The following is a 57671-nucleotide window of genomic DNA, read 5'->3' as shown; positions in this document are numbered from 1 at the left end:
GTCCGCAGCAGGGCCCGGCCGCGGAACGGCCGTTGCAGGAAGACCGCGGCGGCGAGGCCGAGCAGGCAGGAGATGCCGACCGAGGCGATCGTGTAGACGATGGTGACCCAGAACGAGTGCACCAGGTCCTTGCCGGTCGCCGAGTCGAAGTCGAAGGTGACCTGGTAGTTGGCCAGTCCGACGTACGGGGCGGTGGACCAGTCCCGGATGTGGAAGCGGGTGAGCTCGAGCAGGCTCATCCAGACCCCGACGAGCATCGGTACGACGTGGATGCCGAGCTCGAGGACGAGGGCGGGGACGAGCAGCAGGTACGGCAGGCGGGACCGTCGCGGCCCGCGGCGGCGCGGCCGGTCGGTGCCGCCGTGCCCGGCCCGCTTCCCGGTGGACTGGACCGGGCCGGGTGCGGTGGTGGTGGCCATCGGATCCTTTCGAAGGTGGACCGTGGAGGGTGGCGCGTGGTGCCCCTCCACGGTCACCGTTGGGGTCGCGGTCCGACGCCGACCGGCGGTCGGGGCCGGACCGCTTCAGGTGTCGCCGCTCAGCTGCCCATCTTCTGCTGCGCCACGCTGAGCTTCTCCTTGATCTGCGCGTCGGTGACGGGCTTGCCGCTCGCGACGTCGGCGAAGAGTTCCTTCATCGCGGTGCCGACCAGCGTCTCGAACTCGCTCTCGTCGGGCACCTGGGGTAGCGGTGCGGCGGTGGTGCTGAGCACCTCCTGGAGCACCTTCTGCTCCGGAGCCTGGAACGCGGGGTCGGCACCGGCGGTGGTGACCGACGGCAGCGAGCCGTAGGTCTTGTTGAGGATGGTCTGCTCCTCGTCGCTGGTCATGAACTTCACGAACTGCAGCGCACCGTCCTTGTTCTCGGTGTGCTTGAAGATCGCGATGTTGATGCCGGCGACCATGCTGTTGACCCGCTTGCCGCCGGGCGGGGTGACCGCCGGGAACGGCACCGGGGCGACGCCCCACTCGTCGGGGCTCATCCCCTGGGCCTTGAAGTTGTTGCCGGCGGCCTGCCAGAGCAGCATCGCCGCCTTGCGGTTGGCGAAGTCGGCGACCGACTGGTTCTGGGCGTACTCGGCGTTGCTCGGGTTGACGATCTTGTCGACCGCCATCAGGTCGACGTACCGCTTGACCGCCGCGACGTTCTGCGGGGTGTCGAAGGTCGGCTTGCCGGCCTGGTCGAACCACTCGCCGCCCCACTGCTGGCCGAAGGTGAAGGCGTGGTGGGCGTTCTCCGACGGGTTCGCCGCCTCGACGGCGAGACCCCACTGACCGCTCCTGGTCAGCCTCTTGCCGGTCTCGACCAGCTCCTCCCAGGTGGCGGGCGGGTTGGTGACGCCGGCGTCGGCGAACATCTTCTTGTTGTAGTACAGCGCGTACGCGAGGCTGTACAGCGGCACCGCGGCCGGCGGCTGGCCGGGAGCACCGGCGGCGGCGAGTGCGGCCGGCACGAACCGGTCCTTGCCCCCCACGGCGCCCAGCGTGGCGTCGTCGAACGGCACGAGCGCACCGGTCGCCTGCAGTGACGCCGACCAGGTGTTGCCGATGTTCACCACGTCGGGGCCCTTGCCCGACGTGGCGGCGGCCAGCAGTCGGTTGAGCAGGTCCGACCACGGTACGACCTCAAGGTTGACCTTGATGCCGGTCTGCTTCTCGAACTTGTCCAGTTCGGGCTGCAGGGTCTGCTTGTCGAACTCGATGCTGGCGCCCTGGTTGCTCGCCCAGTAGGTGAGCGTCTTCGCGGCCTCGCCCGACGAACCGCCCGAGTCACCGCAGGCGGCGAGGGAGGCGGTCGTCAGCAGGGCCGCGGCGACCATTGCGAGGTGTCTCTTCGACACGGTCTGCCCTTCTGCGTCGGCGGCCGGTCCGGGTGCCCGTCGGCGGGTTCGCCGGAGGCGGGTGCTCGGACGGCCGGAGGTGGTGGAGCGGTGGGGCACGGTCCGCACCGGCGGGTGGTAGCGCTTCCACCGGGGGGTTCCATCAAGGCTTAATTAACGCCGTTATTAAAGTGTGTGGTGGGCCGGCCGTCAAGGACTGGCCGTACAGTGACTCCCGGCAAGCCGGGTTTATCGAGGTGGTGGGTGGACCTGGAACGGACGACGAACCGGATCGTGCGACAGCGCAACCGGTCCGCCCTGCTGTCCAAGCTGTTCCTCGAGGGTCCGTTGACCCGGCAGGATCTGGCCCGCAGCACCGGCCTGAGCCAACCGGCGGTCAGCAACGTGGTCGGCGACCTGATCGGCGCCGGCCTGGTGGTCGAGGCCGGCGCGGTGGAGTCCGACGGCGGACGCCCCAGCATGAAACTCCGGGTGGCCCCCCGCTACGCCGTGGTGGCCGGGGTCGACGTCGGGGAGACCCGGGTCCGGGTGGAACTCTTCGACCTCGCGATGACGCTGCTGGCCAGCGCGGACTACCCACTCGACTCGGCGGGCCCGGCCCCGGAGGCGGTGGTCCGGCACATCCTCTCCGGGCTGGCCGCGGTCACCGAACAGGCCGCCGTCTCCCGCGCGGACATCCTCGGCGTCGGCATCGGCGTCTCCGGCGTGGTCGTGCAGGGCGACGAGGCGCTGGTGCACGCCCAGACCCTCGGCTGGGCCGGGGTGCCGCTGGAACGGCTGGTCCGGGCCGAGGTCGACCTGCCGGTCCACGTGGACAACGGCGCCAAGACGCTGGGCCAGGCGGAAATGTGGTTCGGTGCCGGGCGGGGCAGCCGGCACGCCGTCTTCGCCCTGGTCGGGTCCGGCGTCGGCGCCGCGGTGGTGACCAACGGGGTGATGTACCGGGGCTCGTCGAGCAGCGCCGGCGAGTGGGGACACACCACCCTGGTGTACGGCGGCCGCACCTGCCGGTGCGGGGCGCGCGGCTGCCTCGAGGCGTACGTCGGGGCGGAGGGCATCCTCGACCGCTACCGGGAGGCCCGGCGTGGCCGGGTGGTGCCCGGTGCCGACGAGGAGACCCGGCTCAACGCGTTGATCGAGGCGGCCGACGACTCCGCGACCGCCCGTCGGGTGCTGGCGGAGACGGCCGGTTACCTGGGTGCCGGGGTGGCGAACCTGATCAACCTGTTCAACCCGGAACGGGTGGTGCTGGGCGGCTGGGCCGGGATGGCACTCGGCGCCCGCCTGCTGCCGGCGATCCGGGAGGCGGCGGCCGGCCAGGCGCTCCGCCAGCCGTACGAGCAGACCGAGATCGAGTTGGGCCAGCTCGGCGTCGACGCGGTCGCGCTGGGCGCCGCCACCCTGCCGATCGCCCAGCTGCTCGCGGCCGGCGGCATCCGTCGCTGAACCACCGCTCCCGCCGCGATCACGGGGCGGAGTCCCGCAGTTTTCGTCAATCCGGATAAATTACGTCGTAATAGATTGATGTCTTGACGGCCACGGAACGCGGGCGCAAGACTCTGGACCGTCGAGAGAGCGCTCTCCGTCCCGCACCCCGACCCTCCGACGCCGTCCCGTCCCACCACCGCACCGCGCCGGCTCGGCGTACCCGTCGTTACCCCGGCGCGGCACCGCACCGTCCCCCACCGACGTGACCCGCCGCCCCGCGCGGCGTGGTGACCTCGGACGATCCCCCATCGGTAGGTATCGTCATGATTTTTCAGCGTTTTTCCTCCCGAGCTCATCCCCGTCGCCGCCGGTCCCGGCCGGTCGCCCTCGGGGTCGCCGCGACGCTCCTGCTCACCCTGGCCCCACTGGTCGCCTCGGCGCCGGCCGCGTCGGCGGCACCGACCCTGCTCTCCCAGGGCCGTCCGGCCGCCGCCTCCTCGACCGAGAACGCCGGATTCGGGGCCGCCGCGGCGGTCGACGGTGACAACGGCACCCGCTGGTCCAGCGCGGCCAGCGATCCACAGTGGCTGCAGGTCGACCTCGGCGCCACCGCCACCGTCAGCCAGGTGGTGCTGCGCTGGGAGGCCGCCTACGCCCGGGCCTTCCAGATCCAGGTCTCCGACAACGGCACCACCTGGACCAGCATCCACACGACCAGCACCGCCACCGGCGGCAACCAGACCCTGGACGTCACCGGCACCGGCCGCTACGTCCGGATGTACGGCACCGCCCGGGGCACCGGCTACGGCTACTCCCTCTGGGAGTTCCAGGTGATCGGCGAGCTGGGGGGAAGCAACCCCGGCACCTGCGGCACCGCGAACGCCGCCGCCGGACGCCCGGCCACCGCCTCCTCCACCCAGGACGCCGGCTTCCCCGCCTCGGCGGCGGTCGACGGCAACCCCGGCACCCGCTGGTCCAGTGCCGCCGCCGACCCGCAGTGGCTGCAGGTCGACCTCGGCGCCACCGCCACGGTCTGCCAGGTGGTGCTGCGGTGGGAGGCGGCCTACGGCCGCGCCTTCCAGATCCAGGTCTCCGACAACGGGACCACCTGGAACACCATCCACACGACCACGACCGGCACCGGCGGCAACCAGACCCTCGACGTCACCGGCACCGGCCGCCACGTCCGGATGTACGGCACCGCCCGGGGTACCGGCTACGGCTACTCCCTCTGGGAGTTCGAGGTCAGGACGACCGGTGGCGGTGGCCCGGGGCCCGGTCCCGGCCCGGTCGAGCCGACCGACCCGTTCAACCCGAACCTCGGCCCGAACACCTTCGTCTTCGACCCGTCGACGCCCACGGCGACGATCCAGAGCCGGTTGAACACGATCTTCACCGAGCAGGAGACGGCCCAGTTCGCCCCCCGGCGGTACGCGGTGCTGTTCAAGCCCGGCACCTACACCGCCGACGTCAACCTCGGCTTCTTCACCCAGGTCGCCGGCCTCGGCATGTCCCCGGACGACGTCAACCTGAACGGACACGTCCGGGCGGAGGCGTTCTGGATGGGCGGCAACGCCACCCAGAACTTCTGGCGGTCCGCCGAGAACCTCTCGGTGACATTGCCGGCCGGGACCATCGTCGAACGCTGGGCGGTCTCCCAGGCGGCCCCGTACCGGCGGATGCACCTACGCGGCGCCGGCAACCAGATCCAGCTCTGGAACGGCGGCGACGGTTGGTCCAGCGGCGGCCTGATGGCCGACACCAAGATCGACGGAATGGTCGTCTCCGGCTCCCAGCAGCAGTGGTACTCCCGCAACAGCGAGTTCGGCAGCTGGACCGGATCGGTGTGGAACATGGTGTTCCAGGGCGTCACCGGGGCGCCACCGCCGCACTTCCCGAACCCGTCGCACACGGTGATTCCGCAGACCCCGGTGGTCCGGGAGAAGCCCTTCCTGTACGTCGCCGGCAACGGCGAGTACCGGGTCTTCGTCCCCGGTCTGCGGAGCAACTCGACCGGCACCAGCTGGTACAACAAGACCCCGGTCGGCTCGTCGCTGTCGCTGGGCACGTTCTTCGTCGTCCGGCCCGGCACCACCGCGGCGACCATCAACGCCGCCCTGGCCCAGGGGAAGAACCTGCTCTTCACCCCGGGCCTCTACCGGCTCGACGACACGATCCGGGTGACCCGGCCGGACACCGTGGTGCTCGGCCTCGGCCTGGCCACGATCGAGCCGCAGAACGGCGTCACCGCGATGACCGTCGCGGACGTCGACGGGGTCAAGGTCGCCGGCATCATGTTCGAGGCCGGCGCGACGAACTCGTCGGTGCTGATGGAGGTGGGTCCGGCCGGCTCGTCGGCGAGCCACGCCGCCAACCCGACCTCGCTGCACGACGTCTTCTTCCGGATCGGCGGCGCGGTCCCCGGCAAGGCCACCACCAGTCTGCGGATCAACAGCGACAACGTGATCGGCGACCACATGTGGCTGTGGCGGGCCGACCACGGCGACCCCGGCACGTACGGCTGGACGGTCAACCCCGCCGACACCGGCCTGGTGGTCGACGGCGACAACGTCACCATGTACGGCCTCTTCGTCGAGCACTACCAGAAGTACGAGGTGATCTGGAACGGCAACGGCGGACGGACGTACTTCTTCCAGAACGAGAAGCCGTACGACCCGCCGAACCAGGCGGCCTGGATGAACGGCTCGACCCGGGGCTACGCCGCGTACAAGGTGGCCGACTCGGTGACCAGTCACGAGGCGTGGGGCCTGGGCAGTTACTGCTACTTCAACGTCAACCCGGCAGTGGTCAACGAACGGTCGTTCGAGGTGCCGGACACTCCCGGGGTCCGGTTCCACAACATGGTGACCGTCTCCCTCGGAGGTGTCGGCACCATCAACCGGATCATCAACAACACCGGCGAACCCGCCAACCTGGCAAACCAGCAGCGGTACCTGACGAACTACCCGTGACCACAGGCGGTTCCGGCTCTGCTCCACGACCGGCCCGCGTCCCGGCTGACCGCCGGGGCGCGGGCCGGTCCGCGCCCCGGCGCCGACTCCGACCGGATGCGCCGGGCCACCGTCGCGACGACAGCTTTCACCCGTACGTCATCGGCCGGAGCCACTGTGGACGCCCGGCCGGCGGGCCACGGTCAGCTTCCCCTGGTGCACTGCCAGACCCCGGGGGAGGTACCGATGTCAAGAACGCTGGGTGGCGCCGTCGACGCGGTGACGGAGATCCTGCTCGCCCAGGGCGGCGTCTGGGCCCTCCTCCTCGGCCTGGTGCTCTCTGCCGGGTGGGGTGCCTGGAAAGAGGTCCGGGCCCGCCGAGCCGGCCGAAAAGTGCTCTCCTACAACGTCCTGTTCAACTCGCGGCTCGGCCTCGACCCGCCGGACGCCGGCGAACTGGTCCGGCTCCACGATCGTCAGGACGAGGTGATCGCCGATCCGTCGATGGTGGTGGTCCGGATCACGAACGAGGGCAGGACGGACATCAGCGCCGACGACTACCAACTTCCCGTCGAACTCGAGTTCGGGCGTCGCTCGGTGAAGACCGTCGACGTCACCGAGGCGCATCCGCCCGACCTGGTAAGGGTGATCGCGCCCAGGCTGACCGCCACCGTGAACCGGGTGGTGCTGCCGCCGGAGCACCTCAACGCGGCGAGCCGGTTCAAGCTGCTCGTCCTGCTCTCCGGACACAGTGACGAGAACGTGGTACGGGTGGGCGGCGTGCTGAAGGGCGGCGAGATCGTCGACGCCCGTCGGCAACAGCAGCGCAACGTACGGAACTGGCGGGTGGCGACCACGGTGACGGCGTCACTCTGCGCCGGGGCGCTGATCGTGGTCTGGCTGGTCAACTCCGCCGGACTGCGACCCACTCCGCCGGGTGCGCCCCGGTGTGTCGAGGGCACCCTCGACGTCGGTGGCTCGAGCGCTTTCGGCACCGCGGCCAGCCGGGTCATCGGCTCCTACACCGCCTACTGCGAGGACGCGACGATCCGGCTCTCGGTCTCGAACAGCCAGCACGGACTCGAACAGCTGCGGGACCTTCCCAACGGTGATCAGAGCCGGGTCGCGCTCTCCGACGGCCCGGCGGATCCGAACGTCTTCCCCGGGCTGGTCGAGCGGGCGGTGGCGATCGTGCCGTTCAGCGTCGTGGTACATCCGTCGGTGACCGGTCCGGGCGTGGACTCACTCACCCTGAGCACCACGCAGCTCCGTCGGATCTTCGACGGTCGGCAGAAGACCTGGCGAGACGTTGACCCACGGCTCTCGCCGGTACCGGTACGGATCGTCGGTCGGGGACAGTCGGGCAGTCGGGTCGCGTTCGAGCGGTATGTGCTCGGCGATGGGCGCACCCCGCGGTCGCAGGGGGAACGGACCTCGTCGGACTGTGTGAACCGGACGTACGCGAGCGAGGCGACCATCCTCTGCGAGGAGAGCACAACGGCCGGCCTGCTCCGCCGGGTCACCGAGGTGGAGGGGGCGATCGGATACGCCGACGCCCCCGACGCCCAGCAGGCGCAGCCTGCGGTGGTACCGGTCCGGCTGGACGGTCGGGATACCACACCCGCCGACATCGGCGCCGGGTACCCCTTCTGGACGGTGGAGTACGTCTACCGCCGGCAGCAGTCGACCGGGGTGGCCTCGTTGGCGTCGTCGGTCGTCGACTACCTGACCGGCGACGCCCAGGCCAACGTCCTGACCGCCACGGGCTACCCGGCCTGTGCACACCACGCCGAAATCTGCGCCCGCCGCTGACCGCGGACAGGCCCGCTGAGTTCGGGCACGCCCGCTGACGACGTCCGCCGCCCGGGTTCAGGGTAGGTCGAGTGGCGCCGCCTGGTGGATCCAGGCCACCAGGTCGGGGTCGACGAGGGCGTACACCCGCTCCCGGTAGCGTCGCAGGTCGTCCTCGTCGAGCAGGGCCCGCCACTGACCGCTGACCCCACGGTGGAAGAAGCGGTCCGGGTCCCGCCAGATGACGGTCTCCGGCGCCAGTTCCTTCGCGCGGCGCTTCATCTGGGTGAACTCGGCCGCCCGGACCAGGTCCGGCCAGCGGTCCTCGGGCACGCTGATGCCGAGTCGGTCGGCGAGCCGGCGCATGACCCCGTCGAGGTCCGCCTTCATCTCGTCGTAGTGCAGCAGGACGACGTTCGGCAGGTGCCGGGCCTGCCAGAACGTGTCCAGGTGGTGCAGCATCGTCCGCAGTCCGACAAAGTCGTCCTCGGCCCCGATCCAGCTCCAGAACCGCTGGTGGGGCGACTGGGCCGGATCCGGGACGCCCGGCGGCAGCACAGCCGGTCCGGCCTGTCCCGCCAGCCCGCCGTTACCGACCGCCCCGAGGGCCTGGTCACCCGGGGCGGCGGGAAGCGGTTCGCCGATCGCGACGGCCCGCAGCGCCATCAGGCTGTCGAAGTCGGTGTTGGCCATGTGGTTGTCGAACGAGATGGCGACGTCCCGGGGATCCCGGCCGACCGTCACGTAGGTGACCTGTTCGTCGAACGGCAGCCCGTCCAGCGGCGTGTGGGTCTTCAGGAACCTCCGGTGGTCCTGTGCCTCCAGGTCGGCCAGGACCTCCTCCCGCTTGCGGGTGAACACGTCCGGCCACGGCGACATGACGTCCAACGGCTGCGGAAAGTCGGTCGACTGGAAGATCAGCAGAGCACAGATCATCTGTGTCCAGGTGGTACCGCACTTGCCGGGTGTGGAGATCACGATGTCGCCGGCCCGGAACGGGAAACCCGTCCACCGGTCGCTGTCCATCAGGAAGTTCTGGTATCGAGCCGTCGGTTGCCGCATGGACACGCCTCCCCCGGAATCGGCGTCGGCCGTGGTCGCGAAGCCACTGCGGAGCGCACCCGGCCGATGATTGACCGCAGCCAATAGTAGGCGCTGCCCCTCCCGCCGACCATCCCGTCAGGCGGGTCGTGCCCGACGGGGGACGTGCCGGCGGTAGTCGCTGACCGTCGGGTCCCCGGCGATCCAGAACCGCCAGGGCAGGTCGTACGCGCCGGTGACCCCGACCCGGGGACCGGCGGCGACCATCGACGGCGGCACCGGGGCGACCGGCGGACGAAGTCGTACCGGACCGTCGCCGAGCAGGTAGCGGCCGTAGACGGCACGGTCCAGGCCGAGGGCCGCACAGAGCCGGGCGGGTCCGCGCGCCAGATCCACGTCCCGGCGTACGGCGACCCGACGGCTCCGGGCCACCTCGAGCCCGTCCACCACCTCGCCGGCCCGGATCAGGACCGCCGACGCCTCCCCGTCCGGCCCGGTGACCACGTTCATGCACCAGTGCATGCCGTAGGTGAAGTACGCGTACGCGTACCCGGCCGGGCCGAACATCACGGAGTTGCGCGGGGTACGGCCGCGGTGGGCGTGCGACGCCGGGTCGCCGCCACTGCCGGCGTACGCCTCGACCTCGGTGATCCGGACGGTGACGTCGTTCGCGGCCAGGGTGGCACCAAGTAGTCCCCGCGCGGCGGGCAGCACCGGCCCGGCCAGCAGCGTGGCAAACTCCGTGCTGGTCGACGACACCAGGACAGGACATCACGAAGCCTCGGCGGCCCGGGCGTCGGGGTGGCCGGCGAACTCCGTCGTGCACCACAACCCCGAGACGGAGCAGGGACGACGGATCATGTCAATCGAGACATCTCCATTGATGATTCACCACACTCAGCCGCTCACTCGCTCGCGATCTCGCCGTCCGGCCTTGCGGCCCGCCATGGGCAACGCAAAGGTTACTTTCAGTCGCCGAACGGAGGGCCTGCCATGTTTGTCACCGCGGCAGCGATCGCGGGCATCGTCCTGGGCTTCGTCGCCGGCCTTTGCGCCTACCGGACGTCCCGGCGCTGGTGTCCGGCCTGTGGCAGCAACCTCAGCTGCACGGCCTGCGCCAGTGTCGGCGTACGACGCAACACGGCGGCCCGGCGGTTCCGATGACCCGGCCGGGCCCGCCGGACATCACGCCCGGGACGGTGCTGGCCCTCGGCAAGGACGACTGGCGGTACGGCGACCAGGCACTGTTGCTCATGGTGGAGTTCGTCCGCTTCGACCTCTCCCGGTACTACGACAACCAGTGGGTGTGGGTCAGCGGCCAACGGCTCGCCCGGGACGGCACCCCGCTGGGCCACCTGGACGCACTGGTCCGGGTAGCCGCACTGCCGGACCGGCAGAGCTGCAACGGGGGCAGGCAACCCGGAGGGCCGTCCCCGAACGGACGCCGCCTCCGGCGCCGCCGACCGGAGTGATCGCCGTACCGGAGACGGTCGCGACCCGGCGGCGTCAGGCCGGGACAGGGTCAGGCCGAGGCCGCCGCCGGCTCGGCCACCACCGCGTCGTAATGCGCCAGCACCCCTCGCCCGGCCGCGAGCGCGGTGTCGGACCGTGCCGTCGTCGGCACCGCGAGGTCGACCAGGGTCCGCAGCTCGCCGTCCACCACCTCCGCCAACCGGCGCCACCGCACCGGACGCCCGGTGTCGGGATCGCAGACCGAACCGGAGTGCCGGTCCGCCACAGCCGCCCACAGTGACCGGTCGAGTGCCCGGACGGTGCGGTCGAGCAGGTCGGCGGAGCCCTGCGGCGCAGCGTATCCGGGCGCCTCGTCCAGCACCATCCGCAGCACGGTCACCAGGTCGTCGGCGTGGCCGGCGACCCACCGGCGGACCCGGTGGACGCGGCCCAGGTCGGGCCAGCGCTTCCGGGCCGCCTGCCGCGTGCTGCCGACGGCCTCTCCCAGGTCGGCCAGGCTGGCACCCAGCCAGACCGCGTCCGCCGCGTCCTCGACCGCGCACCGGGTGACCGCCTCGGCGAGCAGGTTCTGGGCCACCCGACCGGCCCGTACCCGCCGCAGCGCCTCGTTCCGTCGGGGCCGCTCGTCGTCGACGTCGCCCGACTTCGCCCCGGCCTCCGGTACGTCGGACACCGGATGTCCGGCCAACGTCGCGATGATCTCCCGTACCGCCCGCTCGACACGGACGGCGTGGTCCGGGTACTCCGCCGGGGACAGCTGGTCGACGGCTTGTTCCCACTGACTCATTGCCCACGCTCCTGACAACCCAAGGTTCACAAAGAGTATCAGCGTAAACTACAGGTTTACAACGTCAGTCGGTGCTCAGCGACCTGCTCCAGGGCGCCCACTCCGGACGCGGTTCGTAACCGAAAGCCCGCCACGCCGGCTCCGCCAGCGTGTTGTCGTCCAGCACCAGCGCATCCACCCGGGTACCGCCGAACGCCCGGAACCGCTGCTCCGCCGCCTCGACCAGGGTCCGGGCGAGACCCCGGCCCCGGTATCCCGGTGCCACCGCCAGCCGGTACAGCCGACAACGCCAGCCGTCCCAGCCGGCGATGACGGTGCCGACCAGTTCCGCTCCGGCCCAGGCCAGGATCAGCGCGTCAGGATCCCGGGCGAGCAGTGCCCCGAGCGCGGCGGCGGTATCGGCGGGGCGGTGCCGGTCCTCGGCGGCGAGCCGCCAGAACGCCAGCACCGCCGGTACGTCGTCGACGGTCGCGGGCCGAAGCGCGGGAGCCACCGCGGCCGGACCGTCGGCCCCGCTCATCGCGGGATGACCTGCTCGGTCGACCACTCCCGCCAACCGTCCAACTGGTCCGCGGCGGACGCGAGCTGGTCCGCGACCGGCCCCGGCCCGGTCGAGCCCGGCGTGGTCCGGGCGGCCAGTGCCGAACGGACCGAGAGCACGTCCCGCACCCCCGGGTCGAGGTGCTCGCTCACCGCCCGCAGATCCTCGTCGGAGACCTCGTCGAGTTCACAGTCCCGGGCCACGCAGAGCGCCACCAGCTGCCCGGTCACCTCGTGCGCCTCCCGGAACGGCACGCCCTTGCGGACCAGCCAGTCGGCGACCTCGGTGGCGAGCGAGAAGCCGACCGGGGCGGCGGCGGCGAGCCGGTCCACCCGGACCGTCATGGTCGAGATCATGCCGGCCAGCGCCGGCAGCACCAGGTCGAGGGTGTCGAGGGCGTCGAACGCCGGCTCCTTGTCCTCCTGCATGTCCCGGTCGTAGGTGAGCGGCAGGCCCTTGAGCATGGTGAGTACGGTGACCAGCCCACCGATCAGCCGGCCCGACTTGCCCCGGGCCAGCTCGGCGATGTCCGCGTTCTTCTTCTGCGGCATGATCGACGAACCGGTGGCGAACGAGTCGTCGAGCTCCACCCAGCCGAACTCCTGTGAGGTCCACATCACCACCTCCTCGCCGAGCCGGGACAGGTGCACCCCGAGCAGCGCGGTGACGAAGAGGAACTCGGCGACGAAGTCCCGGTCGGCGACCGCGTCCATCGAGTTGGCGAACGAGGTCCGGAAGCCCAGTTCCTTGGAGACCGCCACCGGGTCCAGCGGCAACCCGGAACCGGCCAACGCGCCGGCACCGAGCGGGCTCACCGCCGCCCGGTGGTCCCAGTCCCGCAGCCGTTCCAGGTCGCGCAGCAGCGGCTGGACGTGCGCCAGCAGCCAGTGTCCGAAAGTGACCGGCTGGGCGTGCTGCACGTGGGTCATGCCCGGTGCCGGCGTCTCCAGGTTGCGGGCCGCCTGCTCGACCAGCGCGTCGGCCAGGCCGACGATCCGGGCGGCCAGCCCTCGGGCGTGATCCCGCAGGTAGAGCCGAAGGTCGGTGGCGACCTGGTCATTGCGGGACCGGCCGGCCCGCAGCTTGCCGCCGAGCGTACCGAGCCGCTCCAGCAGCCCCCGCTCCAGCGCGGTGTGTACGTCCTCGTCCTCGACGGTGGGCCGGAAGGTGCCGGTCCGGACCGCCGCCTCCAGGTCGTCCAGGGCGGCCAGCATCCGACCCAGCTCGTCCGGGTCGAGCAGGCCGGCGGCGGCCAGCACCCGGGCGTGCGCCCGGGAACCCGCCAGGTCGTACGGGGCCAGTCGCCAGTCGAACTGGACGCTGACCGACAGTCTCGCCAGCGCCTCGGCGGGTCCACCGGCGAACCGGCCACCCCACAGGCTCGTACGGTTGGTGCCGGCACTGTTCTCGGTCAGGCTCTTGTCGTCCACGCCGCTCATCATCGCTGAATAGACCTTTCGCTCACGACTGCGGGGCTCACTCGCTGCGCTCGGTCATGGCGCGGTGTTCCCATCAGAGGGTTCTTCCCGACCGGCCCAGGCGGAGAGCTGCGCCCCCAGGGCGGCTCCGCCGTCGGCCTCCCGGGCCACGACAAAAATGGTGTCGTCACCGGCGATGGTGCCGACCACCTCCGGCAGGCCGGCCCGGTCCACCGCGCTCGCCAGGTAGTGCGCGGCGCCAGGCGGGGTACGCAGCACCGCGATGTTGCCGCTGGAGTCGACCCCGGTGAGCAGTTCCCGGAGCAGCCGGACCAGCCGGGCCGGCGCCTGTTCGGCGTCGCGCAGCGGGCGCTGGCCGTCCTCCGGGATGAGGTAGACCGCCGGCCCGTCCCCGCCGCGCACCTTGACCGCGCCCAACTCCTCCAGGTCGCGGGAAAGGGTGGCCTGGGTTACCTGCACCCCGTCGGCGGCGAGCAGTTCGGCCAGCTCGGTCTGGGAACGGACCGGCCGATTCCGGATCAGGTCGACGATCCGGGCGTGCCGGGCGGTCCGGGTCAGCGGCCCACTCATGATCCGCTCTGCTCCAGCAGCCAGGCGAGCAACGCCTTCTGGGCGTGCAGCCGGTTCTCCGCCTCGTCGAACACCGCGCTGCGCGGACCGTCGAGCACCTCGTCGGTGATCTCCTCGCCCCGGTGCGCCGGCAGGCAGTGCAGCACGATCGCCTCCGGCCGGGCCGCCGCCAGCAGCGTCTTGTTCACCTGGTACGGCTGGAACGCGGTGACCCGGTCCCGGCCGTCACCCTCCTGGCCCATCGAGGTCCAGGTGTCGGTGGCGATGACGTCCGCGCCGTCCGCCGCCTCCATCGGGTCACGCAGCACCTGCACCGAGCCACCCGTCCAGGCGGCGATCTCGGCGGCCCGGCCGACCACGGCCGGCGACGGGTCGAAACCGGACGGGCCGGCGACCCGGACGTGCATCCCGGCGGTCGCCCCGGCGAGCAGGTAGGAGTGCGCCATGTTGTTGGCCGCGTCGCCGACGTACGCCAGGGTCCGACCGGCGGTTCCGCCACAGTGTTCACGGATGGTGAGCAGGTCGGCCAGGAGTTGGCAGGGGTGGAAACCGTCGGTCAACGCGTTGACCACTGGTACGTCCGCCCCGGCGGCGATCTCGGCGAGCCGCTCGTCGCCGAAGGTCCGGACGACGATTGCCGAGGCGTACCGGGAGAGCACCCGGGCGGCGTCGACCAGCGACTCACCCCGGCCGAAATGCGTCACCTGGGTGTCGACCACGACCGGGTGCCCGCCCAGCTCGGCGATGCCGACGTCGAACGAGAACCGGGTCCGCAGGCTTGGCTTGTCGAACAGGACCGCGACCGACCGGGGGCCGGCGAGCGGCCGGTACGCGAACCGGTCAGCCTTCATCCGGGCGGCCAGGTCGAGGACCGCCGACTGCTCGGCGGGGGTCAGGTCGTCGTCACGAAGGAGGTGCCGGACCATCAGTGCTCACCTCCGACCGATCCGGCGGCCCCGACCGGAGCCGATCCGGCAGCCTGGGTCGGAGCCGAGACAGGACCGTCCACCCCGGTGGCGTCCGCGCCGACCGACGCCGGGCCCTCCGCCGGGCCCGGAACAACAACGAGGTCCGGGGCCGCGGCCTCCAGGGCTGCCGGCAGGGCGGCGAGGAACGCGTCGACCTGGTCGAGACTCAGGATGAGCGGCGGGGCGAGCCGGATCGTGGTCGGCTGCACCGGGTTGGTCAGGAACCCGGCCGCACGCAGCGCCCCGGCCAGCTCGACGGACACCGGGGCACCAAGCCCGATACCGAGCAGCAGCCCGGCGCCGCGAACCTCCGTGACGAGGGGATGCGCGAGCGCCTCGACACCACGCCGCAACCGCTCACCGACCCGCTTGACGTGGTCGAGCAGACCCTCCTGGGCGATCGTGGAGACCACCGCCAGGCCGGCGGCGCAGCTCACCGGGTTGCCGCCGAAGGTGGTGCCGTGCATGCCCGGCCGCAGCAGATCGGCGGCCTGCCCGAAGGCCAGCACGGCACCGATCGGCAGCCCGCCGCCGAGTCCCTTGGCCAGGGTGATCACGTCCGGCTCGACACCGTCGGCCTGGTGGGCGAACCAGTGCCCGGTCCGGCCGATCCCGGTCTGGATCTCGTCGAGCACCAGCAGCGCACCGTGTTCTGCGGTGATCCGCCGGGCCGCGGCCAGATAGCCGGGCGGCGGCACGATCACCCCTCTCTCTCCCTGCATCGGTTCCAGGATCACCATCGCGGTCTCGTCGGTGACGGCGGCGCCCAGCGCGTCGACGTCACCGTACGGGATGTGGGTGACGTCGCCGGGCAGCGGGCGGAACGGGTCGGCCTTGGCCGGCTGTCCGGTCAACGCCAGCGCGCCCATGGTCCGGCCGTGGAATCCGCCCTCGGTGGCCACCACCTTCGTCCGCCCGGTCAGCCGGGACAGCTTGAACGCCGCCTCGTTGGCCTCCGCACCCGAGTTGGCGAAGAAGACCCGGCCGGGGCGGCCGGCCAGGGCGAGCAGCAGTTCGGCGAGAGCCACCGGCGGCTCGGCGACGAACAGGTTCGACACATGCCCGAGGGTGGAGATCTGCCGGGTGACCGCCTCGACCACCGCCGGGTGGGCGTGACCGAGCGCGTTGACCGCGATGCCGCCGACCAGGTCGACGTACTCTCGGCCGGCCTCGTCGACGACAACCGCGCCGCTGCCGCGGACCAGCGCCAGCGGCGGAGCCCCGTAGTTGTTCATCATCGCCTGTGACCAGCGGTCGACCAGAGTGGTCATGACGTGACCGCCGCCGGGTCGGGAACCACCATCGTGCCGAATCCTTCCGATGTGAAAACTTCCAGCAGGGTTGAGTGCGCCACCCGGCCGTCCACCACGTGCGCCGCCGGGACGCCGCCGCGTACGGCACGCAGGCAGGCCTCCATCTTCGGCACCATGCCCGACTCCAGCGTCGGCAGCAGTTCTGCGAGCTGACCGGCGGTGATCTCCGAGATCAGGCTGGAGGTGTCCGGCCAGTTGGCGTAGAGACCGGGTACGTCGGTCAGCACCACCAGCTTGCGAGCCCGCAGGGCGATCGCCAGCGCGGCGGCGGCGGTGTCCGCGTTGAGGTTGTGCAGTACGCCCTCGGCGTCCGGCGCCACGGTGGAGATGACCGGGATCCGACCGGCCGAGATCAGGTCGGCGACCGCCGAGACGTTCACCCGGTCCACGTCACCAACCTGGCCGATGTCGACCGGCTCGCCGTCGACGTACGCCGGGCGGCGGACCGCGGTGAAGAGCCGGGCGTCCTCGCCGGAGAGCCCGACCGCGTACGGCCCGTACTCGTTGATCAGGCCGACGAGTTCCCGACCGACCTGGCCGACCAGCACCATCCGGACCACGTCCATCGCCTCCGGCGTGGTCACCCGCAGCCCGCCCTTGAACTCACTGGCGATGCCGAGCCGGCCCAGCATCGCCGAGATCTGCGGGCCGCCACCGTGCACCACGACCGGCTTCAGACCGGCGTAACGCAGGAAGACCATGTCGGCGGCGAAGGCCCGCTGCAGTTCGGGGTCGATCATCGCGTTGCCGCCGTACTTGACGACGACGGTGGCACCGGAGAACCGGGCCAGCCAGGGCAGCGCCTCGATCAGCACGGCGGCCTTCCGCTGTGCCTCGGTCAGGTCCCGGGTCAGGGTGTCGGTCACGAGCGGTTCCACCTTTCGTTCGCGACTCCGGGACTCCGCTCCGCTGCGTTCCTCGCGCTCATGACGAGTAGGCCGAGTTTTCGTGCACGTACGCGTGCGACAGGTCGTTGGTCCAGATGGTCGCGGTCGCGGAACCGGCGTGCAGGTCGATCCGGATGGTCACGTCCCGGCCGGTGAGGTCGACCTTGGCCCGGTCCTCGGCGGCGCCACCGGCCCGGCAGACCCAGACGCCGTTGATCGCGACGTCGAGCGCGTCCGGGTCGAAGGCGGCGCGGGTGGTGCCGACGGCGGCGAGGATCCGCCCCCAGTTCGGGTCGTTGCCGAACAGCGCCGTCTTGACCAGGTTGTTCCGGGCCACCGCCCGACCCACCTCGACCGCGTCGTCCTCGTCGGCGGCACCGACCACCTCGATCGCGATCTCCTTGGTGGCTCCCTCGGCGTCGGAGAGCAGCTGTCGGGCCAGGTCCCGGCAGGCCGTGGTGACCGCGGCGGTCAGCTCGGCCCGGCTCGGCGTGACCCCGGACGCACCACTGGCCAGCAGCAGCACGGTGTCGTTGGTCGAGAGGCAGCCGTCCGAGTCGAGCCGGTCGAAGCTGACCCGGCAGGCGGCCCGGAGTGCCTCGTCCAGGGCTTCCGGCCCGGCGACCGCGTCGGTGGTGAGGACGCAGAGCATGGTCGCGAGCGCGGGGGCCAGCATGCCGGCGCCCTTGGCGATGCCGCCGACGGTCCATCCGTCGGCGTTGACCTCGGTCGTCTTCGACCGGGTGTCGGTGGTCATGATCGCTTCGGCCGCCGCCACCCCGCCGTCGACGGCCAGCGCGGCCACCGCCGCGTCGACCCCGGGCAGCAGCCGGTCCATCGGCAGCCGTTCGCCGATCAGACCGGTCGAGCAGACCGCCACCTCGCCCGCGCCCAGTTCCGGCCCGACGGCGGTGAGTGCCGCCGCGAGGTGCTCGGCGGTGGCGTGGGTGTCCTGGAAACCGGGTGCCCCGGTGCAGGCGTTGGCGCCACCGGAGTTGAGCACGACGGCCCGGACCCGGCCACCCCGCAGGACCTGCTGGCTCCAGCGCACCGGCGCCGCCTTGACCCGGTTGGCGGTGAAGACGCCGGCGGCCGCCGTCGCCGGGCCGTCGTTGACCACCACGGCGACGTCCGGCGCGCCGCTGGCCTTGATCCCGGCGGCGACTCCGGAAGCCCGGAAACCTCTCGGTGCGGTGACGCTCACGGCTGCCCCTTCTCGCTACACACGGCGCTCTGCTCCTGGCCCACAACACTCTTCTGACGGTTCACGACGCTGCCGGGGTGGCTCACGGCGCGACACCGTGGACCGGCAGGCCGGTCGTCTCGGGCAGGCCGAGCATCAGGTTCGCGCACTGCATTGCCTGACCGGCGGCGCCCTTGCCCAGGTTGTCGATCGCGCTCACCACGATCAGTCGACCGGAGTCGACGTCGACGGTCGCCTGCAGGTGGCAGGAGTTGCTTCCCAGGGTGGCGGCGGTGTGCGGCCAGACCCCCTCGGGCAGGACGTGCACGAACGGCGCGTCCGCGTACGCCTCGGCGAGCACCGCCCGTGGGTCGACACCGGACCCGGCCGGAACCGTGGTGACGGTGGCCAGGATGCCGCGCGGCATCGGCGCCAGCACCGGGGTGAACGACAGGGTCCGCGCCCCGCTGGCCTGCTTGATCTCGGGCACGTGCTGGTGGGCGCCGACCTTGTAGGGCGACAGGTCGCCCATCACCTCGCTGCCCAACAGGTGCGGCTTGGCCGCCCGCCCGGCGCCGGAGGTGCCTGAGGCGGCGACCACCACCACGTCGTCGGGCGCGGCGGCTCCGGCGGCGAGCAGCGGCGCCAGCGCGAGGATGGTGGCCACCGCGTAGCAGCCGGTGGCGGCGACCCGGGTGGAGCCGGCGATCGCCACCCGCTGGCCCGGCAGTTCGGGCAGGCCGTAGGTCCAGGCGCCGGCATGGGCACCCCCGTAGTAGCGGGTCCACGCGGCGGCGTCGGTGAGCCGGTGGTCGGCCCCGAGGTCCACGACCCGGACCGAGTCCGGCAGGCCGGCGGCCAGTGCCGCCGACTCGCCGTGCGGCAGGGCCAGGAAGACCAGGTCCGCGTCAGCCAGGGCGGCCGGTTCGGTCGCGCTGAGCACCAGGTCGAGGCCGACGAGCTGCGGATGTACGGCGGCGACCGGCTGACCGGCCTGGCTGTGTGCGGTGGCGGCGACGAGGTCGAATTCGGGGTGTCCGGCAATCAGCCGGAGCAGTTCACCACCTGCGTAGCCACTCGCGCCCGCCACCGCGACTCGAATCCCCATGCCCACCTCCGCATCAGTATGCAGAGTACCGTATCACCATTCGCATCGAGGTCACAAGGCTGGGAACGCCTCACGCACGATCTCTCGGCCCCGATACACGGCCGTCCTCCACGCCACGAACGTCAGACCCCACCGCTGGCTCCGTCGTCAGCCAAACCATGCTGTTGGCGGTACGTCTGAAGCGCCAGGTCCCATGCCTCGGTGTACTCCGACGGCCCCATCTGCAGGTCGCTGTGCCCCTTCAGCGCCATCTCCAGCAGCTCGATCAGGTCCGGAACCGCCCGCTTACGCTCGCTGACGAACTCACCGAACACCTGGGCGAACCGCTCTCCGGTCAACCGGGCCGCGTGCGAGGTCACCGGATCGTGCTCGAGGTTGGCGAGGACCTCACGCCAACGCCGGGTCATCCGGTCCGCCTGATCCGACCGGAGCTTGTCGAGTTCGTGATCACACTCCAACCGGATGCGCTCCTCCCAGTACGGTCGCAGCCGCTCGCGGACCCGCGGATCGGGCGCCACCCGCACCTGGGCGACGAACCGGGGCGCGCTCCCCTCGGCACCGCGTGGCCAACTCTGCCCCTCGAACTGCGCATTCAACAGCCGCTCCAGGTCGTAGGCGCGATGCGGCGCGAACCCGCGGGCCGGAATCGCAGCGACCTCCCGCACCACCCCACAGGCCCATGGGGTCCAGCGGTCGACCAGGTGGCGCAGCTCGTCGAAGGCCATCTCCTTTGCCGACCAGGTCATGACGGGATGAATCTGGAAATCGAAGGCATCACCGAGCGCGGGCACGGTGAAGGGCTCTCGAATCTCCCGCCGGAGCGTCACCACCTCCAACACCGGCGGCGGGGACGGGGGTGGCGTGACGAACTGCGGTTCCGGCGTTCCGAAAAGCCGCTCCCACCAGGAGGCTCTGGGTCGGTGCCCGGTCCGGGACATCGACGAGTCGGTTCCGACAGTGAAGTTCGTCATGTCAACCCTCGCTGGTGACTGAGTCGGGAGACGCGGGAGAGCATCGCGCTGTGTGGCATGATCGGATACCAGACATGCCTGATCTGGTGGTCGAGCCGACGACCCAGCGGCGCGTCGGTGATCGTGAGTTTGAACAGTTCCAGGCAGAGCTCGGCCAGGTTCGCATCCGCGTCCGCCTGGTTGAGCCAGTAGCCGAGCGTGCGCCAGGCTCGGTACGCCGTGCCCGGGAGCCGCAGCGCCACGGACCAAAGTGCCGCCACGTCGGCGATGCGGAGCACCTCGGTGGAGACGAGGTCGAGCAGCTCAGGCCAGTGCGCGTGGGGTGGCTGCGCCCAACGGTCCGCGAGTGCCCGCAGCGTGCGAGCAGCCTGCAGCTGTAGCTCCGGGTGATCGGAGCGGGCCCAGTCCGCCAACGCGGGCACGACGAGGTGGGGCCGGCCACTCTGGTAGACCTCGACGAGACCACGGACAACAACGCCGGTCCGCCGCTGCATCCGCTGCTGGGCTACGCGCCGCAACTGCGCGACGGCCAGATCGGGCCAGAGCCAGGCCAATCCGAGGGCGTACGCCCGCGCTACCACGTCGCGGTGGTAGGCCGACCGCTCCAACCACCTGTCCAGCTCGATCCGGATCCGCCGCTGCAATACCGGCTGTGTCGCCATCGCGACCAGGGCGATACCCGCCGCCTGCCGGACCCCCGGACGCCGATCTCGCGACAACTCACTCACCGTCACCATGACGGCGTCAGGGGTACGTCCCGCCGCCCAACCCATAGCTCCGGCCGCCGCTTGGCGGACTCCAGGGTTCCCATCCCGCGCCAACTCGGCCAACCACGCCAGCAACCGCTCCGGAATCGCCCACTCTTCCCAGGCGACCTCCAGCATGGTGGCCGGTAGCCGCTCAGCGGAGGCCACGAAGCGAACGGTTCTGGCACCAGCCGGCACCTCCCGAGCATCCACTGACACCGCCCGGCGCAGCGGCTGGCCCAGCAACAGGTCGAGATCCGGTCGCCGCAACGGAGCGGGGCTGTCGATCGCTCCCATGGGATTTCGCCACAACCGGTGTGCGGCAGCGGAGATTTCTGAAACCGGCTGGCCGGCAAGCACCGCGCAGGCGAGCCGGAACGCCCGGAGATAGTCGCGCCCGCCGAGCTCGGCCAGTTGCGAGTCCGTCCCCTCCGGGGTGAGAATCTCCGTCGCCCGACGCCGCAACTGCTCCGGAAGCAACCGGTTCAACAGGTCGGTCAACGCCGGCCCGCCCGGCATGCCCCGGGCGATCGCTTCGACCACCCCCAGCACCTCACCCGGTGGCGGCGCACCGTCGAGGTACGCGCGTAGCGCCGGTTCCGCCAGACACTCCTGCTCGACGTAGCTGACGAGGCAGCGTTCCCGACAGGGGGCGCAGCCGCCGACACAACGGCCCCGCAATCGGCCGTGCAGTTGCGCCCGGAACACCTCGACGGCGGGTGTCGGTCGGTGTTCGACGAGTTCACTTAGGAACCGCTCGTCCCGGATGTCGAAGTTACCGATCAATAGGAGCGTCGAGTCCAACGACTCCAACCGCGCTGCGAGAGCGATGCGGGTGAGTCCATCCGCCTGCTGCTCGCCGTCGTACTGCAGCAGGTAGCCATATCCTCCCCGTAGCAGGTCTCTGCGACGGATGAGATCGGACAGTCGCTCGACCGCGAGGACGCAGATCCGGTCCGGCGAATGCCTACGGGCGAGGGCAAGACACGCCGAGGTGTACCGGCCGGTTCCCGGGCGCCCCCTGAGACAGATCAGGTGTCGACGCCGCAGCCGCACATCGAGCTCTCCATCGCTCGGCGCCGGCGCATAGATTGCCTGTTGCTCGGCGATGGACACCACGGAGAGGGTCTGTCCCCAGACCGCGCCGCCGTCCTCCCCCGCGACGGTTATGTTGTTGACCGTGCCGACGGCCATCGCTCCATGACCGGTCGCGTTCTGACCGTCGACCCGAACATCGCCGGTAGCGACCCCGAGGCCGAGCACCGCAGCGAGGCGGGACAGCACCTCGGAGGCCGCCGGCGGGTTCTCGTCGTCTTCCAGACTCTCCGGGTCCTCCTTATGCCCCACGTCGTCTCGACCCGCTGGACTGTCCGGGCCGGGAGCCTCGTGCTCCCCCGACGACGGATCGGGGTGGTCGCCGCTTACCGTCTCACCCGCCTCAACCGCCGGGTCTTGGCGGCGCCCCGCCGTCCCCGACAGATGATCGGTCGACGGCTCGATATCAGGCCGACCGTCGGCCCAATGCGACACCGGTGTGGTCGGCGCGCTCACTGGCCCTGTCCCCCGAACTTCGTGTTGTCCCCGATCGACCCGATGGCCATCGCCCCGTGCCCGATGGCGTTCTGACCGTCCACCCGCACGTTGCCGACGCAGATCTCCCCACCGGCCCTCCCGGGCCTCCGCTCCGACGGTTCGGGCGACGGCTCTGGGTGGGACGCCGTGGGCCCGCCCGGCAGCGGAACGGGCCTTGATCCGTCGTGTGTCGACTGCGAACCGGAGGAAGCCTCGTTCGACGTCGGGGCTCCCTCGGACCGCCGCTCACCTGTTCTCTCCCAACCTGCGGCGGTGGACAGGTCCTCGTCGACGACACAGATCCAGGCCGACTCCCGGAACTCCTTGTCGGGGTGGTGCACCTCCACCTGACGGAAACGCTCCGGCCTCAGCTCCTCCGGATACTCGACCACCACATCGCGATAGATACCGGCCGAGACAACCAACGCGACACCGGCATCCGGGAAGTCGGCGAGCGCCCGCTTCAGCTGGGGAGCGTCGCAGAGTCGACACACCTCGTTGACCGCCGTTCCCGGAAACCCGTTGGCGCCATCCAGGTGCACCAGCCCTTGATGCAGCGCCACCCGCAACCGAACCCGCGCCGCCGGTAACCGGCTGGCGTTGTACCGCCGGACCAGACGGTTGAGCTCCGGCACCAACCTGCCGATGATCTGCGGTTCCCTCGCATCGGCGGGCAGGATGGCCAGCTCGCCGTCGCCGGCCTGCTGGGTCTTCCAGGAGACGCGGTCGAGCCCGACCTGGGCGGCGGCCTCGTGCAGCAACTGCTGGAACGCCTGCTGCGCCTCGTACTGCCGCAGGTTGCTCCGCCGGCTGTACCGTTCCATGTCGACCGCTATCAGCAGCCGCCGTTCCGGATGGTTCATCTGTGCTCCGATCTCCCACTGGGGGCCGCCCCGCGGCCAGCCCATCCGGGACGATCAAAGCGGCGGTTGCACCGCAAGACTCCGTAGAAGTGCGGTTTCCACCTGATCCCGACGGCAAGTAGTCGAGAAGATGTCACTCCCTCCTGATGGGAAATCTCGATAGTCGACCTCGTCTTCGCTGGTTACATGTCTCCACTTCGCCTGTCAGACCTCCTCGAACTACTCTCCGCCGAGGCGGCACCGTTGGTCCTGCTGTGGTGGATGCTTCAGACCACCATCCCACCCGACAGACCATCTTCGATGCCACGAAGGGCGCTTGTACGACTACGCTTCGACAACATGGCGCACTCGTCAGGCGTTTCAGTACCGAACCCCCGCCGCTCGACTGAAGATTGGCCCCACGGAACCCTGCTGGCCCGGCTCGACCCGCAGGCACGGGCCGAACTGTTGAGTCTTGGTGTACAACGTCAGGTACCGGCTGGCAGGATCCTCATACTCGAGGGCAGCGAGGAGTCCCATCTGATCCTGTTACGACAGGGGCTGACAAAGGTGACGGCGAGCCTGCCGGACGGCCGTAGCACTCTGCTGGCGATCAGATTCGGTGGCGACCTGGTCGGCGAGATGTCGGCGTTGAACCGGAAACCAAGGTCCGCCACCATCACGACCTGTGGGCCCGCCCTGGTTGACTTCATCCGACTGGACCGGTTCAAGCGGTTCCTCAAGGAACACCCGGGAGCCGCGCTGGAACTCGCAGCCATGGTCGCCGACCGGCTCCGCTGGTCGAACGACCGGCGCATGGAGTTCACGTCGTATCCGGCCCGGGTCCGGGTGGCCCGGATCATCGCCGAGCTTGCCCGTACCCATGGCCGACGGACCCGGGCCGGTGTCGTGGTCGATGTCCACCTGACCCAGTCCGAACTCGCCACGGCCTGCGGCACCGCCGGCACCACCCTGGAGAAGGTTCTCCGCGAGCTACGCGCGGAGGGAATCGTCGAGACTGACTACCGCCGGATCACCGTCCGCGACCTGGGTCAGCTGTACGAACTGAGCCGCCTCGACTCCGGAGCCTGAACCCACCCGACGGTCAGTTCCGCAGTCGCCAGAGGCCCAGGCGGTCCGGGGCGGTACGGCACACCAGCACCCCGAGCCCGGCACGACAGTCCACCACGCCGGCCGGCAGGGTGCCGACAATCCGCAGCGCCGCCCCGTCCGCGAACGCGAGCAGGGTGAACCCGTCGTACGCCCCCGGTTTGATCAGGACGTCCGGCGACCAGACGATCGAGTGCCAGCCGATCGGCCGGGGACGGGTCCAGCGCTGTGCGCCGGTATCCGGGGCGAGAGCGACGACCTGCGACTCGCCGTCCAGGCAGGCAAGCCCGCCGCAGTCCCGGATCGCCTCGCCGACCCGCCCACCGGGACGACTCCACCGAACCGTGAAGCCCGGCAGGTCGTAGCCGGTGACCACGAAGTCCGTACCGGAGGGATGTCGGAGCACCAGACGATCGCCGATGACCCGGGGGTTGTGCTGCGCGTAGTCCGCCGGGGGCAGCCGACCGGTGCCGGCCAGCCAACCGGAACGCAAATCGTAGAGTTCGGCGGTCATGGTGTCGTGCACCACCAGTACCCGGGGCGGAGCACCACGGATCGGCTGCACCACGGCCGTCGAGGAGAGCGGCAGACGCCACCGGACCGCCCCGGTGCCCAGGTCGACCGCCTCCACCGCGCCCTCCAGCCGGCGCCCCGCGCCGGACAGACTGCGTACCTCCCGGACGCCCAGTCCGATCGTGCTGTCCGGCATCCGCAACACCCGGCCGGGGCGGCGCCACCGCAGTTCACCGGTCCGGGCCGACCGCGCGGTGGTCACCGGGCCCCGACCCACCGCGCCGATTTCGGCGATGAGCAGGACGTCGTCGACCAGGTCCGCGAAGTGCCGGCCCGCCGGATCCGCCGGCACCGTCCACCGCCGGGCACCGGTCGGCAACTCGTACGCGCTCAGTGTCGGACCGCCGCCGTCCGGACCGTTGCCGGTCACCGACACCAGCAGCAGGTCACCGGCGACAAAAAACGTGCTGCCGACCGGTATGTCGAGCGTTCCACCGGCCAGCAGCACCCCGTGCGGCGGATTCGAGGCGGTCGCGCAGAGCAGCACCAGCAGACCGAGCAGAAGTCCGGCACGCCACCGCCGGCTCGTTCGACGCGACCGGGGCGAAGGCGGCGAATCGTCGTCCAGTTGGCCGCGGTCGTCCCCGAGTTCGATGAGCACCGCCGTCCGGCTCTCCACCCGAGTCTCCTGATCCGGCCGGTCCGCCGTACCGTGACCGGGCCCCGTCGGGCCGGCAATCCGAGCCTAACCGCGCACGGCGTTCCGCACGAGGGCAACGGAGCGGCACCGGAGAAGCGCCTGCGGACACGGCGAGGCCGGGCCGGAACCCGCACGGTTCCGGCCCGGCCACCGGTCAGGCGCCGCGGAGCACCGCGCCGAACCGGCGGGCCGCCTCGGCCACCGCCGCGTCCCGGGCGGCGACCGCCTCCTCACCGGTCAGCGTCCGGTCCGGCGCGCGGAAGACCAGCTTGTACGCCAGCGACTTCCGGCCCGCACCGAGCTGCTCCGAGGTGTAGACGTCGAAGAGCCGGACCGACTCCAGCAGCTCCCCGGCGCTCTCGGCGAGGACCCGACGCACCTCGTCGGCCGGTACTCCGGCGTCGACCACCAGCGCCACGTCGATCAGCGCGGGCGGGTAGCCGGAAACCCGGGGCGCCGGCACCACCGGCGCGGCGGGCAGCGCGTCCAGGTCGAGTTCCAGCGCGCTGGTCCGGGGCGGCAACTCCAGCGCGGCCAGCGCCGCCGGGTGCAGTTCACCGGCGTACCCGATGCTCACCCCGTCCACGACGAACTCGGCGCACCGGCCCGGGTGCCAGGGCGCGTACTCCGCCTGCCGGACCACGATCCGCTGGTCGGGGATGCCGGCGGCGGCCAGAACGATCCGGCCCGCCTCGACCGCGTCGGCCCAGCCGGCCGGCCGACCCTGACCCCACCAGCCGGCCGGCTCGACCTCGCCGGCCAGGACCGCCGCGACGTGCCACGGCTGGTGCGGCAGGACCGCGTCGGCGGCCTGGAACTCCTCGTCGCTGGGCCGGTGCGCCACGCCCATCGTGGGTGGCGGGCCGGTCCGCGGCCGGGGCTGGAAGACCAGGCCGATCTCGTAGAGCGCGAGGTCCCGCTGGCCCCGGCCGACGTTGCGGCGCAGCGCGCCGAGCAGCGTGCCGAGCAGCGTGGTCCGCATCAGCGGATCGGTGTCGGCGAGCGGGTTGGCCAGCCGCATCGCCCGGCGCCGGGAGTCGTCCGCCGGCAGGTTGAGCCGGTCGAAGAGTTCCGGCGCGACGAACGGGTGGGTCAGCACCTCGACGTAGCCGTTCTCGGCCAACGCCCGACTCACCGTGCGACGACGCCGCTGGGTCGGGGTGAGCCCTCGTCCGGGCGGGGCGAGCGGGAGCAGTGACGGCACCCGGTCGTACCCGTCCAGCCGAGCCACCTCCTCGACCAGGTCGGCCGGGTCGGTGAGGTCGGGTCGCCAGGTCGGCGGGGTGACCACCAGGGTCGGCGGTCCGCTCGCGTGCCGGCCGCCGGCGTTGCCGGCGCCCCGCCCGTCACCGTGCGCCACCGTGCAGCCGACCCGCTCCAGCAGCGCGGTGACCCGCTCCGGTTCGTACGGCACGCCGACCCGCCGGGCTGGCAGGTCCGCGTCGACGACGATCCGGGCCGGTGCGGTGGTGTGGTCGATGTCCAGCACCTCGGCGCCGACGGTGCCGCCGGCGTACGTGGTCAGCAGCGTCACCGCACGCTCCAGCGCGACCAGCGGCAGGGCCGGGTCGACGCCCCGCTCCCAGCGCTTGGCGGCCTCGCTGAACAGCCGGTGCCGGCGGGCGGTACGGCCGACCACCACCGGGTCCCAGTGCGCCGCCTCGAAAAGCACGTTGGCGGTGCTGACGACGACCTCACTGGTCTCGCCGCCCATCACCGCGGCGAGCGAGATCGGCACCCCGTCGGCGTCCACACCCGCCCCGCCGGTCAGCCCGGCGTCGCAGATCACCAGGTCCTCCGGGTCCAGCGCCCGGTCGACCCCGTCCAGGGTGGTGAGCCGCTCCCCCGGCACCGCCCGACGCACGACCAGGTCACCCCGGAGCGCGTCCAGGTCGAAGGCGTGCATCGGCTGGCCGAGTTCGAGCATCAGGTAGTTGGTGATGTCGACGGCCAGCGAGATGCTCCGGATGCCGGCCACGGTGAGCCGCTGCCGCATCCACTGGGGCGACTCGGCGGTCGGGTCGACGCCGCGGACCACCCGGGCGGCGAACCGGTCGCAGCCGACGGTGTCGACGACCCGCACCGGGTACGCCGGCTGTGACGTCGCCCCGGGGGCGGTCACCTCGGCCGGGTCCCGGAACGGTACGTCGAAGGCGTGGGCCAGCTCCCGGGCCAGCCCGCGGACCGACATCGCGTACCCGCGGTCCGGGGTGATCTCCACCTCGACCACGACGTCGTCGAGCCCGACCACCGGCCGGGCGTCGTCGCCGGGCTTGGCCGGCACGTCCTCGGGCAGCACCAGGATGCCCTCGTGGTCGTCGCCGAGGCCGAGCTCACGCACCGAGCAGATCATGCCGTTGGAGTTCCGCCCGTACGTCTTGCGGGCCGAGATGGCGAAGTCGCCGGGGAGCACCCCGCCGGGCAGGATCACCACCACCCGGTCGCCGGGGGCGAAGTTCGTCGCCCCGCAGACGATCTCCTGCGGCTCGCCGGTGCCGTTGGCGGCCCCGACATCGACCCGGCAGAACCGGATCGGCTTCTTGAATCCGGTCAGCTCCTCGATCTCGAGGACCTCGCCGACCACCAGCGGGCCGGTGACCGTGTTCCGCAGGTCCACGATCGACTCGACCTCGATGCCGAGGTTGACCAGCGCCCGGTCCAGCTCCTCCGGGCTCAGCTCGGGGGGAAGCTCGACATGCTCACGCAGCCAGGAAACAGGAATTCGCATGACTCAGACCACCGCTCCGTTCGATGTCGCCGCACCCGTCACGTCGTCGCGCACCGCCGTCACACCTCGACCCCGAAGGCACGGGTGAACCGGACGTCCCCCTCGGCCATGTCCCGCATGTCACCGATGCCGTGCCGGAACATCAGGCTCCGGTCGATGCCCATCCCGAAGGCGAATCCGGAGTAGACGTCCGGGTCGATGCCGCAGGCGGTCAGCACCCGGGGGTTGACCATGCCGCAGCCGCCCCACTCGACCCAGCGCGGGCCGTCCCGATGCTGGGGGAACCAGACGTCGAACTCGGCGGACGGCTCGGTGAACGGGAAGTAGTGCGGCCGCCAGCGGGTCCGGGCGTCCGGGCCGAACAGCGCCCGGGCGAAGTGGTCCAGGGTGCCCCGCAGGTGGGCCATGGTGATGCCCTCGTCCACCACGAGCCCCTCCACCTGGTGGAAGACCGGGCTGTGGGTGGCGTCGAGTTCGTCGGTCCGGTAGACCCGGCCCGGGCAGACCACGTAGATCGGCGGTTTGCGGGCCAGCATGGTGCGGGCCTGCACCGGCGAGGTGTGGGTCCGCAGCACGATCCCCGGCACGTCCAGGTAGAAGGTGTCCATCGTGCCCCGGGCCGGGTGGTCCGGACCGATGTTCAGCGCGTCGAAGTTGGTCCACTCCAGCTCGACCTCGGGGCCCTCGGCGATCTCGTAGCCCATCCCGACGAAGAGGTCGCCGATCCGTTCCGCGAGGGTGCTCACCGGGTGCCGGGCGCCACGCGGACGCCGGTCGTACGGCAGGGTGACGTCCACCCGTTCCTCGGCCAGGATCCGCTCGGCCTGGGCGGCCTGCACCACCTCGAGGCGCGCGGCGTGCGCCGCCTCGATCTCCCGGCGGGCCTCGTTGACCCGCTTGCCGGCGTCGGACTTGGCGGCCGGCGGCAGGGCGCCGATCTCCCGACGGGCCAGGGACACCGGTGCCCGGTCGCCCAGGTGTTGGCGGCGCAGCTCGGCGAGGGTCTCGGGATCGGTGGCGGCGTCGAACGCGGCCGTCGCGTCGGCGACCGCCGCCGCCAGCGCCTCCGGGGCGAGCAGGGCGACCTGTTTCGGGTCGTACGGGTCGTTGCGATAGGTCATGACGTGCAGCTACTCCCTCTGCGTCGCGGGCGGTGCCCCGCTGCCTGGCGCGTCGAATGTCCCGCTGCGCCGTGCTGGTTGCCCTGCGGTGCCGCCTCGGCGAACGCCGGCCGGACCGCGCACGTCGACAGGTCACGACCCGCTGGGGCGGTGACCCTACGCCGTGGCGAACCCCGGCCCGCGGCGCGGGCGCCGGCAGGACCGGCGACGGATGCGGACAGGTCGGTGGGCGGCCCTCACGGGCGGCCACCAGAGTCTACGGACGGGCGGCTCGGCCGCAGCCCGCCGGTGGGAGGTACGCAGGGAGGCGTGTCAGCCCTGCCGCCCGCCGACACCGGCGGGCTGGCTAAACGAGTGGCGTCGCACGGCTGGCCCGCGCGACTCTCCGCACCCGGTCATCAGGTCGACATCTCCCCGGTCCTGGTCCGCGTCTCCGAGGTAACCGGACCGCCCCCGGGATCGGGGTGCGGGCGGCCGGGACGCAGTGCTCTGGCCGAAGCGTACAGGCAAACCGCCGCGGCGGCAGCCAGGTTGAGACTCTCGGCGCGGCCGTGCAGCGGCACCCGGACCCGGTGGTCGGCCGCCCCGGCCAGCTCGGCCGGCAGGCCGTGCGCCTCGGAACCGAAGAGCCAGGCGGTCGGCCGGGCCAGGGCGCCGACGTCGGTGAGGTCGTCGAGGTCGGTCTCGCCGTAGCCGGAGGCGGCGAGCACGGCCAGGCCGGCGGCGCGCAGCGTGGCGACCGTCTCGGCCGGGTCGGCGGCCCGGACCACGTCGAGGTGGAAGAGGCTGCCGGCGGAGGCCCGAACACACTTGCCGTTGTACGGGTCGACGGCCTCCCCGGCGAAGACCACCGCCTGTGCCCCGGCCGCGTCGGCGGTCCGCAGCACCGTGCCGGCGTTGCCCGGGTCGCGGATCCCGGCGAGCACGGCAACCAGTCGCGGCCCCGTCCCCACCGCCTCGGCCAGCGGCACGTCGAGCTGGTGGCAGACGGCGACAACGCCCTGTGGGGCGACGGTCTCGGTGAGTGCGGCGAGCGCCTCGTCGGTCAGCGCCGAGACCGGGATCCCGGCGGCGGTGGCGGTGCCGGCCAGGTCGGCGTACCGGTCGAGGCCGGCCGGGGTGCCGAAGAGTTCGACAACAGCGCCGGGAACGGTCAGCGCCTCGCGGACCGCCTGCGGGCCCTCGGCGAGGAACCGTCCGGTCTGGTCGCGTTCCCGGCGGCGCTGCAGCCGGCGGGCGGCGACGACCCTCGGGGTACGGGGCGTGAACAGTTGCTGCTCCGGGGTGTGGACATGGTCGAGGCGCCCCACCTGCGGGTTGACCGACATGCGGGACGCCTCGATCGGTGTGGCGAGGTCAGGCGGCCTGAGCCGACGCGCCGCCGGTGCCCTCGGCCGCCACGGCGACGCGGGCGACCTCGACGATGGCCGCGAAGGCCGTCGGGTCGTTGACCGCGAGGTCGGCCAGGATCTTGCGGTCGACCTCCACCCCGGCGAGCTTGAGGCCCTGGATGAGCCGGTTGTAGGTCATCCCGTTGGCGCGGGCACCCGCGTTGATCCGGGTGATCCACAGCTGCCGGAAGTCGCCCTTGCGGTCCCGCCGGTCCCGGTAGGCGTACTGCATCGAGTGCAGCACCTGCTCCTTGGCCTTGCGGTAGAGCCGGGAGCGCTGGCCCCGGTAACCGCTGGCGGTTTCCAGCAGCGTACGGCGCTTCTTCTGAGCGTTCACTGCCCGCTTGACGCGTGCCATCTCAACTACTCCTTCAGGTCAGGCGCGCGTCAGCGGGCCAGCAGCTTCTTGATCCGCTTGAAGTCGGCCTTGGCCACCTCGACGGTGCCGGTGAGCCGGCGAGTCCGGGTGGAGGCCTTCTTCTCCAGGTTGTGGCGCATACCGGCCTGCTGGGCAACGATCTTGCCCTTGCCGGTCACCTTGACCCGCTTACCCATCCCGGTGTGGCTCTTCATCTTCGGCATCTGGTGCGTCTCTCCCCTGTTACTCGCCGGCGGTCCCGGCGGGTCCGGCCGCGGTCTGCGCCGCATCCTCGGCCGGCGGTGCCTCGGCGGCACCGGCCTCCCGCTCGCGCGGCGAGCCCGCCCTGGCCGCCGTGGCGGCGGCCTTGGTGGCCCGATGCGGAGCCAGGACCATGATCATGTTACGACCGTCCTGCTTCGGAGCGGCCTCGACGTATCCCAGTTCCGAGATCTCGGACTCGAGTCGACGCAGCAGCCGGTAGCCCAGCTCCGGCCGGCTCTGCTCGCGACCCCGGAACATGATCGTCACCTTGACCTTGTCGCCCGCCTTGAGGAACCGCACCACGTGACCCTTCTTGGTCTCGTAGTCGTGCGGGTCGATCTTCGGACGGAGCTTCATCTCCTTGATGACGGTCTGTTGCTGGTTACGCCTGGCTTCGCGCGCCTTGAGTGCACTCTCGTACTTGTACTTGCCAAAGTCCATGAGCTTGCACACCGGCGGGCGCGCCATGGGCGCAACCTCGACCAGGTCCAGGTCGACGTCCGCGGCCAGCTGAAGAGCGCGCTCGAGTGGGACGATGCCCACCTGCTCACCCTCCGGGCCGACCAGTCGGACCTCACGTGCCCGGATCTGCTCGTTCACGCGTGGCTCGACGCTGATGGGGCCTCCTCGTGGTGATCCTCACCGGCCCCGCGTCAGCGGTGGCCGGCCCTACGGTGTACGACCAAAAGCAGAAGGCCCCGGCATATGCCAGGGCCCGCTCGACCGGTCACACGGCAACCCCGGAGGGTCGCCAACCCGGCTCGGCATGACCGAACCGATGACCGGACCCGGCCACCACAGGCGGCGACTCGGGTGGGAGCAGGCGCTCCGCTTCGTGACTGTTTCGGGTGCGTGTGCCGCTTCAGGCGCGTGTAACGCTTCAGGTGCGTATGCCGCGCCGAGCGGCCTGAACACAGCCCAAGACAGTGGTCGACCGCTAAAGACTAGCAGGTCAGCCCGCACAATGCCAAAACGGGCACCCCAGGTCGCGCAGCTCCGCGGCGTGAGTCGGCGACCGGCCGTCACCGGCCCGGCGGCAGTGCCCGGCCCGGGTCGCTCAGACGGTCACCGGCTCACGGTGCGCGACGTGCAGGGCGCGCAGCGCGCGTACCCCGTCGACCGCTCGTTCCCGGTCCACCACCTGCAGGGCGAGGATCGGCAGCAACTCGTCGTCGTCCAGTTCGACGCTGGCCCAGGCGGAGCCCCGGTTGAACCGGATCCCCCGGACCGCGTCCCAGGGCAGCTCGTAACCACCGAAGACGTTGCGTACCCGGATGCCCCGGGCGTCCCCGACCACCCGCGGCCGGGTGAAAAGCAGCACCACACCCGCGACGAGCAGCCCCAGGCCGATCATGGCCAACTGGTCGCCGCGCTGGAAGGTCGCCTGGCCACTGCCGGTCGAGCCGTGCAGGCCGATGCTGAGCAGCGTGAACATCAGGACCAACGCGGGCGCCAGAATCCAGCAGACCACCCGGATACGGTGCGGCCGTACCTGAACGGCGGCGGGCTCTCGGCGAACGGCGGGGTCGGTCACGGGCCCAGTCTGCCATCCGGACCGGACCCGGCGGCCGTCAGGTGGCGGTCGGCGCGCTGCGCACGGCCCGGCCCGACACCACCACGGCGAGCAGGGTCAGGACCGCCCCGGCCAGCACCGCCAGACTCGCCCCCGGCCCGCCCGGCCGGGCGTCCAGCAGGAGCGCCCCGCCGAGCTGACCGGCGACCAGCGCCAACCCGGTACGCAACAGTCCCACCGACCGGATCCCGAGCAGCACCACGACGGTGATCCCCACCCCGAGCGGGCCACCGACGTAGAGGTACCAGCCGGCCGGCCAGTCGACGCTGCCGAGCCGGGCCGCCGCACCGGTCAGCGCGGCCAACACCGCCATCGCGCTGGCGCTCACCGCGAAGTTGGTCGCGGTCGCGGCGGCCGGATTGCCGGTGGCGGCGAGCCTGCCGTTCAACGCCCCCTGTACGGCGATCAGCACCCCACCGAGCACCCCGGCCAGCAGCAGGCCCGGGGCGAGTTCCCCGACCGGGCGGCCGACCTGCGCCAACGCCACCGCCCCGATGCCGAGCAGCGCACCGGTGAGCCGGGGTCCGGTCAGCCCGAGCCGACCCGCCGGGGCGAGCCGGGTCCGGTCCACGGCGAGACCCCCGGCGCTGTTCCCGGCGACCTGGGCGATGGTGAAGACCGCCACCCCGAGCACCGGTACGACGTACGTGCCGGCGGCGATGAAAAACGTCCCACAGAGCCCACCCAGGTACGTCCACCACGGCAGTCGGGCAGCACGCAGCGCCCGCAGCCCGGTCCGCATCGACGGCAGGGCGACCAGCCCCAGCAGAACCACGACCAGCCCGCCGGTGTTGTTGACCAGACCTCCGATGACCGGGTGCCCGGTCTGCCGCCCCAGTTCGGCGTTGGCCAGGTTCTGCGCCGCCGAACCGACCCCGGCGGCCACGGTCAGCCCGATCGCCGCCCAGCCGGGCAGCACCTTCCCCACCGGTCGAACCGGCACCCTCACCACCGCGACACTCCGTCCGAAACGTTCGGCGGGCGGTCGCCGTTCGACCCGCTCCGCACCACGTAGCCCCACCTTCACGCACCGACGGACCCACTGTCAGTGACCAAGATCGCGCCCGGGGGATTCAGTCCGCTTCGACCACCCGGTTCGCCCAGGCCCAGGCGGCGATCTCGACCCGGTTCCGGAGCCCGAGTTTGCTCTGGATACCGGAGACGTGACTCTTGACGGTGCTCAGCGAGATGAACAGTTCGGCGCCGATCTCCTGGTTGGTCCGTCCCCGGGCGATCGCCCGGACCACCTCGGTCTCCCGAGCGGAGAGCGGCCGGGTCTGCCCGGTCCCGACCGGCGCCGCGCTGACCGTCAGGTGCCGCAGCAGCCGCAGGGTGACCGACGGCGAGATCAGGGCGTCGCCGGCGTACGCCGCCCGGACCGCCTCGACCAGCAGCGCGGGGCCGGCGTCCTTGAGCACAAAACCGACCGCTCCGCAGCGCAGCGCGCCGTGCACGTACTCGTCGAGGTCGAAGGTGGTCACCACGACCACCCGCAGCGGTCGCGGCACGCCAGGGCCGGCAAGCGCCCGGGTCACCTCGATGCCGTCGAGCCGGGGCATCCGGATGTCCACCAGGCAGACGTCCGGCCGGAACCGCCGGGCCAGGTCGATCGCCTCCACCCCGTCGGCGGCCTCGGCGACCACCCGGATGTCCGGCTGGTCCTCGAGGATGAACCGCAGTCCACCGCGGACCATCGCCTGGTCGTCGGCGAGCAGCACGCTGATCGTCATCGTCGCTCCGGCGCCGGGACCGGCAGGGTGGCGTGCACCGCCCAGCCGGCGCCGGATCGTGGCCCGACCCGAAGGGTGCCGCCGAGGGTCTCCACCCGCTCCCGCATCCCGACCAGCCCGTAGCCACGGTCCGGCGAACGGCGGCCCGGCAGCGGTGGCGCGTCGTCGACCACCTCGACAGTGACGCCTCGCCGCTGCTCGTCTACCCGGACGGTGACCGTCCGAGCATGCGGGGCGTGCCGGGACACGTTGGTCAGCGACTCCTGGACAACCCGGTAGACCGTGCTGGTCACCTCGGGCGGCCAGCCTGTCGGACCCTCGGGGTGGTGCAGCCGGACGACCGGGCGGCCGGGTCCGGCGAACCGCGTGACGAGTTCGTCGAGATGTTCCGGTGCGGCGGTCGCGGACGGGGCGTCGTCGACGTCGCGCAGCACCCCGACCACCCGGCGCATCGCGCCCAGCGCCGCCGACCCGGCGGTCTCGATGCCGGCCAACGCCTCCGCCAGCCCGGCCGGCGTCCCCGGGCCGCCGGTGGGCCGCCGGGTGGCGAGCTGAGCGGCCTGGGCCTGGAGCACGATGCCGGTGACGTGGTGGGCGACGACGTCGTGCAGCTCGCGGGCCAGCGCCAGCCGTTCGTCACGGCGTACCCGCTCGGTCGTCGTGGCCCGGCGGACGTCGAGCAGCCGCAGCACCAGGCCGGTCGAGACGGCGGCGGACAGGCCCAGCCCGTTCAGTACGGTCACCGCGCCGACGCCGGCCGAGGAGGGAAAGACCAACCAGGTCGCCACCACCAGCCCCAGGTTCGCCAGCACCGCCGTGCCGGCCGGTACCGGCGGCAGCGTGCGCAGGGCCGAGCCGACGAGCACGGCGAGCGCCAGGGTCAACGCCAGGCCGGGCTCGGCCGGCAGGCCGGCGGCCCCGGCGACGCCGAGCGACGCCGCCCCGACCAGAAGCCCGGCGGCCGTCGTCACGGCCCGGTGCCGACGGCGTACCAGGGCGAGCCCGCAGCCGGACAGGCCGGCAACCGCGTCGAAGATCCAGTAGCCGCCGCCCCAGCTGTCGGCGAAAGCAACCGCCTGGGTCACCAGCGCCAGGGCGAAGACGACCCCCAGTCCGACGTCGGCAACGACAACCGGCCAGCTGGCGAGGCGGTCCCGAACATCCACGCCGTACAGACTACGGAACGCCGGACGCGGGCCGGACCGGTCAAAAGTACGGTCGCCGGCGGCGCGAACCATGCCGCGGACCGATGCTCGCACCGCCCGCCGTCCGCACGATGAGCCGATGCCACAACACCACTCCGCCCCGGCGCTGCACGCCGAGGGCCTGACCAAGCGGTACGGCCGTCGCCCCGCGCTGGTCGACTGCCACCTGGAGATCCCGCCCGGCCGGATCATCGGACTGGTCGGCCCCAACGGGGCCGGCAAGTCGACACTGCTGCAGCTGGCCTGCGGCCTGATCACGCCGACCTCCGGCAGCCTGCGGGTGCTCGGCGCGCCACCCGCTGCCGACGCCACCCATCTGGCCCGGGTGAGCTTCGTCGCCCAGGACATGCCGGTGTACGCCAACCTGACCGTCGCGGACCACCTGCGGATGGGTGGCCGGCTCAACCCGGGCTGGGACGCCGACCTGGCCGACCGACGGGTCACCCGGCTGGGTCTGGACCCGCGCCAGCGGGCCGGGCGGCTCTCCGGCGGGCAGCGCGCCCAACTCGCCCTGACCATCGCCGCCGCCAAGCGGCCCGAGCTGCTGATGTTCGACGAGCCGGCCGCCGCGCTCGACCCGCTGGCCCGTAGCGGCTTCCTCCGGGACCTGACCGAGCTGGTCACCGAACTCGGCGCCAGCGCGATCTTCTCCTCACACCTGCTCGCCGACGTCGAACGCGTCTGCGACCACCTGATCGTTCTCGGTGGAGGCCGGGTCCAGCTCGCCGGGGACGTCCGTGCGCTGCTCGCCACCCACCACCGGCTGGTTCCGGCACAGGATGGACCCGAACGGCTGCCCACCGGGGTCGAGCCGGTCTGGTCGTGGCACACCGACGGGCACCGCAGGACCGTGGTACGGGCTCCGGGGCCGCTGCCAGACGGGCCGTGGCGGGTCGAACCGGTGCCGCTGGAGGAACTGGTGCTCAGTTACCTGAGTCGCGCCGCCGCCGGGCCGACCGGCTCCGGACCGGCGGACTCCGGACCTGCGGGCTCCGGGCCGACAGGCTCCGGACCGGCCGCGACGGCGTGGGAGGTCCGGCGATGATCTGGTGGACCTGGCGGCAGTTCCGCACCCAGGCGGTGGTGGCCGCCGTCCTGCTCGCCGTGCTGGCGACCGCTCTCGTGGTCTTCGGCCTCCACCTCCGCCAGGAGTACCGGGCCGCGGCCGCGGACTGCTCCGGCCCGGCCGGGTGTGTCGCGCAACTGGCCCAGTTCCAAGACAGTTACCGCAACCCGCTCTACCTGCTCGACGCCCTGCTGATCCTCGCCCCCGCCCTGGTCGGGATGTTCTGGGGCGCGCCCCTGGTCGCCCGGGAACTCGAGACCGGCACCCACCGGCTGGTCTGGAACCAGAGCATCACGCGGCAACGCTGGCTGACGGTGAAACTGGCGCTGTCCGGCCTGGCCGCGATGGCCGTCGTCGGGCTGTCCAGTGTCCTGCTGACCTGGGCGGCAAGCCCGTACGACGCGGTCGCCGGTGACCGGTTCACCGCACTGCTGTTCGGCGCCCGCAACATCGCACCGGTCGGGTACGCCCTGTTCACCATGGTGCTCGGTACGGTGTTCGGCCTGCTGGTCCGGCGTACCGTGCCGGCGATGGCGCTCACCTTCGTACTGGTCGTCGCCGTCCAGGTGCTGGTGCCGACCGCGATCCGCCCGCACCTGGCCCCGCCGGTGGTCGCCGCGTACCCGGTGACCGCGGACACGGTACGGAACCTCACGTTCCTCGGCAGCGAGGCGGACATCGGCGGCCTCCGGGTCCCCGACGCGTGGGTGGTGTCGCACAGCAAGCTGCTCGGCGCCGACGGTCGACAGGTCGACCAGGCTCGGTACGACCGCTGCCTCGGCGGCGGGTTCGACGGGGTGGCGGACTGCCTGGGCGCCCTCGATCTGCACGTCGAGGTGACGTACCAGCCGGGGCACCGGTACTGGACGTTCCAGTGGCGGGAGTCGGGGCTCTACCTGGCGGCCGCCCTGCTGCTGGCGGGTCTGGGCCGGTGGGTGGTCCGCCGGCGGATCGGCTAGCCGGTCCGGCCAGGCCAGGCGGAAGGCCGGCGGCACCGCCCACGATGCCGCCGGTCCCCGCCCGCCTCAATACCGGCCGGGGATGGGCGGGGAGAATGGTCGGATGGCGAAACGCGACCGTCGGGGCAGGTCGGCCCCGGACTCCGGCAGGCCGTGTCCGTGCGGCTCCGGGCAGCCGTACCCGGAGTGCTGCGGGGCGCTGCACGAGGGCCGCGCCAGCGCGGCGACCGCCGAGGCCTTGATGCGCTCCCGGTTCACCGCGTTCGCGCTCGGTGATCCGGGGTACCTGCTCCGGACCTGGCATCCCCGCACCCGACCGGCCCGGCTGACCCTCGACCCGGGCCAGCGGTGGACCCGGCTCGACATCCTGGACACCGACCGGGGCGGACTGTTCGACACCACCGGCACGGTCGAGTTCCGGGCGCACTACCGGCACGCCGGGCACGCCGGCGAGCAGCGGGAACGCAGCCGCTTCGTCCGGGACGACGGCAACTGGGTCTACCTCGACGCCGAGCAGGACCGGTAATCGGCTGGTCAAGGCCGGATCGGCTGGTCAAGGCCGGATCGGCTGGTCAAGGCCGGATCGGCTGGTCAAGGCCGGATCGGCTGGTCAAGGCCGGATCGGCTGGTCAAGGCCGGATCGGCTGGTCAAGGCCGGATCGGCTGGTCAAGGCCGGACGGTGACGCCGACCAGGGCCGTAATGGGGTGGTCGGAGCCGGTCGGCGGCTCTAGCCTCGACGGATGCGTGGACGGTTCGTACCGGGCCTGGAGTTGTGCCGGCGGCTCTACCTCGAGGCGGTACGTCCGCTGCTCGACGAGTCCTTCCCTGGGCTGCGGTACGCCGCGGCTCGGCTCGGCCCGGGCTCGGAGGTGCTCGGCTTCGACACCGAACGGTCCGTCGACCACGACTGGGGTCCCCGACTGGACCTGTTCCTGTCCGCCGGGGACCTCGCCCGGCACGGCGAACCGATCACCGCGCTGCTCGCCGGACGACTGCCGGCGGTCTTCCACGGCTGGCCGACCCACTTCACGCCGCCCGGAGCCCGGGTCCGGGTGATGACCCCGACCGACGGGCCGGTGGCGCACCGGGTGCTGGTCGCCGACCTCGGTGCCTGGTACACCGGGCAGCTCGGCTTCGACCCGCGCCGGGGTGTCGGCACCCTCGACTGGCTGACGGTACCCGCCCAGCGGCTGGCCGAGGTCACCGGCGGGGCGGTCTTCCACGACGGCACCGGTGAACTGACCGGGCTGCGGGACCGGCTCCGCTGGTATCCGGACGACGTCTGGCGGCACCTGCTCGCCGCGCAGTGGACCCGGATCGCCGAGGAGGAGGCGTTTGTCGGGCGGACCGCCGAGGTCGGTGACGAACTGGGCAGCCGGGTGGTGGCGGCCCGGCTGGTCCGCGACCTGATGCGGCTGAGTCTGCTGCTGGCCCGCCGGTATCCGCCGTACCAGAAGTGGCTGGGCAGCGCGTTCGCCGGCGTACCGGAGGCGGCCGGGATCGCCGCCCGGCTCGCCGAGGTGCTCGACGGGGACGCCGAGCGGCGACAGGCCGCCCTCTGCGACGCGTACGAGCTGGTCGGCGCCTGGCAGAACCGGCTCGGGCTCGCCGACCCCGTCGACCCCACCCGCCGCCCGTTCCACGACCGGCCGTACCCGGTGCTCGACGCCGGCCGGTTCGCCGCCGCGCTGCTCGCCCGGATCACCGACCCGGAACTGGTCGGGCTGCCACCGCTCGGCGCCGTCGACCAGGTCGTGGACAGCACCGCCGTACTCTGCCGGCCTCCGCTGGCCCGGGCGGTGCTGGCGGCGGCCCACCGGGCCGGCACGGACCTGGCGGGGTCCCGGTGACCGGCGGCGGGCACGCCGCGCTGCGGGTGGTGCACGTCCACCGGCCCGCCGGCCGGAACCTGCTGCTGCTGACCGGGCCACGGTCGGGTCGGCTGCTCACGGTCGGGGACGCTGTCGTGATCCGGACACCGGACGGTGGGACACATCGGACCCACGTGCGGACGGTCGAGCCGCACACCCGGCCGGGGACGACCACTGTCGGGGTGCCCGCCGAGATCGGCGACGTTCCGGCCGGATCCCTGCTCTGCCCGCTCTGACCAGCGGTTCCTTCGACCGTGCCGGTGCCCGCGGCGGGTCCGCCCCGGCTCCCGGGCCGCCGTCAAGTGCCCCGTTCGGCCGGTAAGAGACGGAGCGTTGGACGTCTGGTCTATCGATCAACAGGGTGCGACGATGCGCACGACCCTAGGTGTCGAGAGGGGAACAATGAGAAAAAGCATGTGGCTGCGGGTGGGTCTCGCCGCCGCTCTTGTCCCGCCGCTGGCGTTGGTGACGTCCGCCAGCCCGGGTATGGCCGAGCCCGCACCGCCGTTCACCGCGACCGGACTCAACCCGGTCTCGACGATCAGCGGAGCCAAGGCGCCCAGCAGCAGTCTGGCCCGTACCGACCCGGCGCTGCTGGGTCGCAAGGACAACACCCCGACCCCGGTCATGGTCAAACTCGACTACGACGCGGTGGCCGCCTACGAGGGCGGGGTCAGCGGGTACGCCGCGACCAGCCCGGCGACAACCGGCCGCAAGCTCTCCGGCTCCAGCGCCGAGCGGCGGTACGCGGACTACCTCGCCGGCCGGGAGAAGGCGTTCGTCGGCGACCTGACCAGACGGGTCCCGACCGCCCGGGTCGGGCAGCGCCTGCGCACCGTCTACGGCGGCGTCGCCGCGGTCGTACCGGCCAACCGGATCGGTGAGCTGCTGAAGATGGACGGTGTGGTCGCCGTCCAGCAGGACACCCTGCGCCAGCCGTTGACCGACTCCAGTGGCGCGTTCATCGGGGCGACCTCGCTCTACCCGCAGCTCGGCGGTACCCGCAACGCGGGCAAGGGGGTTGTGGTCGGGGTGATCGACACCGGCGCCTGGCCGGAGCACCCGTCCTTCGCCGACCAGGGCAACCTCGGCACCCCACCGGCCAAGCCGGACGGCACACGGCGTACCTGCGACTTCGGCGACAATCCGCTGACCCCGGCGACCGACGTCTTCGCCTGCAACAACAAGCTGATCGGCGGCGAGCGCTTCCTCGAGACGTACGACCTGGTGGCCGGGGACGACGTCTACGACTCGGCCCGGGACAGCGGCGGCCACGGTACGCACACCGCCTCCACGGCGGTCGGCAACGTGGTCAACTCCGCCAAGGTCTTCGACGTCGAGCGGGGGCCGGTGGCCGGTATCGCGCCCGGCGCCTGGCTCTCGGTCTACAAGGTGCTCGGCCCGCAGGGCGGCTTCACCTCCGACATCGTGGCCGCGATCGAGCAGTCGGTGAAGGACGGCGTCGACGTCCTCAACTACTCGATCGGCGGCGGTGGCGGCGGCGCGACCGACCCCAGCATGCAGGCGTTCCGGGACGCGTACGCGGCGGGCGTCTTCGTCTCCGCCTCGGCCGGCAACTCCGGTCCGGGCGCCGGCACCGTGGACAACTACGTCCCGTGGGTCACCACCGTGGCGGCCTCCACCCAGACCCGGCAGTTCAGCTCGACGCTGACCCTCAGCGGCGGCGGCCAGACGCTGACCCTGACCGGCGCCTCGATCACCTCCGGTGTGCCGACCGCCACCCCCGTGGTACTGGCCGAGTCGGTCCCCGGTTACCCCGGCGGGGCGCTGTGCCAGGCCCCGGCGGCGGCCGGCAGCCTCACCGGCAAGATCGTGGCCTGCCAGCGGGGCGGCAACGGCCGGATCGAGAAGGGCCACAACCTGGCCCAGGGCGGCGCGGCCGGCATGATCCTCTACAACCCGGCGCTGCAGGACGTGGTGACCGACAACCACTTCCTGCCGACCGTGCACCTGGCCGACGGCACCCAGTTCAAGGCGTTCATGGCCGCGCACGGCAGTGTCACGGCGTCGTTCACCGGTGGCACGAAGTCCACCGCCAAGGGTGACGTGATGGCGGCGTTCTCGTCACGCGGGCCGGGTGGTCTGGTCCTCAAGCCGGACATCACCGGTCCGGGTGTCCAGATCCTGGCCGGCAACACGCCGACCCCGGACGCGGTCGACGGCGGCCCGGCCGGCCAGTACTACCAGGCGATCGCGGGCACCTCGATGTCCGCGCCGCACATCGCCGGCTCGGCCGCGCTGCTGGCCGCCCTGCACCCGGGCTGGACGCCCGGTCAGATCAAGTCGGCGATGATGACCACCGCGAAGACCAGTGGGGTGGTCAAGGAGGACGAGACCACCAAGGCGGACCCGCTGGACTACGGCGCCGGCCGGATCGACCTGACCAGGGCGGGCGAGCCGGGGCTCACCTTCGACGAGACCGCGGACCGGATGCTCGAGCTGGGTGCCGACCCGGTGAACGCCATCCACCTCAACCTGCCGTCGGTCGACGCCAAGGTGATGCCGGGCAGTGTCAGCACCGTCCGTACCGCGACGAACGTCAGCGGCAAGACGCAGACGTACACGGTGCGGACGAGCGCTCCGACGCAGAGCCGGATCAGCGTCTGGCCGAGCCGGTTCACCCTCAAGGCCGGCAAGTCGGTGGAGCTGAGGATCACCGTCTCGTCGAGCGCGCCGACCGGGCAGTACTTCGGCGAGATCCAGCTCGTGCCGTCGTCGAAGAACCTGCCGACGCTGCACCTGCCGGTGGCCTTCGTGCCGCAGCAGGGCGACGTGTCGCTGGCCACCGCCTGCACGCCGGACCCGGTGTCCTGGCTGGGCGGCAGCACCTGCACGGTGACCGCGCAGAACAACTCCTCGACCGCGACCACGGCGAACCTGACCACCAGGACCACGCCGCATCTGCCGATCGAGTCCGCGTCCGGTGCCACGGTGCGGAGCCCGTTCAAGGTGGAGAAGAAGAACGTCAGCCTGGCGGGGCAGAAGGCCGGCGTCCCGTCCCTCGGGCCGGGCACGGTCGCCGGGGCGTGGCTGCCGCTCGCCTCGTTCGGCCTCACCCCGGTGGCGGTCGGTGACGAGGAACTGGTCAACTTCCCGGTGCCGGAGTTCGTCTTCAACGGGGTGAAGTACACCTCGATCGGGGTCGACTCGAACGGCTACCTGGTGGCGGGTCCGGCCACGGCCGAGGACAACAACTGCTGCAACCTGCCGGCGTCGCTGCCGAACCCGGACCGTCCGAACAACGTCCTGGCACCGTTCTGGACCGATCTGGACGGCACCGGGGCACCCGGCATCTACGTCGGCCTGCTCACCTCGGGGACCAGCCGCTGGGCGGTCGTGGAGTGGCAGGTCAACGTCTGGGGCACCACCTCGAACCGGCACTTCCAGGTCTGGATCGGGCTCAACGGCACCCAGGACATCGCCTTCGCCTACGACCCGGCCGCGTTGCCGGCCAACCCGAACCAGCCGTACCTGGTCGGGGCGGAGAACGCCGACGGCACCGGCGGCGCCTCGCTGCCGGCGGGTGCGCTGCCCACCGGCGACCTGCGGGTCACCAGCACCGACCCGACCCCGGGCGGGACGGCCTCGTACACTGTCAGGGTGCGCGGCCTGATCCCCGGTACCGGCACCGTCACCAGCACGATGACCACACCGATCGTGCCGGGGACGACCGTGGTGACCGACGACGTCAAGGTCAACTTCCTGGGCGGCCGGTGACCGGCTGACCCACACCACAGGTACGGAGGGCGCCCGGGTCAGCTACCCGGGCGCCCTCCGGTCTCCGGCGGCCGGTGCGGACTACGCCCGGCGGTACACCGAGACGTGACTGCGACTCTCCGAGGTGAACGGTGAACGGTCCCAGTCGGCGTACCGCTCGGCGAGCCGGAGCCCGGCCCGCTCGGCCAGCTCGTCGATCTGCTCCGGCCAGCGGTAGTGCATGCCGAACGGTTTGACCGAGATCCCGTCGTTGCTGATCCGGATCGTCTGCCGCAGGAACGTCTGGGCGGCCCGGTCGTACCGGTGCACCCGCAGGGTGACCGACTCCTCGGTCACCCGCCGTACCTCAAGCTGCTCGTCCCGGTCGAAGTCGGCCGGGTCGGGAACGAACGCCTCGACGACAAACGCCCCACCCGGCGCCAGCACCCGGGCGACGTTGCGGAGACAGTCCGCCTGTCGCTCGGCCCTGACCAGGTTGAACAGGGTGTTGTAGACGAGATACACCAGATCGAACCGACCGGTGACCGGCACGTCCGCCATGTCGGCGAGCACGACCGGGATCCGGTCGCCGCCCGGCTTGGCCCGCAACCCGGCCACCATCTCGTCGGACGCCTCGACGCCCTCGACAGGCACGCCCCGGGCGGCCAGGGGAATCGCGACCCGCCCGGTGCCGATCGCGAGTTCCAACGTCCGGCCGCCGTCGGCCAGCTCGGCGAGGAAGTCGACGGCCGGACCCGGGTCGGGGTTGGGGCCGTCGTCGTAGCCCTCGGACCACTGCCGGCCGAATAGGCCGGGATCGTCGAGAAGGGACATCAGTCACCCTCCCCGACCCGGTCGGACGGGGGTACGACGGGCGGACCGTCGGACGGATTCCTGCTATCGGCGCCCGGCGGCGCCACGATCACGGTGATCGACGTACTCATGAAGCCTCACATCCTGTGGGTGGTTGACAGTTGCGTACTGGCGGTACGACGACGATGGACGCATCGGACAACTCCTCTCGGTGGGCTTCCCGGTCTCCCCCACCCCAGCAGACCCCTGGGGGCGGCGGCAATCGAATTAGGCCCGCTGGTTGCGGTAGGCACGGGGGGTGAGACCGGTGGTGCGTTTGAAGGCAACGCTGAGCGCGCTCTCCGAGCCGTACCCGACAGCGCGGGCGATGGCAGCGACCGTCTCCTCGCCGCCCCGCAGGCGCTCGGCGGCCAGCTCGATCCGCCAGGCGGTGAGGTACTCCAACGGGCCACGCCCCACCACGTGTTTGAAGCGGGCGGCCAGTGTCGAGCGGGACACCGCGGCGGTACCCGCCAGTTCGGCCACCGTCCACGGCCGGGTCGGCCGGGCGTGTATCGCCCGCAGGGCGGGGGCGACGACCGGATCCGCCAGGCCCGCCAGCCAGCCCGAGGAGGCGCCTCGGTGCAGGTGCAGACGCAGGATCCGGATCAGCATGACCAGGGCGAGATGCTCGGCGACCGCCTGGGCGCCGGGACGGCCCTGTCGTAGTTCGGCGTCGATCTCCCCGATGGCCCAGTGGATGCTCGCCGCCTCCGGCGTCGCGGCCGGTACGTGGACGACCGGAGGCAGACTGTCCAGCAGCAGGGCGCGGGCCCGATCGGTGAACGAGAAGGCGCCGCCGGAGAGCAGGACGTCGTCGCCCTCGCCGGTCCGGGCCACCCCGTCGACCGCCGCCTGGAAGATCGGTTGGGCCGGCTCGGCCGGGAGGTCCAGGTCACTGGCGAGGGTGAAGCACCGGGGCCGGGTCAGCAGGAAGCAGTCGCCCGTCTCGAGGACCACCCGGTCCGGTCCGCCGTCGACCCGGAGCAGGCAACGCCCCCGGCGTACGACGTTGAACTTGACGCCGATCGGTGGACCGAACCGGACGGCCCACCGTCCCCCGGCGACCATGCCGGTGGAGAGCTGGCTGGTGGTGCCCAGCAGTGCGAGCACCTCGTCCAGGGGATCCACCGGCAACCTCTCGTTGGACTATCGCTAAAGAGTGACGGACTCCAGACTACAGACAGTCCAGAAGGTGCCGCATAACGTCGCTCGTATGACAGAAGCGCCACGCCTGACCACACCATTCACCGCCCGGACCAGCGCCGCCGAGATTCTCGACGGCGTCGACCTCACCGGCCGCCGGATGATCGTCACCGGCGGTGCCTCCGGTATCGGCCTGGAAACCACCCGGGCCCTCGCCGGCGCCGGCGCGGAGGTCACCGTCGCCACCCGGGATCCCCGGCTGGCCGAACCGCTGGTCGCGGAGTTCGCCGGCGACGGTCCGGGCAGCGTCCGTACGGCCGCGCTCGACCTGAACGACCTGCGGTCCGTCGACGCGTTCGTGGCCGCCTGGCAGGGCCCGGTGCACGCGGTGGTCGCCAACGCCGGCATCATGGCGGTGCCCACCCGCCAGGTCAGTCCGGAGGGCTGGGAACTCCAGCTCGCCACCAACTACCTCGGTCACTTCGCGCTGCTCCGGGGGCTGCACGACGGTCTGCGCGCCGCCGGGTCCGCCCGGGTGGTGGTGGTCAGCTCCGGGGCGCACCTGGCGCACCCGTTCGACTTCGACGACCCGCAGTTCGAGCGGCAGGCCTACGACCCGTGGGTGGCGTACGGCCGCTCGAAGACCGCCGACGTGCTGCTCACGGTCGGCATCGCCCGACGCTGGGCGGCCGACGGCGTCACCGCCAACGGACTCAGCCCCGGCTACATCATGACCAACCTGCAGCGGCACCTGGACGACGCGACGCTGCGCGCCTTCGGGGTGTTGGACGAGGCCGGCAACCGCACCGAACCCGACTACTTCAAGACTCCGGCGCAGGGCGCCTCGACCTCGGTGCTGCTGGCGGCGTCGCCGCTGGTCGAAGGGGTCACCGGTCGCTACTTCGACGACAACCAGGAGGCCGAGGTGGTGGCCGGCGGTCCGGAGGCCACCGGTGGGGTGGCCCGGCACGCCCTGGACCCGGCCGCCGCCGACCGGCTCTGGGCGTACGCGGAGACGGTGCTGGACGGCGTCCGGAGGTGACCGGCGCGGTGGCGACGCCGCGGTGGCGACGCCGCGGTGGCGCCCCGAGGTTTACCGGTCCGATCGGCGGGAATGGCCACGGTCATGACGTTTCCCGCGAGTTGTCGGTGTCCGGTCTGCCGCGGGTCGGTCCCCGGCCGGACCGGGCCGACGGTGACGGCTCCGGACGGCCGGAGGGGGTGCCGATGAGCCCGACGGCGGGGACCGGGGCGGGCCTGCGGGTCGTGGTGGTCGGCGCGACCGGCAACGTCGGGACGAGTGTGGTCGAGGCGCTCGGCGGGGATCCGGCGGTGGGCACGATAGTCGGCGTCGCCCGCCGCCGCCCCCGCTGGCGGGCGCCGAAGACGGCGTGGGTCGAGGCCGACATCGTCACGTCCGATCTCGTCGAGATCTTCGACGGTGCCGACGTGGTGGTGCACCTGGCCTGGCTGTTCCAGCCGACCCACCGGCCGCTGACCACGTGGCGGGTCAACGTCGTCGGTGGGCGACGGGTCTTCGCCGCCGTCGCCAGGGCCGGGGTGCCGGCCGTGGTGTACGCCTCCAGCGTCGGCGCGTACTCGCCGGGACCGAAGGACCGTCCGGTGGACGAGAGCTGGCCGACCGACGGCTGGCCGACCGCCGGTTACACCCGGGAGAAGGCGTACCTGGAACGCGCCCTCGACGCCTTCGAGCGGGAACATCCGGAGATCCGGGTGGTCCGGCTGCGTCCCGGGTTCATCTTCAAGCGGGAGGCCGCCAGTCAGCAGCGACGGCTCTTCACCGGTCCACTGCTGCCCGGGCGGCTGGTCCGGCCGGGGATCGTACCGGTGATGCCGGACCTGCCCGGACTGAGATTCCAGGCGCTGCACACGGCGGACGCCGCCGAGGCGTACCGGTTGGCGGCGCTGCGGGACGTCCGCGGCGCGTTCAACGTCGCCGCCGAGCCGGTGGTCGACGGGCGGCTGCTCGCCGACTGTCTGCGGGCCCGGACCGTACGACTGCCCGCCGGCCTGGCCCGGACGGCGCTGGCCGCCGCCTGGCACCTGCACCTGGTGCCGGCCTCGCCGCAGTTGCTGGACGCGGTGCTCCGGGTGCCACTGATGGACGTCAGCCGGGCCCGGACGGAGCTGGGCTGGTCCCCCCGGCACAGTGCCCGGGAGGCGATCGAGGAGTTCCTGGTGGGTCTACGGACGACCGGTGGCCTGCCGACCGCACCGCTGGCGTCCCGGCTCACCGGCGGGCGGCTCGCGGAGGTCGGGACCGGCGTCGGCGAACGCCCCTGACCACCGCCGGGCGGCGGCGCGGCGAGGAGGGTCGATGGGGCGGATCAGCCGGGCCCGGGCGGTGCCGACCCGCGCCGAGACGCACCGGGCCACCCCGTTCGAGATCTTCTTCGACCTGGTCTTCGTCTTCGCCCTCACCCGGATCATCGACTTCATGGGGCATCCGCCCACCTTCTGGAGCATGGGCCAGGGCCTGCTCCTGCTGGTGCTGATCTGGTTCTCCTGGGCGGCGTACACCTGGTTGGGCAACCAGGTCCGGGCGGACGTGGGGGTGATCCGGGCCGGAACGCTGCTGGCGATGGCCGCGCTCTTCGTCGCCGCACTGGTGATGCCGGACGCCTGGCGTTCCGACCACGTCGGGATGGCGGCACCGCTGATCCTGGTCGGGGCGTACGTCGCGCTCCGGCTGGTGCACTTCCTCCTCTACTACCGGGTTGCGGTGGACGACCCACGGGTCCGTGCCAGACTGCGCTGGATAGCGGTCCCGATCGTGCTCGCCTGGATCCCGCTCGTCCTCGGGGCGGTATACGGCGGAACCGCGCAGACCCTGCTCTGGCTGCTGTCGTTGCTCATCGACATCGGCGGCCAGCGAATCGCGCTCGCCATCGCCGGGGGTTGGCAGCTGCGCAGTCCGAACCACTTCAGTGAGCGGCACGGGCTGGCGTTGATCATCGCCCTCGGTCTGTCGCTGATCTCGGTCGGAGCCGGGGCCGGCACGGCGGCCGCCCGGGCTCCGGTCCTGTTCGCCGCGCTGCTCGGGCTCACCGTGACGGTGTGTCTCTGGTCGCTCTGCTTCGACCGGGTCGGGCCGGCCGCGGCCCGGGCCCTGGCCGGGGCGACCGGGTCCCGGCGGGTCCAGATCGCCAGCGACGCGTACAGCCTCGCGTACCTGCTCCTGGTCAGCGGGATCATCTACCTGGCGCTCGGCATCGGGCAGGTGGTCGAGCACCTGGCGCACAAGCAGCCCGACTCCTCCGGGGGTGAGCCGCTGAGCTGGGCCTCGACGACCGCGCTCTTCGGCGGTGTGGCGCTGCATCTCACCGGCCGACTGCTGTCCGTCTGGTTCTCGGTCCGCTCCGCGCCGCCGGCACAGCTCGGGACGGTGGTCGTGACGCTGCTGCTGTTACCGGTGGGCCGGATGCTGCCCGCACTGGCCGCGCTGGGGCTGGTCGTCGCCGTGCTCGTCGTGGCGGTCGGTTTCGAACGGCTGACCCACCGGTCGGAACCCGCCGCACCTTGAGCCTCACCCGACGCAATGCCGGCGGAACTCCCTGGGGGGCATGCCGTAGGCGGAGCGGAAGGTGCGGCTGAAGGCTGCCGGACAGGTGAAACCCCAATGCTGGGCGAGTTCGTGGATCGGCGTACCGGCGTGTGCCGGATCCGCGAGATCCCGACGGACCCGTTCGAGGCGCTGCTCGCGGATCCACGCCGCGACCGTGGCACCCTCGGCTTCGAAGAGGCGGTGCAGGTAGCTGACCGAGATGTGGTGCGCCGAAGCGACGGCGCCAACGGTCAGCTGCGGCTCGTGGAGGTGGCGCTGGATGAACGCCCTGATCCGTAGGGTCAGGCTCCGCCGCCGGGTTTCCGGCGGAAGCATCCGTTCCGCGTCGAGCGTGTGGGCCAGCACCGCCGACAACAGGTCGACCAGGACCGCGCCCAGCCGGGGCCCGTCGGTCGGCCGGTAGCGTCCGGCCTCCGAGGCAAGCTGGGTGAGGAACCCCACCAGCAGTGCGCCGATCCCGTCCTTCCCGGACAGTCGTCGGCCGAGGAGCCGCTCGACCCGGTCACCGGACAACGGCAGCAGCGTTTTCGGAATCTCGATCCCGATCCCGGCCATCCGGTCCGCGCCGAGCAGACGGCAGTCGAACGGCCGGGCCATGTCGACGATGTAGAGATCGTGCCGACGGTGTACGGCATGCTCGCCGGCCTGGTAGAGATCGAGCCCGCCTTCGAGAACGAGTGAGACGTGGTAGAGGTCCGGAGCGTGCTGCCGGACCAGTCTCGGCGTGCGGCGGAAGTGCATCGGCTGCAACACGGTGGGCCACACCTCCGTCTCGCCGAGTCGCAGGATCTGCGCCTGCGCACGAAAATCCGCCGCGTGCTCACTCACCATCTCCATGGGCGCCATCAACCGGCTCATCCGCTCGCACCAGACGCCGAACCTGTCGGCCACCGGAAGATCCTCGGTCCGGAACACAGCCGTCTTCACCATCAACAACCCCCGTCTCAGAGCGACACTCCGGTCGAGTACCCGCATCCATATTGACGCGGGTCGCGGGATGGCTGTGACATCGCCGGCTTTCCGACAGTCCCGCACCGGTCAATGGCGCCGTCACGTACCTTCCCTGGCCGCCGGTCATCTGGGCCGGTCCGCAGAGAACCGGTCCGCAGGGACGACGTACGAGTGGACACATCGTCAAGGGATCGTGTAGCGCACGCCAACGACCATTCCACGTACCGATGCCACGCTCATCGGAGCCGGCCCGACGACATCGGCATGTGGGTCTACTACGGCACCATGCGGACTGTCACGGTCGCGGGCATCGAGATCCGGGTCCGGAAGATTGACGGTCCGGAGATCGGCGTCAAGTGGTACCAGTGTTCGAACAGGAATGTGCAGGGCAGTGTGTACATCCTGCCGAACCACGATCCGACCGGTTGGGTGACGATCGGCCACAACCTGCCCGCCAAGCTGGCATTCTGCCTGGCCGCCGAGAAGCTACGGCAACAATTCGACGGACACCTGGATCGGCGACGTCGAATGGAACATGAACCGCTCGTGACGTACGGAAGAACGTGGTGAAGGGACCTGGGATGCTCGGAATGACGAAGCGACTGTGGAGGAAGGTGGCCACCGGAGCGGCGGTGACCGCACTGATGGTGGTCGGAGGTCTGGCGGCCACCGCGTCCCCAGCCGCCGCCCACACCGAACGGTCGGCGATCGACGCGGCCTGCGGAACGAGTTACAACGTGGTGTCCGACGGCCGGCGGGACGTCCGGACGGCCGCCGGCGCCCTGTACGGGTACGTGGTGTTGACCTACAGCGCCGCCACGGGCAACAACTGCGTGGTCACCTACAAGCACGCCGGATCGCCGTACCACGGGGTCTCCACCCGGACGGTGGCCTGTCTGCAGTTGCAGGGGCAGGGCGGCACGAACTGCTACGGCGACGACTTCCTCCACTGGGCGGAACGGATCCGTTACGCCGCCGGTGTCTGTGTCAGGTACTGGGGCTACATCTACAGCCAGCCGGGCGGCGGCACATCGGCATTCGGGATCCGGGACGCGTACGCGAACTGCGGATGACACCCGGAGGCACCTCTCCCCCGGTGGGAGGGGTGCCCTCGGCCGCTCCGGGAGGTTCGCGCGGCGTGCGACGCCGCACACCGGGTACTCCGCTGCCACCTGTAAGCAGGAGCGCGTGCCGGTTTGCGGGGCGGTCGTCCACTGGTCACCGGAGGAGCATCCGACATGAGTACCGCCGGACGGCGACTTTCGCCGGAAGTCTCCCTGTTCCTGCTCGCCTCGATCCTCGTGTCGTTCCTGGCCGCGTCCTCCGCCCCGACCCCCCTGTACGGCATCTACCAGGCGCGCTGGCACTTCTCACCGATCACCACCACGGTCGTCTTCGCCAGTTACGCGGTCGCGGTGCTGGTCGCACTGCTCACCGTCGGCAGGCTCTCCGACCATGTCGGGCGTCGGCCGGTGCTGCTCGTGGCGATCGCGGTGCAGGTGGTCGCGCTGGTCGTCTTCGTTCTCGCCGACGGCGTACCCACGCTGCTGGCCGCCCGCGTCGTCCAGGGGCTCGCGGCCGGCGCCGCCACCGGTGCCGTCGGCGCCGCCATGCTCGACATCAACCGCGCCTGGGGCACGCTGACGAACGCGATCGCCCCGGGCGTCGGCACCGGCACCGGAGCCCTGCTCTCCGCACTCTTCATCCAGTACCTGCCCGCACCGACCCGACTGGTGTACCTCGTCCTGGTGGCGGTCCTGCTGATCCAGGCGCTCGGGGTGCTGCTGATGCCGGAGACGGTCACGCCGATGTCAGGGGCGCTGCGGAGTCTGCGGCCGCAGGTCAGGGTGCCCCGGGCCGCCCGCCGGCCGGTACTGGTCGTACTGCCGGTGCTCTTCGCCGTCTGGGCGCTGGCCGGCTTCTTCGGCGCGCTCGGCCCGGCGCTCGTGCGCGCTCTCGGGCCCACCTCGATCGTGCTCGGCGGGACGGCCCTCTTCGTCTTCGCCATCTCCTCGTCCGTCGCCGTTCTCCTGCTGCGCAACGCCCCCGCCCGGACCGTGATGCTGGTCGGGATCACCGTGCTCATCGTCGGCATGGTCGTCACGCTGGTGTCGGTCACCACCGATGTCGTCGCCGGGTTCTTCGTCGGCGGCGCGCTCGGCGGCGCCGGGTTCGGCGCCGGCTTCCAGGGCAGTCTCAAGACCGTGATGCCGCTGGTCGAGGCACACGAACGCGCCAGCGTGCTCTCCGTGCTGTACATCATCTGTTATGTCGGTTTCGGGCTGCCCGCCGTCATCGCCGGTTTCCTGGTGGTCTACGGCGGCGGCCTGCCCCGGACCGCCGACGAGTACTCCGCCGCGATCATCCTGCTCGCCGCCGTCGCCCTGTTCGGGCTGCGCGGGGTCGGGAAGCGCTCCCCCGACTGAGCCACCGGCACCCGCGCGCCGCGGTCCGCCGCCAGCCGGATGGCGTACGTCTCCCGGCGGCGCACCCGCTCGTCGCGGGCGTCCGCGCGGGGCTACCGTGGCCTTCCCTGGCGGGAACGCCGCTCGCGGCCCCCGCCGGTGATGGCGTCGGCGAGAGGGCAGGACCAGCAGTGACGGCCGAGTGCACCCCGACGGAGCTGACCACGACCCCGAGCGGGAGGCGCACCGACACCCCCGGCACACCGCCGACCACCCCGGAGGACGTGCTGGTCACCGTGGCCGGGGGAACACTGCGCGGCCGTCGCGGGTCGGGGCTGACCAGCCTGCGCGGCGTCCGGTACGCGACCGCGGAACGGTTCGGCCCGCCGGTACCCGAGCGGCCCTGGGCGGGTGTCCGCGACGCCCGGGAGCACGGCGGGGTCAGCCCACAGCCACCGACCCGGGCCGGGGCGGCCGCCGGGGTTCCGGAGGTGGGTGTCCAGTCCGAGGACTGCCTCAACCTGACGATCGTGACCCCGGCCGCCGACCGGGCACGACGGCCGGTACTGGTCTGGCTGCACGGCGGCTCGTACCGGACCGGGGCCGGATCCTGGGACCGCTACCGGACCGACCGACTCGCCCGCGACGGCGACGTGGTCGTGGTCAGCGTCAACTACCGGCTCGGAGCGCTCGGCTACCTGCGGGCGCCCGGCGTCTCCCCCGGCAACCTCGGCCTGCTGGACCAGATCGAGGCGCTGCGCTGGGTCCGCGACAACGTCGCACACCTGGGCGGCGACCCGGAGAACGTCACCCTGGTCGGGCAGTCGTCGGGCGCCCACTCGGTCGCCTGCCTGCTCGGCGTGGCGGTGGCACGACCGCTGTTCCGCCGGGCGGTGCTGCAGAGTCCGCCGCTAGGGCTCGGGCTCGGCAGTCCGGCGGCGGCCGACCGGATCGCCGCCCGCTTCCTCGCCCGGCTCGGGCAGGACCCCCGGACCGCGTCGCCGGCGGACGTGGTGGCGGCCCAGCAGCTGGCCGCCCGGGACGTGGCCGCCCGCACCGGATTCGGGTTCGCCCCGGCGTACGGGCCGGTCGCCGGCGTGGCGCCGCTGCCCGACGTACCGGGCTGGCGGGCCGCCTGCCGGGCCGGCGCGGCAGACCTGGAGGTGGTGCTCGGCACCACCCGCCGGGAGATCGCGTACTTCCTGGCCGGCGGTCCGGTGTCCCGGCACGTGCCGCTGGTCGGGCGGGCCGTCGAGAACGGACTCGTCGGGTTGGCGACCCGGGCGGTGTTCACCCGACCCACGCTCCGGTTCGCCCGCACACTGGCGGCGGCCGGTGCCCGGGTCCACGCATACCGGCTCGACGGTCCGGTGTCGACCTCGCCGTACCGGGCCTGCCACTGCAGCGATCTGCCGCTGCTCTTCGGCGACGAGGCCGCGTGGACGGACGCGCCGATGCTCGCCGGGCAGACCTGGACGGAGGTGGCCGGGCGCGGTGCCCCACTGCGTGCGGCCTGGCTCTCCTTCACCGCCGGCGGCGCAGCGGCGCTGGCCGGGGCGGGCTGGGCCCCGTACGCCGGGCGGGGCGGCCCGATCCGGATCTTCGGGTGACCGGCCGGATCTTCGGGTGACCGGACCGCCGCGCCCGCTCAGCCGGGTCGGTGACCAATATGAACGCAACGACCTCTGTCGACGTGCTGCGCTCCTAACATCACGGCCGCGGCGCGACGAGGCGCCCGCGGGAGCAAGGAGCCACCACTGTGCACGCTCTAGAAACGCTCACCCACCGTCTCCGACGGTTCCGGACCCGCCTCCGTCCGGCGGGGCTGGCCGTCCTGCTGGTCGGGGCCGTCGTCGGCACGCTCGGCCACCCGCCCGCCGCCCAAGCGGCGGCACCACCGACACCCGTCGAATGCCCACCGAACGTGGCCGGCAAGGCCACCTGTTACGGCGGCCAGGACAGCAACGGGGCGTACTACACGATCGCCATCCCGAACCGGTGGAACGGATCCTTGGTCGTACACGCCCACGGCGGCCCCGATCTCGGCGACGGGTCCGACCCCGGGCGCAGCACCGATGACCTGGACCGGTGGTCGGTGATGGTCGACGAGGGCTACGCCTGGGCCGGCTCGTCCTACCGCCGGGGCGGCTACGGCACCCGGATGGCCGCCGCCGACACCGAGAACGTACGGCGGCTCTTCGTCGCCGCGTTCGGCTCTCCGGGGCGGACGTACGTGCACGGCCAGTCGTGGGGCGGCAACGTGGCGGCCAAGGTCGTCGAGACGTACGCCGGGAAGCACGGCCCGTACGACGGCGCCCTGCTCACCAACGGTGTGCTGGGCGGTGGCTCGCGCGGTTACGACTACCGGGTCGACCTGCGGGTCGTCTACCAGTACTACTGCCAGAACCATCCACGCCCGACCGAGCCCCAGTATCCGCTCTGGCAGGGACTGCGGGTCGACTCCACCATGACGTCCGCGGGGCTGCGGGCCCGTCTCGCGGAGTGCACCGGGTACGACTCCGCCCCGGCGGACCGGACCGCGCTGCAGCAGCGCAACCTCGACGACATCCTGGCCGTGACCGGCATCCCCGAGCGGACCCTGGAGTCCCACCTGCGGTTCGCGACCTTCACCTTCCGCGACATCGTGCACCACCGTCTCGGTGGCCGTAACCCGTTCAGCAACCAGGGCGTCCGGTACTCCGGCTCGCACGACGACCGGGCGCTGAACTCGGGGGTGCAGCGGTTCTCCGCCGACCCGACCGCCCGGCGCGACCTGTCCTACGACAGCGACCTCACCGGCCAGGTCGCGATCCCGGTCCTCACCCTGCACGCGATCGACGATCCGACGGCGTTCGTCGAGCACGAGGCGGCGTACCGGGCCACGCTGCGGGGCGCCCACCGGGACCGGTATCTGGTGCAGACCTTCACCACCGAGACCGAGCACAGCGAGTTGAGCAACGCCGAGTACGCGACCTCGATCGCCGCCCTGGACGGGTGGGTGCGTACCGGACGGAGACCGACGGCACGGTCGGTCGCCGCCTCCTGCGCCACGTTCGACGCCCGGTACCGGACCGGTTGCTTCTACGCCCCGGACTTCCGTCCCGGCCCCTACGCCTCGCGGGTCCACGCCCGGCCGGGTGGCCGGGACTGGCCGGCGATGACCGCCGGGCAGGAGCGGGCCTGGAGCCGGGTCGACGGTGTCGGGATCGCCTTCTGACAGCGCGCTTTGCCGTCATCGGCCGGCGCCGCCGTACCCCGGGATCCTCCCGGGTACGGCGGCGCCGGCGCTCGCGACGCGGATCCGGTCGCCTGTGGATCCACCTGGTGCGTGGCGCGGACACGCTGCTGTCCGCAGGAGCGGACCGCGGCGAGGGCAGCCACGGGTTCGGGGGGATGGCGACGACAGGCGGGAGCGGAGGGTCACAAGCGACCGAACAGCCGGTGACCTCGGCGCCACCCGAACGTGAAACTGTCCAGGTGACCAACCACGCCTCCCGCCCGGGATGGCAGCCGGAACACCGGGGCGACGAGCCGACGTACCGGGACGAGCCGTACCCCACGCTTCCGCTGCACCTGCCGGTGCCGCTGTCACCGGACCCCGGCCCCGATCCGACCCTGTCGTTTCCGGTCACCGCCGCGTACCCGCTCGCCGCGTATCCACCGTCGGATCCGCCGCTGCGCGGGGAACTCATGCCGGCGCCCGTGCCGCCGGTACCGATCGTCGTGGTCGTACCGCAGAAGTCCGCCGGCGCGGCGGTCGTCCTCGAGTTGGTCCTCGGATTCTTCGGCATCTTCGGCGTCGGCAACCTGTACGCCGGGCGAATCGCCACCGGGTTCCTGCTGATGATCTCGTTCTGGGTGCTCTTCTGGCTCAACGTGGTGCTGGTGTTCCTGGTCGTCGGCCTGGTGACCCTCCCCCTCACCTGGCTCACCTACCTGGTCATGGCACCGCTGCTCGCCGCCGGCGGCGTCAGTTCGCACAACGCCCGGGTCCTCGCCGGCCTCCGTCCCTGAGCGTCACCGCCACCGTGCGGTCAGGCCGGGCCGAGCAGGTCCCAACGGTTGCCGGCGATGTCCCGGAACACCGCCACCCGGCCGTACGCCTCGACCCGGGGCGCGGTAACGAACTCGACACCGGCGGCGACCATCCGGGCGTACGCGGCGGTGAAGTCGTCGACCCGGAGGAAAAACCCGACCCGGCCGGCCGCCTGTTCACCGACCGCGTCCTGCTGCCGCCGCCCGTCGGCGCGGGCCAGCAGGATCCCGGTCTGTCCGCCGGGCGGCCGGACCACCACCCACCGCTTGGGGCGGCCGTCGTTGGTGACCGACGGCGAGTCCTCGACCAGTTCGAATCCGAGGACGGTGGTGAAGAACTCGATCGCGGGGTCGTACTCCTCGACGATCACGGTCACCAGGTCGATCCGCATCTGACGCAGGTTACGCCGGTCGCGGAGTGGACGACACGGTGGGCCGGGACGGACCTCGGCGATAGGGATAGCCGAGGAGCCCCTCCGTCCCGGCCCTGTTGATCAGAGCGCTCCGGGGAGGCCCGGCGTTACACCTGACCGTCGGTCAGGCCTTGACCACGCACCGCACCAACCACCGGGACGGCCGCGATCGGCGATCCGCCGACGGTCCCGCCGGACCACAGCCGGCCACCCGGCCGGCGTCAGCCGGTCAGAGGCGGCAGGCGTGGATGTCGGTGACCAGGATCGCCCGGGCGCCGACCTCGTACAACTCGTCCATGATCCGGTGTACGTCGCGACGCAGGACCATCGCCTCGACCGCGACCCACCCCTCCCGGTGCAGCGGCGAGATCGTCGGGGACTCCATCCCCGGGGTCAACGCGCTCGCCTTCTCCAGCAGGTCGGCCCGGACGTCGTAGGCCAGCATGACGTACCGGCGGGCCACCAGCACGCCCTGCAACCGGCGGACGAGCTGGTCCACCCGGCTGTTGACCGGGGCACCGGCG

52 protein-coding genes (2 of these 52 cut by a window edge) are annotated in these 57671 nt (G+C 71.9%); 20 read left to right on the top strand and 32 right to left on the bottom strand.

The annotated features are described in order from the left end of the window. On the bottom strand, window positions 1-419 hold the 5' portion of the coding sequence (locus ABGB21_RS20520; RefSeq protein ID WP_347657174.1) for a sugar ABC transporter permease. 571 nt of this gene lie to the left of the window's left edge; only the first 419 of its 990 coding nucleotides appear in the window; it begins with the start codon at window positions 417-419; its stop codon lies beyond the left edge, outside the window. 119 nt (window positions 420-538) lie between these two features. Continuing rightward, window positions 539-1840, bottom strand: coding sequence for a sugar ABC transporter substrate-binding protein (locus ABGB21_RS20515; protein ID WP_347657173.1), 1302 nt, complete (start codon window positions 1838-1840; stop codon window positions 539-541). Window positions 1841-2083: 243 nt separating this feature from the next. Here ABGB21_RS20515 and ABGB21_RS20510 point away from each other — a divergent pair, with 243 nt between their 5' ends. From ABGB21_RS20510 to ABGB21_RS20500, 3 genes are all read left to right on the top strand, one after another. Continuing rightward, on the top strand, window positions 2084-3286 hold the full coding sequence (locus ABGB21_RS20510; RefSeq protein ID WP_347657172.1) for an ROK family transcriptional regulator: 1203 nt from the start codon (window positions 2084-2086) through the stop codon (window positions 3284-3286). A 305-nt stretch (window positions 3287-3591) separates the two neighbouring features. Continuing rightward, entirely contained in the window at window positions 3592-6240 is a 2649-nt protein-coding gene (locus ABGB21_RS20505) for a discoidin domain-containing protein (protein WP_347679024.1), read from the top strand. 225 nt (window positions 6241-6465) lie between these two features. Then, on the top strand, window positions 6466-8031 hold the full coding sequence (locus ABGB21_RS20500; protein ID WP_347679022.1) for a substrate-binding domain-containing protein: 1566 nt from the start codon (window positions 6466-6468) through the stop codon (window positions 8029-8031). A gap of 57 nt (window positions 8032-8088) precedes the next feature. Here ABGB21_RS20500 and ABGB21_RS20495 read toward each other — a convergent pair whose 3' ends face one another. Then, entirely contained in the window at window positions 8089-9072 is a 984-nt protein-coding gene (locus ABGB21_RS20495; protein WP_347679020.1) for a sulfotransferase domain-containing protein, read from the bottom strand. 117 nt (window positions 9073-9189) lie between these two features. Next, window positions 9190-9810, bottom strand: a complete 621-nt coding sequence (locus ABGB21_RS20490) for a DNA-3-methyladenine glycosylase (protein ID WP_347679018.1) — start codon at window positions 9808-9810, stop codon at window positions 9190-9192. A gap of 401 nt (window positions 9811-10211) precedes the next feature. Here ABGB21_RS20490 and ABGB21_RS20485 point away from each other — a divergent pair, with 401 nt between their 5' ends. Further along, window positions 10212-10523, top strand: a complete 312-nt coding sequence (locus ABGB21_RS20485) for a hypothetical protein (protein ID WP_347657167.1) — start codon at window positions 10212-10214, stop codon at window positions 10521-10523. A 50-nt stretch (window positions 10524-10573) separates the two neighbouring features. Here the strand turns inward: ABGB21_RS20485 and ABGB21_RS20480 are convergent, their stop codons facing one another. The 12 genes from ABGB21_RS20480 to ABGB21_RS20425 all read right to left on the bottom strand — a co-directional run bounded on the left by ABGB21_RS20480 (window position 10574) and on the right by ABGB21_RS20425 (window position 23472). After that, the gene (locus ABGB21_RS20480; protein ID WP_347679016.1) at window positions 10574-11311 is read right to left on the bottom strand and encodes a hypothetical protein; all 738 of its coding nucleotides are present in this window, start codon (window positions 11309-11311) and stop codon (window positions 10574-10576) included. A gap of 64 nt (window positions 11312-11375) precedes the next feature. Further along, the gene (locus ABGB21_RS20475; protein WP_347679014.1) at window positions 11376-11831 is read right to left on the bottom strand and encodes a GNAT family N-acetyltransferase; all 456 of its coding nucleotides are present in this window, start codon (window positions 11829-11831) and stop codon (window positions 11376-11378) included. Then, window positions 11828-13291 (bottom strand): argininosuccinate lyase, encoded by a 1464-nt coding sequence (gene argH, locus ABGB21_RS20470; RefSeq protein WP_347657183.1) that lies wholly within the window; start codon window positions 13289-13291, stop codon window positions 11828-11830. Before argH ends, ABGB21_RS20475 begins: the two co-directional genes overlap by 4 nt. Before the next feature lie 54 nt (window positions 13292-13345). Beyond that, window positions 13346-13861 carry an arginine repressor gene (locus tag ABGB21_RS20465; RefSeq protein ID WP_347657164.1) on the bottom strand — a complete coding sequence of 172 codons (516 nt, stop codon included), beginning with the start codon at window positions 13859-13861 and terminating at the stop codon, window positions 13346-13348. After that, a complete protein-coding gene (gene argF / locus ABGB21_RS20460) occupies window positions 13858-14787 on the bottom strand; it encodes an ornithine carbamoyltransferase (protein ID WP_347657163.1) in 930 nt (309 codons plus the stop codon). The genes ABGB21_RS20465 and argF overlap by 4 nt, the downstream gene beginning before the upstream one ends. After that, on the bottom strand, window positions 14787-16100 hold the full coding sequence (locus tag ABGB21_RS20455; protein WP_347679012.1) for an acetylornithine transaminase: 1314 nt from the start codon (window positions 16098-16100) through the stop codon (window positions 14787-14789). Before ABGB21_RS20455 ends, argF begins: the two co-directional genes overlap by 1 nt. Further along, complete coding sequence (gene argB, locus ABGB21_RS20450; protein WP_347679010.1) at window positions 16097-17008, bottom strand: acetylglutamate kinase; 912 nt, start codon at window positions 17006-17008, stop codon at window positions 16097-16099. Before argB ends, ABGB21_RS20455 begins: the two co-directional genes overlap by 4 nt. Window positions 17009-17066: 58 nt before the next feature. Further along, window positions 17067-18233: a bifunctional glutamate N-acetyltransferase/amino-acid acetyltransferase ArgJ gene (gene argJ, locus ABGB21_RS20445; RefSeq protein WP_347679008.1), complete on the bottom strand. Its 1167-nt coding sequence runs from the start codon at window positions 18231-18233 to the stop codon at window positions 17067-17069. Window positions 18234-18315: 82 nt separating this feature from the next. Then, a complete protein-coding gene (gene argC / locus ABGB21_RS20440) occupies window positions 18316-19320 on the bottom strand; it encodes an N-acetyl-gamma-glutamyl-phosphate reductase (protein WP_347679006.1) in 1005 nt (334 codons plus the stop codon). Between the two features lie 122 nt (window positions 19321-19442). Beyond that, window positions 19443-20150 carry a hypothetical protein gene (locus ABGB21_RS20435; RefSeq protein WP_347679038.1) on the bottom strand — a complete coding sequence of 236 codons (708 nt, stop codon included), beginning with the start codon at window positions 20148-20150 and terminating at the stop codon, window positions 19443-19445. A gap of 137 nt (window positions 20151-20287) precedes the next feature. Continuing rightward, window positions 20288-22384 (bottom strand): hypothetical protein, encoded by a 2097-nt coding sequence (locus ABGB21_RS20430; protein WP_347657157.1) that lies wholly within the window; start codon window positions 22382-22384, stop codon window positions 20288-20290. A gap of 200 nt (window positions 22385-22584) precedes the next feature. Continuing rightward, window positions 22585-23472 (bottom strand): hypothetical protein, encoded by an 888-nt coding sequence (locus ABGB21_RS20425; RefSeq protein ID WP_347657156.1) that lies wholly within the window; start codon window positions 23470-23472, stop codon window positions 22585-22587. A gap of 186 nt (window positions 23473-23658) precedes the next feature. On the opposite strand from ABGB21_RS20425, the gene ABGB21_RS20420 reads away from it, so the two are divergent. Continuing rightward, the gene (locus tag ABGB21_RS20420) at window positions 23659-24543 is read left to right on the top strand and encodes a Crp/Fnr family transcriptional regulator (RefSeq protein WP_347657155.1); all 885 of its coding nucleotides are present in this window, start codon (window positions 23659-23661) and stop codon (window positions 24541-24543) included. 13 nt (window positions 24544-24556) lie between these two features. Here ABGB21_RS20420 and ABGB21_RS20415 read toward each other — a convergent pair whose 3' ends face one another. From ABGB21_RS20415 to ABGB21_RS20365, 11 genes are all read right to left on the bottom strand, one after another. After that, window positions 24557-25753: a PQQ-binding-like beta-propeller repeat protein gene (locus tag ABGB21_RS20415; protein ID WP_347657154.1), complete on the bottom strand. Its 1197-nt coding sequence runs from the start codon at window positions 25751-25753 to the stop codon at window positions 24557-24559. A gap of 175 nt (window positions 25754-25928) precedes the next feature. After that, the gene (pheT, locus tag ABGB21_RS20410; protein ID WP_347679004.1) at window positions 25929-28502 is read right to left on the bottom strand and encodes a phenylalanine--tRNA ligase subunit beta; all 2574 of its coding nucleotides are present in this window, start codon (window positions 28500-28502) and stop codon (window positions 25929-25931) included. 59 nt (window positions 28503-28561) lie between these two features. Continuing rightward, window positions 28562-29623, bottom strand: coding sequence for a phenylalanine--tRNA ligase subunit alpha (gene pheS / locus ABGB21_RS20405; protein ID WP_347657152.1), 1062 nt, complete (start codon window positions 29621-29623; stop codon window positions 28562-28564). 398 nt (window positions 29624-30021) lie between these two features. Beyond that, window positions 30022-30951: an RNA methyltransferase gene (locus ABGB21_RS20400; protein WP_347657151.1), complete on the bottom strand. Its 930-nt coding sequence runs from the start codon at window positions 30949-30951 to the stop codon at window positions 30022-30024. Between the two features lie 28 nt (window positions 30952-30979). Then, the gene (gene rplT / locus ABGB21_RS20395; protein ID WP_347657150.1) at window positions 30980-31372 is read right to left on the bottom strand and encodes a 50S ribosomal protein L20; all 393 of its coding nucleotides are present in this window, start codon (window positions 31370-31372) and stop codon (window positions 30980-30982) included. A 29-nt stretch (window positions 31373-31401) separates the two neighbouring features. Further along, a complete protein-coding gene (gene rpmI / locus ABGB21_RS20390) occupies window positions 31402-31596 on the bottom strand; it encodes a 50S ribosomal protein L35 (RefSeq protein ID WP_347657149.1) in 195 nt (64 codons plus the stop codon). Between the two features lie 19 nt (window positions 31597-31615). Continuing rightward, complete coding sequence (gene infC / locus ABGB21_RS20385) at window positions 31616-32236, bottom strand: translation initiation factor IF-3 (protein WP_347657148.1); 621 nt, start codon at window positions 32234-32236, stop codon at window positions 31616-31618. A 457-nt stretch (window positions 32237-32693) separates the two neighbouring features. Further along, on the bottom strand, window positions 32694-33107 hold the full coding sequence (locus ABGB21_RS20380) for a PH domain-containing protein (protein WP_347657147.1): 414 nt from the start codon (window positions 33105-33107) through the stop codon (window positions 32694-32696). Window positions 33108-33207: 100 nt separating this feature from the next. After that, on the bottom strand, window positions 33208-34152 hold the full coding sequence (locus ABGB21_RS20375) for a DMT family transporter (protein WP_347679002.1): 945 nt from the start codon (window positions 34150-34152) through the stop codon (window positions 33208-33210). Window positions 34153-34282: 130 nt separating this feature from the next. Next, the gene (locus tag ABGB21_RS20370) at window positions 34283-34939 is read right to left on the bottom strand and encodes a response regulator transcription factor (protein ID WP_347679000.1); all 657 of its coding nucleotides are present in this window, start codon (window positions 34937-34939) and stop codon (window positions 34283-34285) included. Continuing rightward, a complete protein-coding gene (locus ABGB21_RS20365; protein WP_347678998.1) occupies window positions 34936-36105 on the bottom strand; it encodes a histidine kinase in 1170 nt (389 codons plus the stop codon). Before ABGB21_RS20365 ends, ABGB21_RS20370 begins: the two co-directional genes overlap by 4 nt. Before the next feature lie 118 nt (window positions 36106-36223). On the opposite strand from ABGB21_RS20365, the gene ABGB21_RS20360 reads away from it, so the two are divergent. The 6 genes from ABGB21_RS20360 to ABGB21_RS20335 all read left to right on the top strand — a co-directional run bounded on the left by ABGB21_RS20360 (window position 36224) and on the right by ABGB21_RS20335 (window position 43780). Beyond that, window positions 36224-37189 carry an ABC transporter ATP-binding protein gene (locus ABGB21_RS20360; RefSeq protein WP_347657143.1) on the top strand — a complete coding sequence of 322 codons (966 nt, stop codon included), beginning with the start codon at window positions 36224-36226 and terminating at the stop codon, window positions 37187-37189. Beyond that, window positions 37186-38169 (top strand): ABC transporter permease subunit, encoded by a 984-nt coding sequence (locus ABGB21_RS20355; RefSeq protein ID WP_347657142.1) that lies wholly within the window; start codon window positions 37186-37188, stop codon window positions 38167-38169. The genes ABGB21_RS20360 and ABGB21_RS20355 overlap by 4 nt, the downstream gene beginning before the upstream one ends. A 103-nt stretch (window positions 38170-38272) precedes the next feature. Beyond that, window positions 38273-38695 carry a YchJ family protein gene (locus tag ABGB21_RS20350; RefSeq protein WP_347657141.1) on the top strand — a complete coding sequence of 141 codons (423 nt, stop codon included), beginning with the start codon at window positions 38273-38275 and terminating at the stop codon, window positions 38693-38695. Window positions 38696-38911: 216 nt separating this feature from the next. After that, entirely contained in the window at window positions 38912-40021 is a 1110-nt protein-coding gene (locus ABGB21_RS20345; RefSeq protein WP_347657140.1) for a DUF4037 domain-containing protein, read from the top strand. Beyond that, window positions 40018-40278, top strand: coding sequence for a hypothetical protein (locus ABGB21_RS20340; protein ID WP_347657139.1), 261 nt, complete (start codon window positions 40018-40020; stop codon window positions 40276-40278). Before ABGB21_RS20345 ends, ABGB21_RS20340 begins: the two co-directional genes overlap by 4 nt. Before the next feature lie 178 nt (window positions 40279-40456). Continuing rightward, window positions 40457-43780 (top strand): S8 family serine peptidase, encoded by a 3324-nt coding sequence (locus ABGB21_RS20335; protein ID WP_347657138.1) that lies wholly within the window; start codon window positions 40457-40459, stop codon window positions 43778-43780. Between the two features lie 81 nt (window positions 43781-43861). Here the strand turns inward: ABGB21_RS20335 and ABGB21_RS20330 are convergent, their stop codons facing one another. Both ABGB21_RS20330 and ABGB21_RS20325 read right to left on the bottom strand, forming a co-directional pair. Next, window positions 43862-44593 carry a methyltransferase domain-containing protein gene (locus ABGB21_RS20330; RefSeq protein ID WP_347678996.1) on the bottom strand — a complete coding sequence of 244 codons (732 nt, stop codon included), beginning with the start codon at window positions 44591-44593 and terminating at the stop codon, window positions 43862-43864. A 246-nt stretch (window positions 44594-44839) separates the two neighbouring features. Then, on the bottom strand, window positions 44840-45742 hold the full coding sequence (locus tag ABGB21_RS20325) for an AraC family transcriptional regulator (RefSeq protein WP_347678994.1): 903 nt from the start codon (window positions 45740-45742) through the stop codon (window positions 44840-44842). Between the two features lie 85 nt (window positions 45743-45827). Here ABGB21_RS20325 and ABGB21_RS20320 point away from each other — a divergent pair, with 85 nt between their 5' ends. The 3 genes from ABGB21_RS20320 (at window position 45828) to ABGB21_RS20310 (ending at window position 49301) form a co-directional block, all read left to right on the top strand. Continuing rightward, entirely contained in the window at window positions 45828-46799 is a 972-nt protein-coding gene (locus ABGB21_RS20320; protein ID WP_347678992.1) for an SDR family NAD(P)-dependent oxidoreductase, read from the top strand. Between the two features lie 107 nt (window positions 46800-46906). Beyond that, window positions 46907-48061: an NAD-dependent epimerase/dehydratase family protein gene (locus ABGB21_RS20315; protein WP_347657134.1), complete on the top strand. Its 1155-nt coding sequence runs from the start codon at window positions 46907-46909 to the stop codon at window positions 48059-48061. Between the two features lie 34 nt (window positions 48062-48095). Continuing rightward, the gene (locus ABGB21_RS20310) at window positions 48096-49301 is read left to right on the top strand and encodes a low temperature requirement protein A (protein ID WP_347678990.1); all 1206 of its coding nucleotides are present in this window, start codon (window positions 48096-48098) and stop codon (window positions 49299-49301) included. Between the two features lie 3 nt (window positions 49302-49304). Here ABGB21_RS20310 and ABGB21_RS20305 read toward each other — a convergent pair whose 3' ends face one another. Further along, window positions 49305-50234 (bottom strand): AraC family transcriptional regulator, encoded by a 930-nt coding sequence (locus ABGB21_RS20305; RefSeq protein ID WP_347678988.1) that lies wholly within the window; start codon window positions 50232-50234, stop codon window positions 49305-49307. A gap of 324 nt (window positions 50235-50558) precedes the next feature. Here ABGB21_RS20305 and ABGB21_RS20300 point away from each other — a divergent pair, with 324 nt between their 5' ends. The 6 genes from ABGB21_RS20300 (at window position 50559) to ABGB21_RS20275 (ending at window position 56713) form a co-directional block, all read left to right on the top strand. Next, window positions 50559-50864: a hypothetical protein gene (locus ABGB21_RS20300; RefSeq protein WP_347678986.1), complete on the top strand. Its 306-nt coding sequence runs from the start codon at window positions 50559-50561 to the stop codon at window positions 50862-50864. A 20-nt stretch (window positions 50865-50884) separates the two neighbouring features. After that, entirely contained in the window at window positions 50885-51367 is a 483-nt protein-coding gene (locus tag ABGB21_RS20295; RefSeq protein WP_347678984.1) for a hypothetical protein, read from the top strand. Between the two features lie 165 nt (window positions 51368-51532). Continuing rightward, a complete protein-coding gene (locus ABGB21_RS20290) occupies window positions 51533-52720 on the top strand; it encodes an MFS transporter (protein ID WP_347678982.1) in 1188 nt (395 codons plus the stop codon). A 170-nt stretch (window positions 52721-52890) separates the two neighbouring features. After that, window positions 52891-54309, top strand: coding sequence for a carboxylesterase family protein (locus ABGB21_RS20285; RefSeq protein ID WP_347657130.1), 1419 nt, complete (start codon window positions 52891-52893; stop codon window positions 54307-54309). A 149-nt stretch (window positions 54310-54458) separates the two neighbouring features. After that, window positions 54459-55916, top strand: coding sequence for a hypothetical protein (locus ABGB21_RS20280; protein ID WP_347678980.1), 1458 nt, complete (start codon window positions 54459-54461; stop codon window positions 55914-55916). A 260-nt stretch (window positions 55917-56176) separates the two neighbouring features. Continuing rightward, window positions 56177-56713, top strand: coding sequence for a TM2 domain-containing protein (locus ABGB21_RS20275; protein WP_347655032.1), 537 nt, complete (start codon window positions 56177-56179; stop codon window positions 56711-56713). 20 nt (window positions 56714-56733) lie between these two features. On the opposite strand, the gene ABGB21_RS20270 is transcribed toward ABGB21_RS20275, so the two are convergent. Both ABGB21_RS20270 and hisG read right to left on the bottom strand, forming a co-directional pair. Continuing rightward, complete coding sequence (locus tag ABGB21_RS20270) at window positions 56734-57126, bottom strand: VOC family protein (protein ID WP_347655033.1); 393 nt, start codon at window positions 57124-57126, stop codon at window positions 56734-56736. Between the two features lie 250 nt (window positions 57127-57376). Next, on the bottom strand, window positions 57377-57671 hold the 3' portion of the coding sequence (gene hisG, locus ABGB21_RS20265; RefSeq protein WP_347678978.1) for an ATP phosphoribosyltransferase. 551 nt of this gene lie beyond the right edge of the window; only the last 295 of its 846 coding nucleotides appear in the window; the start codon falls outside the window, past its right edge; it ends in the stop codon at window positions 57377-57379.

The sequence above is a fragment of the Plantactinospora sp. B24E8 genome, assembly GCF_039871735.1.
Classification (GTDB): domain Bacteria; phylum Actinomycetota; class Actinomycetes; order Mycobacteriales; family Micromonosporaceae; genus Plantactinospora.
Note: the sequence above shows the minus strand (reverse complement) of the source record. Positions and strands in the feature narration are given on the sequence as shown.

Coding starts and splice junctions, on each gene's coding strand:
- ABGB21_RS20360 (WP_347657143.1), top strand. CDS start 36,224: ATGCCACAACACCACTCCGCCCCGGCGCTGCACGCCGAGGGCCTGACC.
- ABGB21_RS20455 (WP_347679012.1), bottom strand. CDS start 16,100: ATGACCACTCTGGTCGACCGCTGGTCACAGGCGATGATGAACAACTAC.
- ABGB21_RS20480 (WP_347679016.1), bottom strand. CDS start 11,311: ATGAGTCAGTGGGAACAAGCCGTCGACCAGCTGTCCCCGGCGGAGTAC.
- ABGB21_RS20310 (WP_347678990.1), top strand. CDS start 48,096: ATGGGGCGGATCAGCCGGGCCCGGGCGGTGCCGACCCGCGCCGAGACG.
- ABGB21_RS20345 (WP_347657140.1), top strand. CDS start 38,912: ATGCGTGGACGGTTCGTACCGGGCCTGGAGTTGTGCCGGCGGCTCTAC.
- ABGB21_RS20400 (WP_347657151.1), bottom strand. CDS start 30,951: ATGTCGGTCAACCCGCAGGTGGGGCGCCTCGACCATGTCCACACCCCG.
- ABGB21_RS20355 (WP_347657142.1), top strand. CDS start 37,186: ATGATCTGGTGGACCTGGCGGCAGTTCCGCACCCAGGCGGTGGTGGCC.
- ABGB21_RS20350 (WP_347657141.1), top strand. CDS start 38,273: ATGGCGAAACGCGACCGTCGGGGCAGGTCGGCCCCGGACTCCGGCAGG.
- pheS (WP_347657152.1), bottom strand. CDS start 29,623: ATGACCTATCGCAACGACCCGTACGACCCGAAACAGGTCGCCCTGCTC.
- ABGB21_RS20270 (WP_347655033.1), bottom strand. CDS start 57,126: ATGCGGATCGACCTGGTGACCGTGATCGTCGAGGAGTACGACCCCGCG.
- ABGB21_RS20295 (WP_347678984.1), top strand. CDS start 50,885: ATGACGAAGCGACTGTGGAGGAAGGTGGCCACCGGAGCGGCGGTGACC.
- ABGB21_RS20500 (WP_347679022.1), top strand. CDS start 6,466: ATGTCAAGAACGCTGGGTGGCGCCGTCGACGCGGTGACGGAGATCCTG.
- ABGB21_RS20370 (WP_347679000.1), bottom strand. CDS start 34,939: ATGACGATCAGCGTGCTGCTCGCCGACGACCAGGCGATGGTCCGCGGT.
- ABGB21_RS20465 (WP_347657164.1), bottom strand. CDS start 13,861: ATGAGTGGGCCGCTGACCCGGACCGCCCGGCACGCCCGGATCGTCGAC.
- ABGB21_RS20425 (WP_347657156.1), bottom strand. CDS start 23,472: ATGAACCATCCGGAACGGCGGCTGCTGATAGCGGTCGACATGGAACGG.
- ABGB21_RS20330 (WP_347678996.1), bottom strand. CDS start 44,593: ATGTCCCTTCTCGACGATCCCGGCCTATTCGGCCGGCAGTGGTCCGAG.
- argC (WP_347679006.1), bottom strand. CDS start 19,320: ATGGGGATTCGAGTCGCGGTGGCGGGCGCGAGTGGCTACGCAGGTGGT.
- ABGB21_RS20335 (WP_347657138.1), top strand. CDS start 40,457: ATGTGGCTGCGGGTGGGTCTCGCCGCCGCTCTTGTCCCGCCGCTGGCG.
- pheT (WP_347679004.1), bottom strand. CDS start 28,502: ATGCGAATTCCTGTTTCCTGGCTGCGTGAGCATGTCGAGCTTCCCCCC.
- ABGB21_RS20495 (WP_347679020.1), bottom strand. CDS start 9,072: ATGCGGCAACCGACGGCTCGATACCAGAACTTCCTGATGGACAGCGAC.
- ABGB21_RS20320 (WP_347678992.1), top strand. CDS start 45,828: ATGACAGAAGCGCCACGCCTGACCACACCATTCACCGCCCGGACCAGC.
- ABGB21_RS20290 (WP_347678982.1), top strand. CDS start 51,533: ATGAGTACCGCCGGACGGCGACTTTCGCCGGAAGTCTCCCTGTTCCTG.
- argH (WP_347657183.1), bottom strand. CDS start 13,291: ATGAGCGGCGTGGACGACAAGAGCCTGACCGAGAACAGTGCCGGCACC.
- rplT (WP_347657150.1), bottom strand. CDS start 31,372: ATGGCACGCGTCAAGCGGGCAGTGAACGCTCAGAAGAAGCGCCGTACG.
- argF (WP_347657163.1), bottom strand. CDS start 14,787: ATGGTCCGGCACCTCCTTCGTGACGACGACCTGACCCCCGCCGAGCAG.
- ABGB21_RS20475 (WP_347679014.1), bottom strand. CDS start 11,831: ATGAGCGGGGCCGACGGTCCGGCCGCGGTGGCTCCCGCGCTTCGGCCC.
- rpmI (WP_347657149.1), bottom strand. CDS start 31,596: ATGCCGAAGATGAAGAGCCACACCGGGATGGGTAAGCGGGTCAAGGTG.
- ABGB21_RS20300 (WP_347678986.1), top strand. CDS start 50,559: ATGTGGGTCTACTACGGCACCATGCGGACTGTCACGGTCGCGGGCATC.
- ABGB21_RS20505 (WP_347679024.1), top strand. CDS start 3,592: ATGATTTTTCAGCGTTTTTCCTCCCGAGCTCATCCCCGTCGCCGCCGG.
- ABGB21_RS20485 (WP_347657167.1), top strand. CDS start 10,212: ATGACCCGGCCGGGCCCGCCGGACATCACGCCCGGGACGGTGCTGGCC.
- ABGB21_RS20420 (WP_347657155.1), top strand. CDS start 23,659: ATGTCTCCACTTCGCCTGTCAGACCTCCTCGAACTACTCTCCGCCGAG.